This window comes from Enterococcus sp. AZ196 (assembly GCF_050498845.1).
Classification (GTDB): Bacteria; Bacillota; Bacilli; order Lactobacillales; family Enterococcaceae; genus Enterococcus_A; species Enterococcus_A murrayae.
Window position 1 is genome coordinate 1,295,074 of the sequence record NZ_JBIPAM010000001.1, and the last position, 52,427, is coordinate 1,347,500.

Genomic DNA, 52,427 nt, shown 5'->3' on the forward strand with positions numbered 1-52,427 from the left:
GAGATTGGCTAAGCCCCATTGAAGTCCTTTTTCAGTTTTCTTTAATTCTTCTTCGAGCCCCAAATACTCTTGTGCTTCAAGTAATGCATAGATACTAGAGAAATGACGGACAGAATTATACCCACTCAATTCATAGTCATACGTGGGATAATACCCATAAATAAATTGACCGTCTTTCTTCAATTGTGCATTTAGAAACTGTTCCCCATGTCGAATGCTTTGATCTACTCGATTAGGTAACGTTCGTGCATCCAGTTCGCGAAGTCCCTCTTGTTGAGGAAAAAGGGATAACTCTAACCATTGGCCTCGTTCCAAATAGAATCCTTGTGTATCGAAGACATAAAATTTCCGTTGAGAAATTTTCTTGGTTAAACTCTCGCCGTATTTTCGTACCATATAATTGGTAATGTTCTTATCATTAAAATCCAAATTGGGTGCGTTGAACCCTACTTTGTGTTCCAAGGAGGGCTTTAACAACGCACTTCCCATTAGCTCTTCCGCCAAAAAGGCATGTTTGAATTTCCGATCAAAGGCAATTCCTTGACGGAAATAATTATTTCTTGGCACAAGAGACAATCGTTTACGAATTTCTTGATACGAATATTCTTGGTCATGAGTAACTACGTCCACTCGAATAAACCAGTCTTCCACCTTTTGGCGCGTTAATTTTTCTTCTAACCAGTTTGCTGCATCCGTAAGCGTCATTGTTCGAATATTCTGAACCTTCGCTCGATCTTTTCTATTTGATATCGAAAGAAACAGATGAATAAATTCTGTCTCGATCGGCACTCTTCGAATTTTTTTTATTAACTGTTCAATGGTTCTTTTTTCCACAAATACGCTCCTCTATTGTGTAGCCCTACTGGGCTTACCACTTCCCTCTTTTTGGTCCCCAAGTATTCGCGACACGTTTGCTATCTTTTGGAATACTATTGGGGTGATCATCTGTATCCACTTCCCAAGGATAGAAGCCATTTTCATCTTTTTTGTAGGTCTGTTGAATCGCTACTTCCTCTTCTTCAGGAGTGATCCGTTTCCGGGCCCTTCTCACACGTAAGTATTGGATCGTAGAACCCAATAACACGAGTAAGATCAAATACCGTCGAATCGAACCTAATGAAGGGATCGCATCGATGATCTGGTTGATATCAAAATCCATCCTTTTCCACCTTCTCTAACGCTCTGATTTAAGATCATTTCTTTTTTGATCGACGTTCTTCTAGTTAAGAAACAACAATAAACGAGTCTAGCCGATTTTCTTGGTATGAAGTTGAATCACCGGTTGTTCATTTTTCTCTACCGAATCTTGTTCGAATCGCAGATTTTCTTCTAAGAAAGCGTCTAAGCTTTCTGCATATTTCTCCATCAATTGCTCTTTGATCGTTGAAAGTTCCTGTTTAAACACCGCAACTTCCTTCTCGGTTTGTTTCTTCCAACGCGTCAATTCATGACATTCGTAATCAAGAGTAAGCAATTCTTGTTTCTTTTGACTGAGTTCTTCAACTAACTGCGCGTGTTCTTTCTCAGTCTCACCCATAGACAGTTGTGCATCTAAAAGGGCATGCAGCCGCTGCTCTTCTGCTTTTTTTAGAATCGTTTCTTTTTCCTCTTGTGCACGTGTCATAATTTTTTGCGACTCTTGTTCTACCCGATTGGCGGCTTCTTGTGCAATCACGCGCATACGCTCGATTTCTTGCTTTTCTAATTCCAGAATCTGAAGCCGATCATTCTCTTCTTGTAAAAGATTCTTTTCTTCTTCCAAAGTCTGAATAGTCGCTTCTTTCTTCTTTAAGGCTGTTTTCTTGTTCTCAACTTGTCTCTTTAGTAAGTCAATCTCACGCTCTTTCAATTCATGAGAATCATAGTCTTCTAACGTATGCCGTAAAAAGTCTTGGACATCTGACTTACGATAACCAAAAAAGAGCGTCTTTCGAAAAGTCAGATCCTTAATTGCTTGTACACTAAAATTCATTTTCTTTCCCCTCCTTCCAACAAAGACTATTGAATAGCGTCCCCATATTCTTTGTATCGACTATTTAGCTTTTCATAGATGGTTAAAAAACCTTCAGTTGTTCGCTCTATCGAAGAGAGAATCTCTTCTTTTGATTGCGCCAACTGACGTTGGTTCTTTTCAAGATCAGAAAACAGCGCTTCTTTGAACTGACGTGCTTGGGCCACTTGACTGGCATAATAGCGATCTGCTTCTTCAATTTTTAATGATGCCTGTTCTTTCGCTTCTTTTTCCAGTGATAACGCAATGGTTTGTGCTACCAATAATTCTTGCTTATTGTTATCAGATGAAGAAGGATTCGCTGGAAGTTCTGAATGAATCAGTTCTTGTCGCAAGGCATGCAGCGCTTCTTGATGGGCCGTGTTCAACGTTCTTCTTTCTTGTTTCAATCGTTCAATACGTTCTTCCAGCTGCTCTTTTTCTTCTTCCAATTCCGAAACGTCGTTTCGCAACTCTTCCAATCGCAGTTCAAAGTCTTTATAGTCTTTGGCAACATGGACTAAGAAATCGTCCACGTCTTTTTTTCTATAGCCTCCTACAGCGCTGGTTGAAAAAGTCATATGATGCAGCTCTGTTCCTTTAAATTTCACTTTTTCACCCCTTGATTCGAATGCATCTTATTGTTTAGCCAAAGAGAAGCGTCTCCGGATTCATCAATTGATTCGCGCTCAAGCTGCCATCTTTACAAACTTCAAAATGCAAATGGCTGCCAGTACTATTTCCAGTGCTTCCTACATATCCGATGATTTGACCTTGTTCTACTTTATCTCCTGGTTGAACCACATATTGTGCTTGATGTGCATATAAGGTCATCATCCCATCGTCATGACTAATCGTGACATGGTTCCCCCAAGAATAGTGGAATTCTGCGGCAGTGACTGTTCCTGCTTTACTTGCATAAATCGGCTCTCCTTGCGCCGCCGCAAAATCTAACCCACGATGGAATTCGCCACCTCTAGGTCCGAAAGGACTAGAAATCGTATAGTTCTTCACAGGAATCACAAAACCAGTAGTGCTAACAGCGACCTCTGATGCTTCTTTGTCGTATTCGGTCAGCTCATAAGTTTCGATTAATCCATTGAGTTTTTGATTGTATTGCGTATCTGTCGCATATTTCCCAGTTAAGAACTTCGTTGCTTCTTCATAAGTCTTCGCATTTGTTTTCCAAGCACCACTATAGAAATCTTGGTTTCCTGAAACGCCCTCTTTTAGTAATTCTGCATAATCATCTAAACTTTCTTCATAGTTACTATATTTTCTAAAGCTATCTTGAATCGTTACCATCGATCCATTGCCTTGATCTTCTTGCGTATTAAATGACACGCTATTTCCTTCATGGCTTCCTTTGATCCCAAATAGATTGTAATTAGGCGCTTTCGACAATTCACTCGAACCCGAACCAGATTCTAGAATGGCTTGGGCAATCATGACAGAGGCATATAACTCATTCTCTTGTCCAATCTTTCGTGCAGGTTCACCAATTTTCCGAATGAAACTTTCGACAGATTCGTCTTTTTCAAAATGAATGGACCCATCACTTGCGACCGCAGAGGCAGGCACTTCACTATTGGTAATTGGCGAGGTGACCGTTGAGACAACTTGCACAGGTTCGACCACGGTTGGTTCCACCGGTACTTCCGGTTGCACTTCTGATGCTGTCTCTGCTTCTTCTGTTGGTTGAGCTTTCTCCGCTTCTTTATTTTCTGGTGATACAGGTTCTTTCGGCTGAGCCGGCTTCACAGGTTTTATTGGTTCCTTGGGTTTTTCAGGTGTTGTCGGCTCGATTGGTTTCGTCGGTTCGACAGGTTTTTCGGGTTCTGTCGGTTCCATCGGCTCTGTTGGTTCTTCCGGTGTTGCTGGCTTTTCAGGTGCAGGCTCCGTAGGAGTCTCTGTTACAGCGTCTCCTGTACCTTCAGTGTCCTCAGGAGTTGGTGCTGTATTGGTTGGGTCAGTTTCCGTTTCAACAGGCGCTGCCGGTGTTGATTCTGTTTCTACAGGATTAGTTGAAGTTACCTGTGATGTTTCCTGTTCCGTTGATTCTGAGGAAATTTCACTGGCTTGTACCATTAAAGGAGACTGACTAAGAAAGACTGACACCGTTCCAACGACTGTCGTCGCCCCTTTCATTCCCTTCTTAAGTAGCACACGCTGCGAATCATCTGTATTCCGATAGATCCTTTGCCCTTTTTTACGATAAAACACTTTATTCTCTTCCAATTCCTATTCACCTTTTCTATATGTATAATTTTATTGACTCTCTCGAGTGAGCTGTTCAAAATCCAACGTTACGCCTGGTTCATCCAGCGCAATTTCACTGACGTCATAAGTCAATCGTTGCAGTGTCTCAAACAGCGGAAGAATCAACTCATTGACCTCTTCCGCTGTCAGATCCTCTATATGTTCGATCGAACGGTTTAAAATGGTATTTACTTGACTGATACTTCCAGTAACCACAAATTCCTCCATCAAAAAAGTAAAATCGAGCCTTGTCCCAATCACACTGGAATCACCGTACGTTGCCGGATATTTCAATTGTAGCGGTGTCAGCCCCACATCCAACGAAGTGGTCATTTTATCCAAAACTTGTTCTGCTCGAGAAGTTGAATAATAACTAAAGGCATCAACCTTCGGTTTAAATCGATTAATTTCCATTTCACACCTCCATTTTCATCTTTTTCTTAAATATCTGACGATTATTAGACAGCCAATAGATTCTTACTTTATAATAGGGACTATTCGATCAGGCTAAATCATGGCAAAATTTTCCTAGAATGATACAATCTAGGAGATGGGGTAATTTATCTAAAGTTAACAGTGTTTTCCTCTCCTTCATGACGGCGAATTGACGGGGTAAAAAAAAGAAAGGACAAAAGTCCTTTCCGAAACACTTGTTATTAAACGAGGTACAAAAAAATACAGGTTATCGGTGTTTCAAAAAAAATAACCCGTTATTTATCTTCTCAGTTAGGTAAATCGTACGCGCTTAAATAAATTGCTCCATTTCTTTTAATGATCGATACTTTTCTTCAAAAACAGTGCCAGTATAAACGTCTAACGTCATTTGAGTTGAGCGGTGTCCCAATAATTCACTAATAGAGGCAATCGTTCCTTTAGACTCCAATAACCTTGTCGCAAAGGTATGACGCAATTGATGGAAATGAATGGTCACAAGTCGGGCTTTCTTCCGAATTTTATGAAAGTAATAGGTGAGCAGTCGAGGCTCTATGGGTTTTTGTCCCACCTGAAAAACGAACCGCTGTGATGTTTTTTCCTTCATTTCTTTTAACAATTGGAACATTTGATCTGTTAAAGGGATTGTTCGATTCGATGACTTCGTTTTTGCTGGACCTAAGGCTAATCGCGCTTGAACCGTCTCTTTGGCTGAAGAATGGTTCAAGCGTTGATACGTTTCACTGACATGAAGAAGTTTCCTCTCAAAATCGATATTTTCCCATTTTAAGGCTGAGACTTCACCAATTCTCAAACCCAGATGTAGCGCAAGTAAGATCGCTTCTCCATGCTTCTCTTTTTTTGCGACCTCTTCTAAACGTCTTTGTTCAGACAAGGAAAGCGGAGAAACCTTTTTTATTTCTTGTTTAGGCAAGTGAATATCCACACAAGGATTTCTAGGAATTCGTTCTTTTTTGAATGCTCGTAAAAACAGTCGCTGCGTTAACTGGTATAGCAAATGAATCATTCGATTCGACAAGTGCAGACGATGCCATTGTTGAACCAAACGCTTAATATGGCGGCGTTTCACTTCAGTGAGTCTTCTTGCCCCTATATATGGAAGAATGTATTTATTTAATTTATACGCATAGGTCGTATAGGTAGAAACCTTCACGGTTTCTTGCCACTTTTCTAGGCAATAATTCGTCCAGTTTTGAACTGTTCCTGGATAGTATTGACTGTCTTTCTGATTTTGTAGTGCACGAAACTCAAATTTTTTAAGTAAGAGTTTCTCTTTCGTTTCTTTATAGGAACGACCATAGACATAGCCATAGTGGATCTGTCCATTCTTTTTTCTTGATTTAATATAACGACCTTCCCATCGGCGGTCTTTTCTTTTATAAATATTTTCGCCTCGTCGACTCATAAAAAAGCTCCTAACATAAAATAAATTATTCGAAATTTGACGGCTGATCTGACGGCTAAAAAAACCACCCGTATTCAGGGGGAGAGCAAAAGTCAACATGATTATAAATGGGTTATTTTTTTACCCAAAAGGATTTTTTTGTCATTCTAGATTTTTTTTTTATTTTTTGTTGAAAAAAAGACTCTCGTAATTTATACTAAAATTATATTCAAAGAATAATTTAGTTATATTTTCCTGAATTGTATCAATCTAAGAAACGATTTCTTTTCCGTAAAGTTATATTATATGTTTTTATCCTTAATTTTTATTCAATATTTTTGTTTTGTAAAAAAAATATTGAGTAAAAATTTAACTCGTCACTATTATTAGCTTTAGTTATCCCACAAAAATAAAAAGGGCGTGCGCTTATAGAGACACAATCTCTTTATGCACACTCCCTTTTTAATAGGTTCCTTTATTCGATTTTGTTCCTCGTTCTCTTTGAGAATCGGTTTTATATAGGTTACCTACAACGCGTTTAATTATGGTATTGTTATCAACAATAAATCTCTTCCATGCCATATAGTACTTGAAAATAATAATTGAAACACAAAAAAAAGCAATTCGTTTGATAGGGAACGAATTGCTTCAGCTTTATAAAGGATTTAGACATTCTTCAAAAAACATGCATGTTACATCGGAAGATTCTGATTTCTTAAGAAATGGAAAAATGTCCTATCTCATTTTCCTACGGAGAAGGAGAGATTTGAACTCTCGCACCGTTTTACCGGCCTACACCCTTAGCAGGGGCGCCTCTTCAGCCACTTGAGTACTTCCCCAAAACGGTCCCGACGGGAATCGAACCCGCGATCTCCTGCGTGACAGGCAGGCATGTTAACCCCTACACCACGAGACCGAAAAAATGCTATAAACGGAAGTATAGAGGATTATTGTGAAATGTGCAACCTGTTAAAAATTAATAGTTAAAAATGCAGACTTAACGAAACAACACCTTGTTTTATGGATTTGTTAAGTTAGGAATAATCAACAAAAACAATACATACTAAAACGAGAGTAAACAACAAATGAGAATATACCTTTTCTCATACTATTTTTCATAGTATTATTCTATTCATTTTTTACAAAAAAAGTCTACAGAAAATTCTCTTAGTTCCTGTTGTTGTCGAAGAATCATTCTGATAGAATGATTTGGTCTAGCGGAAACTAGATAGTGTTCAATGTTTAGAGGAAGTCGTGGTCGACTTCCTCTTTTAATCTTAACTTTAAATCTGAGTAAGGTACTCAATCCTTCTCCAATCCCTATTCATTCAAATCAACTCGATAACCTTTTCCCCAAATAGACCGGATTACCTCTTCACCAAAATTAGACTCTTGAAATTTACTTTTGATATTTTTGATTAATGTAGAGAGTTGCGCCAATCGAGAACTTGAAACTTCTCCCCAAATTTTTAAGCACAGCTCGTCTCGTGAAACAACCTCACCGGATTGTTCTAATAGTATTGTCCACGCCTGCAACTCAAGCTTTGTCATATTGACTAAAGTCAAATCTGAGATTCTACTATTATCTTCTTTCAATTTAATTGGATCAGAATCGAAATCCTGATAATGCGAAGCAATCTCTGCAAACTGATCACGTATAAACTCAACATTCTTGTTACTCTCTAGGTAATAAAACGAGTTAGGCGCTTCAGAATCTATTCCTTTTTTTTCGCTGGAAGAATGTTGAACTTCTCTTACAATACTTCTTCCTTGATTTCCAATTTGTGGAAGAAGTGACTTCAACTCAAGATTGGAGATCGTCGCGTCAACAATGATAATTGGAAAGTACTCGATCAAGTTAGACACTTGCCTTTGATTCTGCAACGCCTTCAAAATGCTCGTTGAACAAAACACCTCATAGTTTGAAAATCTCAATTTCTCAGCCAGTTCTTCTGTCGCAATTATATTCTTGGTTAAGATCAATAATCGAATCATTTTTATCGCCTCATTCTCTAATTAAAAAAATAAACTGAACTTAGTGAATAGATGCCACTCTGACGATCATTCAGAGTAGTAATTCTGCTATACGGCACCCATAACTTTCCTGTATAAAACAGTTAGTTAAGGAAAGAGCCTCCTACTCCTAATGGTTTATTTTTGTTTTCGTGAAGATAAATCCAACTAAACCAAATACTATGAGTCCTACCAACATGATTCCGATAGAACCTTTTTTGTCTTCCCCTGTTCGAGGAAAGACTTTACTACTAGCTACTTGTGGTGTTTTTGGTGAAGTTGCTACCGTTGTATAGTTTTTTGCACTACTATTCGTTTGTCCATTAATAGCACCGTCACTACTTTCAGCGTTTCCATTAGCACCTCCTCTAGTATCTTTTATATATACATAAGTGATCGTTTGTTCTTCTCCCTGATATATTCCCTTCGCATTCTTTGGGACTTCCTTTACTTTCCACCCCTTAATGCTTTTTTCACTAGTTTCGTATGCTTTACCAATTTCTACATTTTTTTGCTCCGTTGGTGCTAGTTCATTTTCCAACTCATCTACATAACGAATTGTAACTGATCCTTTGTTTGTATAAACATAGGTGACAATCTGAGGTTCCATAGTGTAGTTTCCCGTTTCAGTTGGACCAGGTTTTACTAGACGGTAGTTTTCAAATTCTTTCCTCTCAGTCATGTATTTAGAACCAACCGCCCCTCTCGTCACGATTGGTTTGAATAATACCTTACCAGAGTCACTAATATAGTTAACAATCAATAATCCTTCTTGCTTCTTATATATAATCGTAATAATTTGAGCCTCTTTTGTGTATCTAGCTTCACCAGTCAATCCTTGGATCTCTTTCCATTGATAACCAGGAATCGTTTTATTCATCAATGCGATCGGTAACGGGGTTCCTATAGGTTGTTCATCAGTAAAGTCAGATTCTCCTTCTATTGCTTTCCCGGCTTCATCACGGTATCGAATGGTAACTTTTCCATTTATGATCGGTTCAGTGATCTTTTCATAAACGTAGATGACTTCAGTGATTCCCTCCACATATTGTCCTTCAGCATTTCCCTGAACTTCTTTGAGTTCAAAACCTTCAATATTTTTTTGAGTAGTAGTATAATTGCTACCAATCTCACCCATTAACAACTCGACTCCAGCTAATGGCTTTCCAGATTTATCTTGATATTGGGCAAGTACTATCCCTTTTTCAATTCCAATTCCCATTTTTGCATAGGTCAAAGTAACTTCTTGATCCTCTGCTTTGTACTTTCCACTATAATTCCCCTCGATACCTTTTAGAAAATAGCCCTCAAAATGTTTCACTTCAGCCGCATAAAAGTCATCAATATCCCCTGTCAATTCGATGTCTGAGGACAATGGATTCTGTTCTTCATCTTGATAATGAACGAGTACTTTCCCTTGCTCCGCAGGATTTTTAGTGTATACATAAATCACTTGGGTAACTCCTAACACATATTGACCAGATGGATTTCCTTGTATTTCTTTCAAGGTATAGTCTTGGATGTCCTTTTGAGTAGTGGTGTAATCACTTCCAATTTCACCCACTGACATTTCGTCACTGGCCAACGGTTTTCCAGAATCATCCTGATATTGGACGAGTAATGTTCCTTTTTCTTTAGGAAGTTTCGTATAAATCAAAGTGATTTCTTTCGCTTGATCACTAAAAGTTCCTGTGATGGAGTCGCCTTCTTTTACACCAGAGAAAGCATAATCATCAATTTGCTTAATCTGCGCATGGTAAGACTCTCCTAAAGTACCTGTTAGTGTTTCATCTGGACTGATTTGTACCAGCTGATTGTTTTCATCATACGTCATGTAATGAACAATCACTGGTTCCGATTTTTTCCAGACAGCATATAATGTCTCGTTGCCTTTTGGTATCGTAATTGTTTGACCCGCAGTAAAATTGGTATCCGGGTCTTTCGCGTCTTTGTCTTTTGACCAGCCAGCAAATTGATAGCCGTCACGCGTTGCTTTCAAATCCGTACCGGCTGGAATCGTTTGATCCAAATCTTTGTACCCGACTTGATAATACGTTTCCGGCTGCGTGCCTTCATAATAGATCGTACCTTCATATTTTTCCAGTGTTGTACCTAAATCAAAAATACCGCCGTTGCTGTCATATTTGATCCAATCAATTTCCACTGAACCAATATCCGCTTTAGTGGTTCGCGGCAAGCCTCGTTGGTCTTCGTTCACATCGCGTAAATTCTCAATTTGATCATCTGCCAATTTCTCTGGCGCGATCGGGACCGTTGGTAATATGATCGCATCACTTGACGTTCCTGCTGTGATCTTGTTGTAATTATCGACTAAACCAACAGGGGCAGTACCGAAAACATTTTCCATGGTCACAGAAGTTACTGTACCGTTATCATAGCCTAGATTGGATTCAATATTTCCGGCTCCAGTCACATTAGAATCGGCAATATTATTCTTGCTGGCAGTCCGAGCCTTGTTTCCAGCAAATAGATTATTGGCATAACGACCTGCTGAATAATTCGTAATATAGCCTGAACTACCGATTGCACCGCCATCATATGCTGCGATATTCTCAACAAAGCTGTTGTTAATATAATCAACCACCGCTCTTCTGCCCTCACTCATGCCGCCATTCGCATAAATTTGGATCGCTCCGCCATTATTTGATGAACGATCTTGCCCCAAGGCTTTATTTTGAGAAAACGTATTGTTTACAAATGTCGCCGCACTTGAATTATTATCATTCGTTTGGATCAAGATAGCTCCACCATCATCTCCAGCTACATTACCTACGAATGAATTTCCATCAAATTGAATATCTGTTCCAGTCACAGTGTTAAAGAAAGCGATTGCGCCGCCATCTGCAAGTTTTGCCTTTCCTCCACTAGAAGTGTCCTCAACAGATTTATTTCCTTCAAAATAATTGTTCTTAAACGTAAACTTTGCGGAAGCACTTGGTTGGAAGAAATAAATCGCGCCACCTTCACCACCGACATTTCCCGTACCTGCTTTAAGAGTCTCATTGGCGATAAATTTTGAATTATAAACTTTAAAACTGGCTGAATAACCTTTACTGGCAATTGCGCCACCTGAATAGCCCGATGCATCGTTTACGTTGTTAGAAAATGTACAGCTTTTTATCGTTGTATTTCCACTGGTATAAAAAGCGCTTCCATCATCGTACCCACGAAAACTATCGACGACCGTATTTTCTAAAATAAATTCTCCCTTATAGCCAGAGATCGATAATGCGCGTGTATTATTTCCTAACCCAGCAAAGTTAAAATTTTTAAGTGTCAAGCTAGAAGCTGCTGTACCTGTACCACTGCCATAAGAAAACAACTGTTTTTTTGCAGTCGACTGAAGTGTTTTACCCCCACCATTGACTTCTACTTGATAAGGCGATTCCGCTAAAGTAATTGTGGTACTAATATCTGTTGGAAAGCTATCACTTAATGTAACCCTACGATCTTCAGGTGCATTCTTCACTGCATCTTGGAGTTCAACAATCGTATCAACCGCTATCTCATCAGCAAAAGCTCTTTGTTCAGTAACGCAAAAAAAGAACACACAAAAAACTACACCATAAATAAATTTCAGTTTTTTCTTATCCATTATTTAATCCTCCCCTAATTATATTTCATCTACTACCTATACAACATCAAAAGAACACTTATCCTTACTTGGAGCTATAACCAAATCTAGTTTATAATTATTATAGTTTATAAATAATTATTATTCAATGTTTTTAAAATAAAAATAACTACAAAATAAAAACTAATCGCTATAATAACAATCATAAATGATTCTTAAAATATCAGTACTTTATTTTGGAGTCCGGAAATAACTCATAAATAATGGTTATTTCCTACTATTAATAAATAAAAAAATTGTGGATATCGTGGGGAAAATCATTAATTATCTGAATTTAGGAATTAATTATCATAATATAGAATTATTGAGAATAAACTAAAAATTTATGGAAAATTTGAAAGAAATAAGAGTAGTTAGCTCTACTGAAAAATGGTGAATTCTCGAATGCATTCTGCATACAAATGAACATTTAGATACGTGCCTGTCTCATTTTTTGCAGTTGTTCGACCTCTTTAACCATCTCACAACTGTCACATCGTATCCAACTATAAAGGAGTTGCTTTTGTTTAGAAATAATTCATTAAGAAAATTTTAGATGACGGCAAAAAGAAGCGTTAAATCAATAAATTTAACCGCTCTTCTTATCCATGGTTAAATATAACCATATAATTTTTTCTATAATTGCTGTTCGCGAAGAATCATTCGGGTAGAACTATTTGGTTTAGCGGAACTATACTGGTCAATGTTTGGAGAAAGTCGTTGGTCGACCTTCTCCTTTACCCTACTCTAAGTTTTACTAGTTGGCCTCCTCAGACTCCACTCGTATATAATCCAAAGTCATTCACTATTTACACGGCTTCGCTTAGTCTATGTCCACTCTACTATATATAATATACTCTAGTATTTTGTGAACATTATTTTTTCGGCGTTTGCTTATCTCTTTTTGATAAAATATAGCCCCGAAATTGCCACAGTAACTACAAAGCCAGATAAAATCCATTTGATGTTACTTTTATCTCCGGTATTTGGGTAACGAGACTTATTGATCGCAAATTTACTGTTTCCCGTTAAATCGCTCTTACTATAATTGTCTTCATAAGTTTTTTGAATGGAACGGTCTAAGTGAATGGCCTTTCCATCATTTTTATAAGTGTTCACTAGGTCATAACCTTTTACTTCACTGGTATAGTTCCGAACGGGAAGTTCTAAAATTGAATAGTTAATCCTTTTTCCATTTGAGAATTTAGCTAGCTTTTCGAAGCTGTAAGTCCAGCCATCTTTTTGAGTCACTTTCTTTGAAGCGATGACCTTTTTATTCCTTATAAGTTGAACCGTAATCTGTTTAGGTCGTTTGCTTAATCGGTTATTTTGATCTTTCCATGTTTTCTTTCCAACCACATCAATTAGCTCCGGTATATGTGTATTGGTAAGGACGAAATTTCCTTTGTGGGATTCAACACTCGATGCTCTGTACCCAGAAATACTCTCTCTTTCTTTTACCGTATAGAGGATTTCTTCCCCATTTTTTCTTTTTGATAGCTCGTCCCATGTTATTTTCCATTCATTTTCTGCACTCAACGATGCTTCAGAAATTTTCTGCCGATTGGCATACAGTTCTACGAAAACTTTTTTAGGTCTAATGCCATCTTGATTATTTTCATCCTCCCAGATCTTTTGGACAGATACGCTCGTTTTTTCTGGAGTATAGATGTTAATCAAGTTATTCCCTTCAGTTTTTGAAGAATAATCACGTACAGGTTTTTCTGTAATACTGTAACTAATCTCTTGCCCATTTTCTTCTTTTGGTAAACCTTTGAATTGATACCTCCAACCAGTCTCAGCGGTAACAAGGCGACTCTCTTTTAGGAGACCATTTGCTAACAGATTTACCGTGATATTGCTAGGCCGGTTCCCATCCTTATTTTCTTGGTCGTCCCAGATCTTCTGACCGGATACGCTAATGGACTCTGGCAATGTGTAATGATTAGTAATTATTGTCCCAGCTACTTCACTCATATACCCCTCGGGGACGTCAATCTCCTTGACTGTATAAGTGTAAGTCGTGCCAGACGAATCATACTTAGGAACTGAAGTAAACACATAGCCCCACTCATTACTACTATTTTCAGAAACAACTTGTTCCCGATAATTGATACCATTTCTTAACAATGAAACTGTAATTTGTTTCGGTCTTCGTTGCTCACGATTGTTCTGATCCTCCCAAATTTTTTTACCCTTGATATCAATAATCTCATCTCCCTCTCCACCTCCACCTTGACCACGATAAGTTGCCGTAGATAACGCACTATCAATACGCTCACTCCCATCAAATGAGGTAGCTGTGTTAGGATAATGATTATTGTTCGAATTGTATAAAAGCTTTGTTTGATAATGAAGAACGACGGAGGTGATAACAGAATCATTTTTTTCATCTTCACTAGTTAATTGTCCAAATGACAATGAAAAATTTTGACTACCATCATTATTCTGGCTTATGGAAGGATCCGTTTTCTCTGATTTTATTATCGCTTTTTTCCAATTTCTATAATTGATCGTCATTGATCCGGTGAGATAATCTTGATGATTTTCCATGACATCCTGGAAAACAGAATTTGTCACAGCATATCCCCCATTATTTACTGTTACAGTCCAGTTGACAATAGTTGGATCTGCATCATCATAAGTCAAACTTTTTGAGATAGCACTTGTTCCAGATCCCCCACCTGAACTACTCTTTGAAAAATTCACGTGTATGGAGTGGTTTGGGTTATTCTGAATTGGAAATATCAAATCATTTCCAGTGTCATAGTTTAATTCATCTTTATCAAAGTTCGACCAAAAATCAAAATTTATTTTCAGATTATCCAAGGAGTGCACAGATGAACTGAATTGAATAGAAATTATTCCATTTTTTATTGTAACATCACCAAGATGTATGCCTGACACTGTATTTAGACTTATTGGAATTGAGGTCTCATAGTTCAATTCCTTGGGAAGAGTCATTGTATAAGGCTGTGACGTATCTATATTACTTCCACTTCCCAGTTCCAATTCATAAATAACTTTGATTGAAGAAGAGTCACTAACCTTATTTGTACCCAATGGTCCTTCTGAATCCTCCAAAAAAACATTACTGACGAACTGTGCAGCATCAAGAGAATTTACGCCTACTTGCGCATCAATTCTCTTAGTATCTATTCCAGCAAAGAAACTACCCAGTATAATAAGAATACCGAGAAAAGCAACGATTTCTCTTTTCATTTTACACTCCTCCATCATTCATTCTGCTAATTTAATTATAGAGTTAGTGAGTCCTTATATAAAAAGATATGCTTAACTTTATTAGGTTTACTTATTGATCGAGTAAAATGAATTCATTCAAAACCATATAACTGTTTCTAAAACTCCATTTCATCCACTTACTATATATTTTGTCATTGATTAAAAGAATTTTTCTAAAAAAATTCTTGTTAGAACCTTCCGGTAGTCTCGATAATTAGTCCATTAACTTACCATTCTTTTATCCAATAATCAGTTAACAATTCTTTATTACCATACCTTTTATCTGAGATATACTAGTAATACTAGTTGACCAAATTGTTTCTTCCATCTTGACAACGAATCATTTAGTAACTTGTAAACATGTGTCATTTTTTTCAAATAAATCACCTATTCATCAAAAAATAAAATGTACCTAGTCAGTAGTATTTTTGTCAAATCGATGATAAAATAGTTTAGAAAATGAAAAGCAACAGATGGTTTTCATTAGTAGACTTCCCCAAGCTACTAACTCATCTGCTGCTTCACTCTATGAGAATATTAAGAAAAGTGAGTACATTACTGTGCTCACTTTTTAGTATACTAAACTTTTATAATCTTTTAAAATCAAATGCTTTCATTTGAAAGTTCTGCTCATTTCACACAAAAAGACTATCTGGACTCTCAAAAACCAGATAGTACAAAAAATGATAAGCTTTAGTAGTTTTTGGAGGTTCTACTAAATTATCTTTTATTATAAACGATTGTTTTCACATGTCAATATAACTAAAAAAGTTTTTTGAAACACCGGATATTTCTAATCTTAATGGGAATATAAGCGAGATATCTACTCAGACCCACTATCTCGTACTAAATAAATAGTTGATCTCTCAGTAACATTTATCCTATTTCATGGAAAAACCGTACGTAGAAGAGGCTATATATGTTTTTTTTCGTTTATTCATGTTGCGTTCTCTTTTGAATTACACCAATTAGAAAATACCTATTAATAGAACTACGAACGCAGATATCTTTTGAGAGTTACGCTTATTTTCTCCCGTTTTCGGATATGTTTTCCCAGCATATGCGAACCTAGACTCATAATTATTTTCTTATCGTTTGAATACTTCACATTAAGACAGTTGGTACTCCCATTGTTTTTTACCGTGAGGGCTGATGGATATTCGGTTTCGTAATCACCAACTCTATGTGTCACAAAGGAGGCCGTTAGAGAAATGACAAACTGTTATTGACGTGATCCTTTAAATGCGGCTAGCAAAAACGCTTTATTTAGCTAGGCTTATTTTGGTGCACCTTCTTTCTAGTCTTTGTGGTGAAATTAGGAGATTCTTTCTCTTGATTTATTACCACTAGACTTTGACCAAATCAATCATCTTCTTTGCTTTTCTCGCTCCAGCTCCAAACGTATTTTTTTCGATCGTACTCTGTTTTGAACTGTTTCCGAGTATACCCTCTGAGTAACCTATTCTATCAAATTGAATTAATTCTTCAATTGCTAGTATTATGTGTTCTTTGTTCAAAATGTTGCAATAAATTAATTAAGCCATGATAATGATTCTTTTAGAATATAACAAAACAGTTTCAGTAGTATCCTTGAATAATGTATTCTTAAAGCTAATTTCTCCTCTTTGCCATCCAAATGAAAAGAATTATTAGCGACCCTAGTATAGTTAGAACCCTAGTCTGCTGGTTGGAAGATTCTCCTGTTTGAGGATATTCTACTATTCTTGTTCTCGATAAATCGTTAGTCCGTGTAAATGCAGCAGAAGCTTCAGTTCGTGATAAGTTCTTATTTTTTTCATTAATAGGACGTTTTCTTTTTCCATCATCTGTAGTTTTACCTCTCGTATCCACTGGTTCACCAGGCATATTCGTTGCTGGATCTGCTGGCTCCTCCGGCGTATTCGTTGCTGGATCTGCTGGCTCCTCTGGCGTATTCGTTGCTGGATCTGCTGGTTCCTCCGGCATATTCGTTGCTGGATCTGCTGGCTCCTCCGGCGTATTCGTTGCTGGATCTGCTGGTTCCTCCGGCATATTCGTTGCTGGATCTGCTGGTTCCTCCGGCATATTCGTTGCTGGATCTGCTGGCTCCTCCGGCGTATTCGTTGCTGGATCTGCTGGTTCCTCCGGCATATTCGTTGCTGGATCTGCTGGCTCCTCCGGCGTATTCGTTGCTGGATCTGCTGGCTCCTCCGGCGTATTCGTTGCTGGATCTGCTGGTTCCTCCGGCATATTCGTTGCTGGGTTCACTGGTTTCTCTGGTGTTTCCAAATGTGGATTAGCTGGCTCTTCTGGTGTATTGGTTCTTGGGGGAAGATTCTCATTATCATTTTCTGGAACGTCAATTAGTCTAATGCTCTGTGAATAAGAAGATGCCCCACCTGTCACAGAAAACACAATATTCACATCTGAGAATTCGTCATTCTCTGAAATAAGAATCCTCCCAGTTGTATCCTTGTTATTCAATATCTGTATATTGACACCTCTAGCATCACTTGACTGAACGCCAAGCAAAGTGAAATCACCTTCTCCATAGTAGGAGATTTCGTAATTGAGATCTACTGTCTCACCTTTTGTCACTTCCATTACTCCAGAATTTAAGGAATCTCCTTTGAAATTTTTAATATCTAAATTCGAAGGATAAATTGAACTAGATGAAGCATTTGCTAATTCTGTATTCACCGAACCACTTGAACGTGTTGCCCCAAATGCTACATACCAATTCGATGGACTAAGGCACAGCATAATGGTAACAACTAGCTCCAGCCCTATTGAATTTACTCTATTAATTTTCTTCATAAAAAGATCCTCCTGTATAGCTTTTCTAGAAAACAATAGGCTTGACAAAAAAATTATAAAAGTCATCCGTCTATTACAATTTATATTATGACTTTTATCAAGAGAAAATAGCAATAAAGTAATTACTTTCTTAGGAGAATTAAATATATAACTGAACGCTCTTTAATATTGTAGTAGTAGACAAGGAAAAAACAAAAATCTAAATCTACTTTATAGAGAGTTTTTTGTATATCTAAGAGTAGACTTTATTCTCCAGAAGAAAAATATCAAATCATTTCAGAAGTGATGGATGGTCGTCATAGCGTGAACAGTATCACGAAGAAGCATGCCCTTTCATGGGCGACGATAAAAGATTGGATTCGCAAATCTAATGAAGGTCGTTTAGAAGGACTAAAAGAATCTACAACGTGGAATCGATATGATAGTAAGCTGGGGCAGAAAGAGGTTCCAGCCGTCATCAATGACGAGATGTCTCTCCGTCAGGAAACGACTTTTTTTCAGATCTCTGCGCATTCCGTTTTAAGAAAATGGATTTCAAGCTATACTAATGGGGAACAGCTAAAATCTACCAGTAAAGGCAGTGTACCCAAAACCATAAAAAAAGGATGTAAAACCACCTATCAAGAGCGCATCGAGATCGCTCAATATACAATCGCTAATGACTGAATTACGCACAGACGATTGAGAAATATGATATTTCATACAAACAAGTGGATTCTTAGGTAAAAAATACAAGCAACACGGAGAAGAAGCGCTTAAAGACAATCGTGGACGAAACAGATCAAGCGAATTCTTAACAGAAGTGGAACGGCTAAGACTACGAGTAAAAGAACTAGAAGCACGAAGCAGGCATTTAGAAATAGAGAATGACTCCGCAAAAAAGTTACACAGGATTCAACGGCGAAACCGACCCTCATATTAGTGAGAAACGTTGAACTCTACCAAGCGATTTCAGAATTGCATAGAGAAAAGCACTACTCAATCACGCATCTCTGTCGATTAGATGGGGTCACACGTTCCTCTTACTATAAATGGTTAAAGTGGAAACCTTCAAAAAAGGAACTTGAAAATTGAGAACTGGCGAAAGAGATCAAGAAGAAATACGATAGGCGGTGATCAAGAAAAATCGTCCAAACTATGTAAAAACAACAGAAGCACGCGTTGCAGAAAACGTATTAAACCGGAAGTTTACCGCTGAAAAGCGCAATCAAAAATGGTGCACAGACATTACTTAAACCATAATATGCTTCTGAAATTTTAATAACTCTTCCCAAGAACTTGAAGAAAATGACTCTAAGCGACCAAAGGGACATAAACTTCTTTTACTTCTTATCCTATCCTCCTAAAATGACAAATAGCAATTTCAGCAAAGAGAAAACTCCCTGTTGGAATTGCTACTGACTTTGATACTAAATCAAAAACTCAAAAATCTTTCTGATAACTATTGTTACAAAAGAATCACTCTGGTAAAATGATTTGGTCTAGCGGAAACTAGACAGGGTCAATGTTTGGAGAAAGTCGGTGGTCGGCTTTCTCCTTTATTTTACGATTTAGCTATATATAAAGCAATCATAAACCAAATGAAAAGACACTAATTTCTACATCATTTCACTGAAAATTTATCGGGATTTAATTTTTATTTTTCCGAAGAACCTCCCTTTTAAAAAAGATCCGCTATTTCGAGACATCTATCCATGTCCGACGACAATCATATCGTTTACTTCCATTTTCTGGATTTCTATTATATGTCTTTGTTTATCGCTAAATGCGACTTCATCTAACATTTCCTCATATTCTTGTGTTCCCTTCAGTTCATCCAATTCTTGAATCATTCTTGCGGTAGCTGCCGCTGTTCGTTTGAACCAGTTTTTTGATCGCTCATATAAGTGATCATCCGGTTCAATAATCAGGCGCATCTTTTCTGCATCCCCAATAAAGAATTGCCACTTTTTATTGATTTTCCAATACTTACGTGCTTTTCCTGGGTTGCTATCTGTAAACAACAAATAATCCTTCATGATTCCAAGTATGATCGCTGATATATCCTCTGTTTCCAATAGTTCATTCACAACGAGCATAGCGCGTTTATTCTTGAACCTCAATTCATACCGATTCTTGATTGGAACCTCCTCTACTGCTACGTTAATCTTAAGCGCTTGTTCGTAGTTTTTTTGGTAGAACACGATGTAAAACTCGCTTTTTTTCGATCCAAAATAGATACTCATACCTCCCGGTTGTTTCTCCGATATATTCCCTGACCCATGGTATTCAAATTTTCTAAATCGGGAGCGTAGTTCCTTTCTGAATACTTTATTCAATAAAGTGGGGATACTCAAGTATTCCTCGTAATCATTTATTGCCAAATCCAGGCGTGTCACTCTGCATTGATACTTCAAACAACTACGAAAGAAATCAAACCATGTCCGTTTCTGAGCATACAGAAACGCCTCTAATTGTCTGCATCCTTTACCAGATAGTTGGATAAGCACCCCACGTTCATCATTTCTTTTCGAATAAAGAACTTGGATATAATCCAGTTGATAGCCTCCGATATAGCCATAAAAATGAGACTCAACTTCTTCAAAATACTGGCGATCAATCTTTAACACCTCTGAAAAGATTTTATCCGTTCTATTTAGAGGAAAACTGACTCGTAGATAATCGATTACACTTTCTAATGGCTCATATTTTTCTCTGCCCGCAATAAAATCTAATAGTTTATTTAAAGTCTCTTTCGAGACTCGAACATTTCCGTTTTCTAAATCGGAGAGAACTTGATAACTGATTCCAATCTCATCTGCTAGGCTTTTCTGAGTCATTCTGAATCGCAATCGTGATGCACGTATGCTTTTTCCGAGACTCATCAATTCACTCTTTTCTATCCTTAAAGCCTCCTTAAAAACACTTTTTATAGTGATAATGATTTAGTTGTCAAAATGACGGCTTTTCATTTTGAGTATTCACCTAAGTTAATTCCTTCTATACCAAGCTTCACAGCACTTTTTTTCTTCAAATCACGTCTTCACTACCCCCCTGTTAGAATACGGGGGTTACGGCTAGTCGAGGAAACCTCGACTAGCCTATTTTTGTTGCTTGAAATTGTCCGGAAGACCGCGGACTTTCTCAAAGTTGTAAGGATCATGTTTTTGGCTCCACCGAGGAGACCTCGGTGGAGCCAATGCATTCACCGCTGGTCGCTTTAGCGCCCAGCTCTCACAAGGAAACCTTGTTCGCTCTGCACATGAACTAACAACTTTGGAAATCATTTCAACTCAGCAACTAGTATTGAAATTTTCTGTAACCCATGATCGCGTGAACCTAAAAAATGCCCAATCAGCCTACTGCTATTCCCAGCTCATAATTCCCTCAAGTGATCTATATCAAAATTCTCTGGTAGAAAAAAAAGTTAAAAAGTATTAAATAACACGAAAAAAAGAGTCCTCTGGTAGAAAATTGGACTACAAACAGTAAAAATGGAGACTTATTTCCCAATATTTTTGCTGATCTTAAGCCATTTTCACTGAGTTTTTAAGCTATTTTCTGTACATCTTAAACTCCAAGTACAGATCATTGTAAATTCCCAAATACTTCGGACCTAAATCTTTATAAACCTCCAAATGACTAATAGTCTCGTCGTCTGGATAAAATTGCTTATCTCCTGAAATATTTTTTGGCAGCATCGCCAAAGCTTTTTTATTTGGTGTGGAGTAGCCGATATATTCAGCGTTTTGTTTGGCAATTTCCGGCTTCAGCATAAAGTTGATGAAATCATAGGCTCCTTCTTGGTTTTTCGATGTTTTAGGGATCACGATATTATCAAACCATAGATTCGAGCCCTCTGGCGGGATGACATAATGAAGATGCTCGTTCTCAGACATCATATCGGCCGCCTCTCCAGAGAAAGTTACCGCAACCGCACTTTCTTCGTTGGCCATATACATTTTGATTTCATCAGCAACGATTGCTTTAACATTAGGAGTCAAGCTGCTCAATTTGTGTATAGCCTGATTCAATTGTGTCATGTCCTTGCTATTGATCGAATAGCCTAAGGTGGTTAAAGATAGCCCCATCACCTCTCGAGCACCGTCGATCAGCATGATATTATTCTTTAATTCTGGCCGCCACAGATCGTCCCAATGCTTGATTTTATCCCCTGCAACAAATTTATCGTTATAAACGATTCCCAGCGTTCCCCAAAAATAAGGGATCGAGTATTTATTGTTCTTATCAAAAGCTAAATCCAAAAAACGAGCGTCAATATTTTCTAAACCATGAATCTTTGAGTGATCCAAAGGCAACAGCAGTTTTTCCTTTTTCATTTTTTGAATCATATATTCGCTTGGGATTGCGATATCATACGCAGTTCCGCCTTGCTTGATCTTTGCTTCCATCGCCTCATTTGAATCAAACGTCTCGTAATTGACCTTATAGCCATATTCTTTTTCAAACTGTTTGATCAATTCTGGATCAATATAATCGCCCCAATTATAAATATTCAATACCTTGGAGCTGGCATTAGATGAGTGGTTCAGTCGTACGACCATAAAGGTCAATAGCAGAATGATAGCGACAACACCGACAAAAAGTGACTGTAATTTTCTCATTTCAGTACTGCCACCTCCTCAAATTCACGTTTGCGTTTTCGTGCCTTTTTCGAAGTGTCGCGGCTAATGAAATAATAGCCAACAACTAATAGTAGAGAAAATATGAAGACAAGTGTCGAAAGGGCATTGATCTCCAAGCTAATCCCCTGCCGTGCTCGCGAGTAAATTTCTACTGAGAGAGTCGTGAACCCATTGCCTGTGACAAAGAAGGTTACGGCAAAATCATCCAGTGAATAAGTGAATGCCATGAAATAACCAGCAATGACTCCTGGAGTTAAAAACGGCAAAATGATATTTGATAAAACTTGAAAGTTATTCGCACCTAAGTCACGAGCGGCATCAATCATGGAATCGTTCATTTCCTTTAATTTTGGCAGCACCATCAGAACCACAATTGGGATACTGAAGGCGATATGAGAAAGGAGCACACTGACAAACCCGAGCTGAAAGTTTTTCAAGACACCTCCGAGCATCGTAAATAAAATCAAGAAGCTGGCACCGATAATAACATCTGGTGAGACCATCAAAATATTATTCAATCCTAAAAGAACGTTGCGTGAATGACGTTTGCGCGTATAATAGATGCCCATTGCACCAAATGTTCCGATCACTGTTGCCAGCAATGCCGACAAGAAAGCCAGTACAAAAGTCTGAAGGACGATGCTGATTAAACGGCTATCGGAAAAAAGACTTTGATAATGCTCCCAAGTAAAACCAGTGAAGGTGCTCATATTCCCGCCTTGATTGAATGAATAGAAAATTAAATAAAAGATCGGGATATACAACAAAATAAATACAAAAATCAAATAAATGGTTGACCAAGAAAATTTTCTTCTTCTCACTTCACCCGACCTCCTTTACGTTTTTCGCCAGTCAGCATCATCACGATGAACATCGCAACAATCAAAATAACCCCGATTGTCGAACCCATCCCCCAGTTTTGCGTCACCAAGAAATGCTCTTCGATTGCTGTTCCTAACGTGATTACTCGATTGCCCCCAATCAGACGTGTTAGCATAAAGAGTGATAACGATGGAATGAATACGGCCTGCACACCACTTTTTACCCCGTTTAAAGAAAGCGGGAAAATCACACGCCGGAAGGTATCAAAGTTATTGGCTCCCAGATCACGACTCGCGCTGATCAAGGTTGGATTAATTTCTTCAAGCGCATTAAAAATCGGCATAATCATAAAGGGCAGTTCGATGTAGGCAGCCACAAACATGAAACTGAAATCTGTGAACAGCAGCTGCTTCTGACCAATACCAATGAAGCTCAGAAAATCATTCACCGAGCCATTTGCACTAAATATGCCAATAAATGCATAGGCCTTCAGCAGCAAATTGATCCACGTTGGTAAAACGACAAGCAGAAGCAGTAATTGACGATGCTTCAATTTTGATAAAAAGTATGCTGTTGGATAACTAATCAGCAATGTCATCAACGTGATCAAAAACGCAAACAAGACAGAGTTAACGGTCATCATTAAATAAGTCTTAGACGTTAAATACGTGTGATAATTCGTTAGAGTAAAGTTGCCGTTCATGTCAAAAAATGATTGATAGACGATCAAAATCACTGGTGCGATGACAAAAAACAACAGCCAAAAGAAATAAGGAATCGAATAGAATCGACGCATATTTTTCATTGAATGATCCCTCCTAATCCTCGTAGCTTTCTAATCGTGCTTCGAAATCTTCTTCACTTTCATTGAAGCGCATGACATGAATATCTTCTGGCTCAAAATACAATCCAACCTTGCTGCCTTTCTTGGCTTTCTTAGTCGAGTGAACCATCCATTCATTCCCGTCCGCATCAATACAATTCATTTCATAATGCACTCCGCGAAACAACTGTGTATCAACAGTCACAACTAATTTACCGTTCTCAGGAGTCGTCAGCGTTAGATCTTCTGGACGCAAAACAACTTCAACTGGTTCATTCGGACGCATTCCGCCATCGACACACTCAAACGTTTTGCCAACAAACTTCACTAGGTTATCCTCAACCATTTCACCAGCAACGATATTGCTCTCGCCGACAAAATCCGCCACAAAATGATTGATTGGCTCATCATAAATGTCGACTGGTGTGCCGCTTTGAACGATCTTCCCCTTATTCATTACAAAAATCTCATCACTCATGGCCAAGGCTTCTTCCTGATCGTGGGTCACGAAGATGAAGGTGATTCCTAATCGTTTTTGCAGAGCACGTAATTCGTACTGCATATCTGTTCGCAATTTTAAATCCAAAGCGGACAATGGCTCATCCAGCAACAAAATTTTCGGCTCATTGACAATGGCACGTGCGATCGCTACTCGCTGACGTTGACCACCAGACATCTCCGTAATTTCGCGATTCTCATACCCCGGCAACTGAACAAGCTTTAAGGCTTCCAAAACCTTTTTTTCGATTTCCTTTTTCGATAGTTTTTTAATCTTTAAACCAAACGCCACGTTGTCAAAAACATTCATATGAGGAAATAATGCGTAGTCTTGAAAAACCGTATTGACCTGACGTTTATTCGCTGGAATATCATTCATTCTTTTTCCTTCAAAAAAAATATCCCCCTCACTCACATCAGTGAAACCGGCGATAATTCTTAGGATCGTGGTTTTTCCACAGCCGGAGGGACCTAATAATGTATAAAAGCGTCCTTCTTCGATATCGAAATTTATTTCTTTCAATACGGGATCATCATCGTCGTATTGTTTAATTACATCCTTAAAGGAAATAATAGTGTTTGCCATACCTTCACGTCCTTTTTCTATAAATAAGATTCTGTAGCGATGATCAATACCTTACTGATCCCTGACGCTTGATTCTGCAGCCGATGCGGTTTGCTGGCTTCATAATAAATACTTTCACCTTTTTCTGCTTCGTATAAGGTTTCACCAAATTGCAAAGCAACCTTGCCTTCTAATACATAAATAAACGTTTCAGATAGCGAAGGCGTGAACTGTTTATACTGCCCCTGCTGATCCAGTGTCAGTAAAATCGGCTCCATTTCCTTTTCATTCGATTCAGGAATCAGCCACTTGATATGATAGCCATGCTCCTCATCACTGTAAAAAGTTGTATCCTCATCCTTATAAACAATTTTTTGATCACCGGTTTTTTGTTTAAAAAAATCAGCTGGGGTCACACCCAAAACCTCTAAAATATCAAAAAAAGTCTCCATCGAAGGAGAACTTAGGTCACGCTCTAATTGAGAGATGTACCCTTTGGATAAATCTGTTCGCTCTCCAAGTTCCTCTTGGGTCAAGTTTTTTTGAATTCGTAAATTACGCAGCTTCTCACCAATATCCATATTCTCACTCCCTATCCATAATAATGGTTGGTTCCATTTTCAATCCTTGCTTAATTATCCTTTTGTTTGCTAAAAGTAAACTTCTTGTTTAATAGCACCTTTCAAGTATACGAACTTTTTACTAAAAATCAAGCATTTATCTCCACTTTCTTAGGAGAGTTTTATGGAAATAAAAGAGAAAAGAAATTTGCTTTTTCTTTCATTTCCGCTAAGATAATAGTAACCGAATTTACCCAGTTTATCTTCATGCTTTAGCGTGCCTAGATAAATGAGATGCGTACGTTCTTCTCTGAATTTTTACATTAGAAAAATTCATTCTTTACTTGTGAGTGATTCAGCTAACCTAAAGCTGTTTAATCATTTATCTTTTATTAGTTATAGCAATTATGGGAAATACCCATCAAAACAAAGAATCAAAAAATAGGAGGATGAAACATGACTGAGTATCGCCGCTTACGTGTAATCAATGATGAAAACCTTCACACCGAGATCGAGACTTTTACCAAACCCGAGATTGAAGAAAACGAAGTCCTGATTAAAGTCAGCTATTCTGGAATCAACTATAAGGACGCCTTAGCAACAAAAGCCAATACGGGTGTATTACGTGATTACCCCATGACGCCTGGAATCGACTTGGCAGGAAAAATCATCGATACAAAGGATGATCGTTATACTATTGATGATGAAGTCTTAGTGACCGGTTATGGATTAGGCGTCAAACAAGATGGTGGTTTGAGTGATTTGCAAATCGTTCCTGCTTCGTGGGTCGTTAAACTTCCAGAAAATTTATCCGCCCAGCAAGCGATGACCTTTGGTACTGCCGGTTTCACAGCAGCACTATCAGTAGACGCTTTAGAAAAGCATGGACTTAGCAAAGAAAGTCGTGTTCTTGTTACTGGCGCAACTGGCGGTGTTAGCGGCTTTGCTTTACACTTTCTCAAGCAAATCGGCTGCAAAGAAATCACTGCATTGAGCCGTAAGACTGATCAAGAGGATTACTTGAAGGGGCTAGGTGCGACAGCTATCCTGTCTCCTGATGAATTATTCTCAGAAAAAATTCGTCCATTAAACAAACAGCTCTTTGATTTTGTCATAGATACGGTTGGCGGCGATACGCTTGCTCAAGTGATTCCTTTCGTTCATTATGGCGGCAGCTTAGCTCTTTGCGGAAATGCTGGCGGAATCAAGTTGAATACAACTGTCTTGCCTTTTATTTTACGAGGTGTTAATTTATTAGGCATCGACTCAGTGGACGCTTCGATGGAGCAGCGACAAAAGCTTTGGCATAAGATGGCCAACGAATGGGCCCTGCCAGCTAGCTTCAACGTGCAGCAAATTGAATTAGAGCAGGTACAAGAGACGGCAGATTCTTTATTAGCGGGAAAACATGTGGGGCGTACGATTGTTGCCTTAGGAGGAAAAATTTAATGAGAATCCTTATTACTTCAGGCGGAACGTCGGAAAAAATCGACGATGTTCGTGCTATCACCAATCATTCCAGCGGAAAATTAGGGAAGGCGATCGCGGAAAGCTTTGCAGCAGAGGGTGCTGAGATTGACCTAATCACGACAAGACATGCTGTAAAACCCGAAGGAAAAATGATCCATCAGCAACTCATTGAATCGACAATGGATTTAGAAAGAACGCTAACAGAGTTGATGACTGCTAATACTTATGATGCTGTGATTCACAGTATGGCGGTCAGTGACTTTACCCCAGAAAGCTCAGTTACACTCGAAGATTTGGAAGCCGCAGCAGCAACACAGCCTGCGGATCTGCCGAAAGCATTAGTCACTATTGCCAATAAACGAACGGAGAAAAAAATTTCTTCTGACACTGATCACTTAGTAGTAGTCTTGAAGAAAAACCCAAAAATTATCTCTTTAATCAAAAAATTGCAGCCTCAAACGATCTTAGTTGGCTTTAAACTATTGGTTGACGTCCCAATGATCGAGTTGCTCAATGTGGCTAAAGCAAGTCTCGAAAAGAACCATGCTGACTTTATCTTAGCCAATGATTTAGCTGAGATTCGTGGTGAAAAACACCATGGCTACCTCATCAATAAGCAGCAGAAGGTCAAAGAAGCACATACGAAGACTGAAATCGCTGAACTGATTACAAAAGAAGTTTTGAAACTGGAGGAAGCAAAATGAAAAATATCCTACTAGGAGTCAGTGGCAGTATTTCTGCCTATAAAGCGGCAGACATTACTAATCAATTAACAAAATTAGGATATAATTTAGATGTTGTAATGACTAAAAGCAGCACTGAGTTTATCACGCCGCTAACGATCCAATCATTATCCCATCGTCTCGTACATCTTGATGTGATGGAGGAACCGGATGCGGCATTGATCAATCATATCGCATTAGCAAAAGCGGCGGATCTTTTTTTAGTCGCTCCAGCCTCCGCTAACATTATCGGAAAATTGGCGAATGGTATCGCGGATGACTTGTTGTCAACCGTCGCTTTAGCATTGCTGCCAGATACACCAAAAATTATCGCACCGGCAATGAATACCTATATGTATCAAAATCCGATCGTTCAACGGAATTTAGCGACACTTAAGGAAGTTGGTTATCAAGAAATCGAACCCCGTGAAGCCCTGCTGGCCTGCGGCGATTACGGTCGTGGTGCCTTAGCAGATATTTCTGAAATCGTGCATATTGTAAATTCAACACTGAAGGAGTAACTAATGAAAGAGAAAAATGTAAGAAATTTTACGTTGACAGCGATGTTTCTAGCCATCATGATCCTCTTGGCTGTCACACCCCTTGGCTTTATCCCAATCGGTCCTATTAATGCGACGACGATGCATATTCCTGTTATTATTGCATCGATCGTCCTTGGACCTCGCATCGGTGCTGGACTAGGCGCAATTTTTGGCGTGATCAGTATCGCAAGATCAACCGTGCTTATCACTCCGATGTCGTTTGCCTTTTCACCTTTTATCGCAAACCCTTTGACGAATCAAGGTGATTGGCGTGCTTTAATCGTAGCAATTATTCCACGTATTTTAATTGGTGTCGTTCCATACTTTGTTTATAAAGGTCTTCATTACTTATTGAAGCAGAAGGCGCGGCCTGTCAGTCTGTTTATCGCAGGTTTAGCCGGTTCGATGACAAATACTATTTTAGTCATGAACTTGATCTTTTTCTTCTTTAAAGACAGCTACGCTAGTGTCTTGCAAGTCACTGCGAATACTGTTTACGGTGTCATTTTAGGAATTATTTTCGGCAGTGGATTGGTCGAAGCCATTGTTGCCGGTATTGCCACCACAGCGATCTGTGCTGTTTTATTGCGATTGATGAAGAAATAAAAAATGCTTGATAGAAACCAAATGGTTTTTATCAAGCATTTTTTATTATTTAGGTTCTTCACCAAGAATTCGAACCTCTGTTTCTAGCGTCACATCAAATTTCTCTTTGATCGTTTTTTGAATATGAGCGATCAATTCGATATAATCAGTAGCTGTCGCATTGTTAATGTTGACGATGAAACCGGCATGCTTCTCAGAAATTTGGGCTCCGCCCCAAACCAAGCCCTGCAACCCTGCATCTTGGATCAATTTTCCGGTGAAGTGTCCTACTGGACGTTTAAACACACTGCCGCATGAAGGATATTCTAACGGTTGTTTCAGTTCACGCAATTCCGTAAGCTCTATCATCCGTTTCTCAATCTGATCATGATCTCCTGCTGTCAATTTGAAGCTGGCGCTCAAAACAATCGCCGGCTGATCTTGGATCGCTGAGTGGCGGTAAGAAAAATTCATTTGATTTTTGCCCCATGTTTCAAATGTACCATCAGCTAATAAGACATCTACAGATTCAAAGACATCTTCTAATTGTCCATCATAGGCTCCAGCATTCATGAAAACTGCTCCGCCGATACTTCCAGGAATACCGCAAGCAAATTCAAAGCCAGTCAAAGAATGATCCAAGGCTACATAGGTCGTATCGATCAATTTCGCTCCTGCTTGAGCAGTGATCGTCCCTTCTTCCACACGAATCGTTGTCATGTCGGTCAGCATAATCACTACGCCGCGGATTCCGCCATCCTTGACGATCAGGTTGCTGGCATTTCCTAAAACAAGCCAAGGGATATCATTGATTCGGCAATAATCCACCAGCTCTTTCACTTCATCATTGTCTTTAGGAAAAGCTAGCGCGTCTACAGGCCCGCCAGTTTTTGTAAAAGTGTAATTCATTAATGGTTCATCCAAAAGGATTTTCAAGTTCGGTAATGCCTTCGTTAATTCTGTTGTTTTCACTTTGATAAACCTTTCTCGTTCGCTACGGGTAAATTTTTCAAACATCTTTGCTATTTTAGCATGTGAGAAAAAAACTTGCCACCCCCTTATAGCTGGTGCCGAATATGCTCGCGCAGCATTTGCTCACACAGTTCATGACTTAATAACACATTTTCTTGACGCAAATCAACCGCTTCGCCTTTCAATGCTGCTAGAAAATTCATCACTAATTGCTCAAACCCGCGTTTTTCAAGAGTCGTTGTCCAATCACCAAATCGCTGCGACTCTTCAAGCTGCCCTTTTTTAATCGTTAAATCGGTCAACTGATCCAAGACCATTGTTTGCGCTGGTGAACTAACCTGATACCTTTCCATCTTGCTTCCGCTTTTCAAATCCATTGATAGGATGCATTCTGCTGTTGCAGTTGAGAGCTGCATCTGGGCATAGATCATTTGACCATTTTCTTCACGAATCTTTGAATGAACATTCAAGATTTCATCATCCAGCAAGTAAACCCCCGTATCTACTAAATGAATGAATAAATCATAAACACCGAATTGAGTATTCATCGCATGCGCTGGTTCATTCTTCTGTAAATGAATGATATGTTTTTGCGGAAGCTGCTTCAGCTGATCAACCATTGGAGCAAAACGGCGATTAAAGCCCACCATGAATAATAACTCTTTCTGATTCGCTAATTCTCGCAGTATCTGCACCTCTTGCAGGCTTTCGCTAACAGGCTTATCTATAAATACCGCCACACCTGCTTCTAGACATTTCTCAGCAATCTCAAAATGCGCCTTTGTTGCGACATGGATAAAGCAAGCATCGATATTTTTCGCTAACAATTCCTCGATTGTCGCAACCGTATTCTCAAAATTATATTCCTCTGTGATTTTTTTCCGTACTTCTTCTGTACGAGTCGCAAAAATGAAGTCTGCGTCTTTACACATTTTTGCATATGTGGGCAAGTAAGCTTTTTGAGCAATACCGCCAATACCGATAACTCCGATTTTCATAAGTCAAACTCCTTTTTATTTAATCTATTGATTGTTTCATACCTATTCTATTTAACACTGCGAAAATTTAGACTGGCTTCTTTGCTTTCTTTTCTTTTTTCGTTACAATTGATTCATCAATGTATACTTGGAGGAATGAACTGTGAAATTAATCTCTTGGAACGTCAACGGTCTGCGCGCCGTGATGAAAAAGAATTTTATGGATGTTTTTAATGAATTAGATGCTGATTTTTTCTGTCTGCAAGAAACCAAATTGCAAAATGGTCAGATCGAAATGGACTTGCCTGGCTATTATGAATATTGGAATTATGCAGAAAAGAAAGGCTATTCTGGGACTGCGATTTTTACTAAACACGAGCCGCTGAGCGTGACATATGGTCTCGGTATGGAGGAGCATGATCAGGAAGGCCGTGTCATCACGCTTGAATATCCTGAATATTATGTCATTACCTGCTACACACCCAACTCTCAGAATGAATTGAAACGTTTAGACTACCGCATGACCTGGGAAGAAGCTTTCTTAAACTATTTAAATGGACTGAAAGAAAAGAAACCCGTCATTTTCTGTGGCGACTTAAACGTCGCTCACGAAAACATCGATTTAAAAAATTGGAAAACCAATCAAAAAAATGCTGGATTCACTCCGCAAGAACGAGAAAAATTCAGTATCTTATTAGAGAACGGCTATATCGATACCTTCCGCCATTTTTATCCAGACCAAGAAGGCATTTATTCTTGGTGGAGCTATCGTTTCAACGCACGCAAAAACAATGCTGGGTGGCGGATCGATTACTTCGTCGTTTCTGATGACTTAAAAGAAAAATTACAAGACGCCAAAATCCATACAGAGATTTTCGGCAGCGATCACTGCCCAGTAGAGCTAGATATCAACCTGTAAAGGGTGAAAGCTTTTTACTGAAGGATTTTCGCCGCTGATTAAGTAAGGCTTAGCGAATTTGAGCTCCAACGTTCGCTATACCAGACAAAAAGAAAAAAATATGGTAAAACAATGGCGAAGAGGTGAACCTGTTGAATTTTATCGCAATGGACTTTGAAACAGCTAACTATCAAGCTCATAGTGCTTGTTCGCTAGCACTCGTAATGGTAAAAAATAGCCAAATCGTCGGCGAATATTATTCGTTGATCAAGCCAGAGACCGAATTTTTCTGGAAAAATATTCAGATCCATGGGATTCATCCGGAAGATGTTGAAAACGCACCGAAGTTCCCTGACGTTTGGCAAGAAATCCAGCATTACTATCAGGAAAACCGTTTGATTGTAGCCCACAATGCCGGCTTTGATACAAAAGTTTTAGCTGGCTGTCTCGACTACTATCATTTGGCACAGCCATCCTATCTATCACTCTGTACAGTCCGAACCAGTCGGCGGCTGTTTCCAGAAATGCCGAATCATCGGCTCAACACTGTTTGTGAAGAGCTGGCGATTCCTCTAGAACACCATCACGATGCTTTAGAAGATAGTCGAGCCTGTGCCAAAATTCTGCTTTATCAAGAAGATCATTTCGGTGTTGATCCACTAAAAAAATTAGTATTGCCCATGTAAGCGAAGCGCTATGCTTCGCTTTTTTAATGAATCAGTTTACTCATCAGCAAAACATCTAAAAATTCGCCCTGAGCATCGCGCGCTCCTCGCTCCATTACTGCTTCTATGATAAATCCAAATTTTTGGTACAAATGGATCGCTCGTTGATTTCTTTTCTGAACAGTTAATTCCACTCGACGTAAAGGAGAACTATTTTCACTCCAATAGAGCACCTCATCCAACAGCGCGGTACCCAACCCAATTCCCCAAAATTCTTTTAACACACTGATACCCAGCTCTCCAATATGCGCTACAGTAAATTCCGAAGCGGACTTGACCGATGTCATACCGACAATTTCCTCATCCATAAAGGCTAATAATAAAAGATTGTTCTCACTTTCGTATAAGTCTGCCAATTGCAAACCTAACATTTCCTCATTCAATCCTAAACCAGCTTCATCCATAATCAAAAAATCAGTTTCTTCAGCTATTTTCCGACTAACCTGTAGCAGCTTTTCAGCATCCTCTGGGATTGCTTCTCGTAAAGTGATCTCAACTTCACTCATTTGCTTCCCACGCTTTCATAATCCGCGCCTTGAAGTCCTCAGCTTGTTTTCCGCTCGCAATTAATTCTACTCGCCGCAGATTTTCATCCTGATCATCTTTTGATAGAACCAGTTCTAAATAGTCTTCTGGCATAAATTCTCCCAGCTGCTGTCCCCACTCGATCACTGAGAGTCCGTCACCTTCAAAATAATCGTCCAATCCTAAATCATCTGCTCCAGATTCGATTCGGTAAACATCCATATGATAAAGCGGCAAGCGCCCTTGTTGATATTCACGAATAATCGTATAGGTGGGACTTTTGATCATTTGGTCAATCCCTAAGCCTAATGCGATTCCCTTGGTCAAAGTTGTTTTCCCTGCACCGAGATCTCCCGTCAACACCAAGTTATCACTAGGTTCCGCTGAGTTGCCAATCATTTTCCCAAGCTTTTCTGTTGCTGTTGTATCTACTAACGTTATCACGCTGCTTCCCCTCTTTTCTATACCAACATAGTATAACGATTTAAGCTCTGAGAGAAAAGAAAAAAAGTATACGATACAAAAACTAGTATCGCATACTTTCATAATCTTACTTATATTCTTAGTTCATTAATGATTGTGCTGCTGTGATGATTGACAGCTTGTAAACATCTTCTTCATTACATCCGCGTGAAAGATCAGAAACCGGCTTGTTCAGTCCTTGCAGGATTGGTCCAATTGCTTCAAATCCGCCAAAGCGTTGTGCAATCTTATAGCCGATGTTTCCTGATTGTAGTTCTGGGAAAACAAAAACCGTTGCTTGTCCTGCTACTTTTGAATCAGGCGCTTTTAATTGTGCGACACCTGGAATGTAAGCAGCATCGAATTGCAATTCACCATCGATCAAATAATCAGGTGCCAATTCTTGTGCAATCTTTGTTGCTTCGGCAACTTTCTCTACTTCAGGTGCTTTAGCAGAACCCTTAGTTGAGAAGCTCATCATTGCAACCTTTGGCTCGATATCGAATAGTTCCGCAGTTTTCGCTGATTCTACAGCAATCTCAGCTAATTCTTGTGCATTTGGATTTACATTGATTGCACAATCTGAGAACAGATATTTTTCTTGGTCGCGTCCGCGAACCATCAAGAATGCGCCGCTTGTACGGCTGACACCTGGTTTTGTTTTGATGATTTGTAAAGCAGGGCGGACGGTATCACCAGTTGAATGAATCGCTCCAGAAACCATTCCATCTGTGATCCCCATATAAGTCAACATTGTACCAAAGTAATTTTCATCTTTAAGAATTTTTTCAGCATCTTCCTTGCTGACTTTTCCTTTACGGCGTTCAACAAAAGCTTCTACCATTTCATCCCAACGATCAAAATGATCAGAATCAATAATCGTGAAGTTGCTTAAAGCGATTCCACGAGCGCTCGCAGCTTTTTCAATTTCAGCCATATTACCAATCAAGATTGGTTCAATTAACTCTTCTGCTTTTAGACGTGAAGCAGCACCTAAAATACGTGCGTCAGTTGCTTCGGGGAATGCAACCTGAATGTTGCGGCGAATAATCTTAAATTTTAAACTATCAAATAGTTCCACGATAAAACCCTCCAGATATTTATTTCTTACTTATCATACAATACTTCACATGAAAAGAAAAGGACAGAATAAACCCTCTGTACTACTAATTAAAATCTAGTAAATGTGAATTAAGAGCATTTTCACAAACTGTCTCTATAACAGAAACCGTTGTCATACTACACTGTTTCAGGAAGCTGCCAATCAATCGGTGCTTCGCCCCATTCCATCAATAACTGATTTGTTTTTGAGAACGGCTTCGATCCGAAGAACCCGCGATGAGCCGATAACGGAGATGGATGGACCGATTTTATAATGGCATGCTTATTCGTGTCGATCATCTTGATTTTCTCTTGAGCCGACTTTCCCCATAAAATGAAGACAATCGGTTTTTCCCGTTCATTCAATCGTTGAATCACCGCATCAGTCAATTGCTCCCATCCCTGTCCGCGATGTGAATAGGCTTGACCTTCTCGTACCGTTAATACCGTATTAAGTAGTAATACGCCTTGCTTTGCCCAGCTCACAAGATTCCCATGCCGAACCGGAGAAACACCTAAATCACTTTGCATCTCCTGATAGATATTGCGTAATGAAGGCGGAATTTTTACCCCCGGCTGTACAGAAAAAGAAAGCCCATGAGCCTGATTTACTCCATGATAAGGGTCTTGTCCTAAGATTACGACTTTTACCTTGTCATAAGGCGTTAATTCCAATGCTTCAAAAATATGATACATATCTGGATGAATTTTTTGTGTACGGTACTCCTGTTTCAAAAATTCTCGCAATTTCAAATAATAGGGGGCTTGAAATTGATCTGCTAAAACATTTTGCCAATCGTTATGGATGATTTCTTTCACTTACACTCACTCCTGATTTCATAATGATTTAAAATGAGAATAGATAATCCACTAGCTTCTCCGTATTCTTACCTATTCAACTAATTCTTTTTAAAGAATAATCTCGACATGGTTATCCTCTCTGGGATTATGGTACACTATCGTTGTATGATAGGAAAGCTAGGTGAATAATTTTGATAAAACTCATTGCCTCTGATATGGACGGTACACTGTTGAACGACGAAATGCAAGTCCCGACAGCAAATATCGAAGCCATTCAGAAAGCTCAAGCACAAGGAATTGAATTTATTACCGCTACTGGACGCGGAATGAGTCACGCTAAAATCTCATTAGATGAAGCGAACATTCACGTACCGATGATTTTATTAAACGGCGCTCATGTGGTAAATGCTGAGCGAGAAACTATTTTTACCATCCCCATTGGCACAGAAAAAACGTTTGAAGTCATGGATGCTCTTGAAAAGGCTGGACTTTATTATGAGATTTTTACTGCTGAGCATGTCTACTCTTCAAATCAACCAATGCGGATTGAGTTTTTCTCTGAACATCTTTTAGGTAAAGTTCCAGGTATTTCAAAAAAGATGGCGATTGCGGCTTCTTCCCGCCATCTATCGTTAACTCCCATTACTTTTGTGAAAGACATGCGTCAGACGTTGATCGATAAAAAAGAAGACGTATTAAAAATCATTGCTTTCGACAAAAATGGGCCTGAACAGCTAAAAGAAGTAACAAGCCAGCTAGAGAAAATGGGCGACCTGGCGATTGCCGCTTCAGAGTTGACCAACATTGAAATCAATCATGTCAATGCCCAAAAAGGGATCGCTTTAAAGCAATTTGCTGAAGAGCGCGGTTTTACTGCGGATCAAGTGATGGCTCTCGGCGATAACTTTAACGATGTCAGTATGTTGACTTATGCAGGTACAAGCTTTGCGATGGGCAATGCAGCACCTGCCATTAAAAAAATTGCTAATAACGTAACGGATACTAATGAAGAAAACGGAGTAGCAACAGCAATCGATCGAATCCTTTCTGAATAATAAAAAATAGAAGGTGTGAATCAACATGACCGAATTTTTTATTCAAGAAAAACAATTAAGCTCCACGACACGAACGATCGTCAAAGACAACAAAGGGATTCCTTTGTATTTAATGGTTGGACATTGGGGGCGTAAAGGAAATGTGCTGTCCCTCTATGCGATGGACGGCCAAATCGTAGCCTATATCAAACAAGCCAGCGTCATTTTTGGCCGTAAATTTGAAATTTACTGTGACCACACAAAAGTCGGTGTGCTTCACAAAATTTTTCATTGGCCGGGCGATTTTTATTATATCCAACAGCTCCATTGGGCAGTTTATGGAGATATTTATAATCACAAATACAAAATCAACCACTTCAACCAGTCGATCATGACGATGGATAAAGCCACTTTGCTTACGGGTGACTATTATGTTTTAGATGTCACAAATCCAGCGGATGCCCCGGTCTGTATCTGCGTAGCAGCGATCATGGATTATTGGCTTTATAATCGTAGTAAGCATAAAGAGTCTGAAACAGTTTTCGAAGTTATTTTTTCTCAAAATTAAGAGGCTGGGACATAAAGCCTAAGCTCAACTAAAAAACAGGGATCAAAATCGAAAAAGCGATTTTGATCCCTGTTTTTTTATGATTTGATTTCCCCGTATTGTTCTCATGTTGCCTATTAAGCATCAATTTCTTCATATTGACTGCCATTAAGGCGATCCCTACTTCATTTTTTACTTTGTCTTTTCCTCGAACGGAAAATCGCGTCCAATTCAAACAAGCCTTCAGATGACCAAAAGTTGATTCCACGTCAATCTTACGTTGGGCATAGATTGCACTGGTTTCTGGTGCTGAAAGCAAGTCTCGTTGTTGCGCTTTGAAATATTCTAATGACGGATTGACTTTGATTTTTCTTCGATAGCCGCCTGGTGTGAATGCCTCGGGTAGGTTCTTCTGATTCGCATCCTTTGTTTCGGCCACATATTCTTTGAAATCTCGTTCAAATCCGTAGTCGTCTATTTCTGTACGATAAGTGTTGAAGTTGAAGCGAACACCTTTAGGATCAATGTAGTAATCATCCGTTTCAAAATAGTCCCAGTTCATGACTTTCTTTTCGTCGGTTCGCCACTTCTTACTCTGTTCCTTGATCATTGTGCTATAAGGAATCAACGGCGTCTGTTGAGGAAGTTCATCCTCAAAGAAGCGATAATTACTTTCTGAACCATAGCCTGCATCCGCTACAATGTAAGGTGGTAAAGGCAGAAATTGCACCTGCAACGTTTCTAAAAAGGGTTGAAGGGTTCGAGTATCTGTAGGGTTCGCAAAAAGATCATACCCTAGTACATATTGATTGTTCGTAGCGATTTGAAGGTTATAGCCAGCTTTCAATTGCCCATTACGCATGTGGTCCTCTTTCATTCGCATGAATGTCGCATCTGTATCTGTCTTGGAATAGCTTTTGCGGTCACCTAAAATACGATACTGGTGCTCATATTTTTGAACACGCTCTTGATGGGAGCGGAAATGTTTGAGCTGAGCCTTTGGCAGTTTGCGTTTGGAGCGAAGCGACTTACGAACAGAACCGATAGGTTCTTGTTCAATTGCTTCGTCGTATTGCTCGACTGTTTCAGTCAAACGAGTAGCGAGCGCATGAATTTCCTCTTTTGACAATTCACCATCAGATTCCCGTTCAAGTGCTGGGATGATTTCCTGTTCGACGAGCGTTTGATAAGCTTCTAAGGATTTTTTTTCTAAATTTTTGTGGTTTTTCTCTAGGGCAGTTTTCCAAACAAAGGTGTATTTATTGGCCGCAGCTTCAATTTTTGTGCCATCAATAAAAATAGCTTCTTCGGTTATTTGATTCGTTTCTACCAAGTGCGAACGCAGTTGAACAAAACAAGTCTGAATCAGGGGCAACACTCGGGGATCGACTCTGAACCGATTGATTGTGCGATAACTAGGTTCGTGCCCTTGTGCGAGCCACATCATTCGAATACTATCTTTCATCAACTCATCAATCTTACGACCAGAGGTGACGGATTGCGTATAGGCACACAAAATTATCTTCAACATCATGCGCGGGTGAAAAGAGCTCGCCCCGCGATCGTGTTTGAAAGCCTCAAATTCTGAATCTGGGATGCTCTCAATAAAAGAATCGATGAGTCTAGCAATATCATTTTCCGGAATGACAAGTGTAAAATCTAGCGGTAAAACGACCTGATTTGTGTTATAATTTTTAAACATAAGAGAACCCTCCAGACTTTTTGTTTCGACGCTTTAAGTTTATCAGAGAGTTCTCTTTCTTTGTAGGGAAAATCAAAACCACCCGTGAAACGGGTGGTTTGCTCTTCGGCTGAAAGCCTCTATTACCGGCCTTGGCCTGAAAGGCCATCTGAAGGCTTCCTCCCGCACCACATCTACTCGCTGATTCTAAAAGAATCTCTCTTTATTTCTTCTTGTTTTTTTCTCCTGTAAATGGATCTACTTCTTCAAACAACGTTAACTGGTCCGCTACATGATCTTCTTTGAGTTGTTTACGAATGTATTCTGCTATCTGTTCCTTATTTCGACCAACCGTATCCACATAGTATCCGCGACACCAAAATTTACGATTCCCATATCGATATTTCAACTCCGCATGTCGATCGAATATCATTAAGCTGCTTTTTCCTTTTAAATATCCCATAAATTGAGCCACACTTAGCTTTGGTGGAATGCTGACAAGAAGATGAACGTGATCCTTACAAGCATTTGCTTCATGAATTTCTACCCCTTTTCTTTCGCAAAGCTTACGGATGATTGCTCCGATACTTTCTCTATATTTCCCATAAATGATTTGTCTACGATATTTTGGTGCAAATACAATATGATACTTACATCTCCATTTTGAGTGTGCTAAACTTTCTTTATCCTTCATCATAAGGATACCTCCTAAATTTGATTGTGATGCGGTCGGGAAACCATCATCAGTTTATCAATTTTGGGAGGCTTTTTTAATACCACGCTGGAAGCTCTCTGGAACCATAGGCATAGCCTATGGTTTTCAAAACATACAAATAAATAGGCATCAGAGAAAATCATCGATTTTCTCTGATGCCTATTTTTATGGAGCTGGATTTATGTCCCAGCCCCTTTTTATCAGCTCTTAAAGCAATTAGTCTAAATTCCTTCTTTATTGACTATCAGCTTCGATCAAAATCCTTCACCGCTCGCTGCATATGATCATATTGATGCCCACTGATAACTATCTCGCCGACATCTTTAAACCCATCACGCAGATACAATCGTTTCGCGTTGGGATTTGCTTTATCAACATTTAAACCGATGACTTTTTCACCTTCGTGAGTGGCTAGGCGGTCGACTGCGGTCAATAATTTTGAACCAATCCCTTTTCCTCGGAATCGTTCATCAACTGCGATTGAATCCAGATACCATTCATTGGGAAATGCCTCAGGATCAATAAACATTTGAATATTTCCTTCTATCCCTTGAGCATGCAAATATTTTTGAAGCGGTAAATCAATGATTGCTTCCTTAGCTGCAGGGTAGCCGAAAACCGCTCCAGCAATTTCTCCATCAATCTCTTCAACGAGACCACGAGCATAGCCGAATCGATACGTGGGATCTTCAAAGCAGGCAGCAATTACTTCCAATGCCTTCTCTTCCCCAAATTCCTTTAAAAAATCCAGCTCCATATCCTTTAAAATAACCAATATCAGCTTTGCCACAGCAGTTCCATCTTCTTTTTTTGCAAATCGAATCATTTTAAAACCTCTCTTTTAATAACGTTAGAAATTCCCTTTTCAGTGTAACATGAGGAAGTTTTTTTCGAAAGTGAGGATACTTTGTCTTCATTAAAAAGTTTGCTATGATAGCCTTGGATGATTATTTTCGAGCGTACCTTTAAATCTATCCAAAATTTATCGAATGAGCATTGGAATGAGAATCAAAATATCTGAGAGCACGTTTATCAGCCGATTCTTCATTACTACTTAGGAGGACTATCAATGAAAAAAGGATTAAAAATTCTATTAGGTGCTATCATAGCCATTATTGTTATCCTTGGCGGCTACTTGATTTACTTATTCGCCAGTTATGATCGGCTGCCAGACAATACAACGCTGAAGCCTGACAATCAGCATACCCAAGCACTTGAAACAAATAAGACCTATCGTGCAATGAGCCACAATGTTGGTTACGGTGCCTACCCGCCAAGCTACAGCTTTTTTATGGATGGCGGAAAGTATTCCCGAGCGTATGATAAAGAAACAGTCAAAGAAAACATGCAAGGAATTGTTCAGACTACAAAAGAGCTTGAACCTACTTTGGCTTTTTATCAAGAAGTGGATCAAGACGGCGATCGTTCACAGCATGTTGATGAAGTCGCATGGTTGAAGAAACATTTACCAGCCTATAATAGTCTCTATGGACAAAATTATGATTCTTCCTACCTGTTCTATCCTTTCACCGATCCAATCGGCCAAGCAAAATCCGGGCTTGTAACCATGAGCCAAGCAAAGATTAGCAGCAGCAAGCGCTATTCTTTACCGATTGAAACGAATTTCAATAAATTCTTTGATTTGGATCGCGCCTTTACAGTCAGCCGTATTCCCGTTAAAGGAAATCGGGAACTGATTGCGATCAATACACATCTATCAGCTTTCACCAAAGACCGCTCGATTCAAGCAGCACAGCTGAAAAAGATTTTTGATGTGATGGAAAGTGAATACAAAAGAGGGAATTATGTACTGGTCGCAGGAGATTACAATCATGATGTTCTAGGAAATAGTCCTGAAGTCTTTGACACAAGTAAGAAACGGGAAACTTGGACTCACCCGTTTCCCAAAGAGCAGCTGCCAGCTGGCTTCCAATTACCAAACGGCAAGCTTGCAGAAGAGAAAATCCCATCGGCACGCGCATTGAATGAACCCTATAAAAAGGGGCAAACGTATACGACCTTGATTGATGGATTTCTTGTTTCAGATAATATCACTGTCAAGGACATCCATGTAAAAGATATGCAGTTTAAATACTCCGATCATAATCCTGTATATTTGGATTTCACTTTGAAGAAATAATAGAAGGCAAGAGCTTTTGATTTGAAGGCTCCTGTCTTTCTTTTTGTGCTGCTAACTAATGACAAATTGCATTTCCTATGTCCTCTTGTTAAAATGAATGAACTAATTGAAAAAGGACGGTTATCAATGTGGAATTTTGTCTTCAATATACGCACGATTGCTAAACTTCAAACAAGAAAACTGCTATAGATGAAACATTGTTTGAAGTAATCATAAGAATTTGTTTCATCGCCTGGCTTTAAGAGCAAAATAGTTGGCTCTTTATTTGCTGTGGCTAAAAACATTTCTGTGTAGGATAAAATTGGAGGAAAATATTATGTTGACGATTAGGCAAATAAATCAAAAAAATAAACGTGACCTTGACGCTCTGCTGGCGATTTGGGAATCTTCAGTAGCTGCGACTCATACCTTTTTAACGACAGAAGATATTGAAGCACTAAAACCTGAAGTAAAAAAAGGGCTATTAATGATTGATCAGCTTTACGGTTATTATGAGCAGCAGCTTGTGGGCTTTATTGGCGTCAAAAATGAAAAAGTTGAGATGCTCTTTGTCGATGCCAAGAATCGAGGACAAGGGATAGGAAAAAAATTGCTTCAGTATGCAATTGATCTATTGAATATAAAATATGTAGATGTAAACGAACAAAATGAACAAGGATTCGGCTTTTATCAACACATGGGCTTCCAAGTAATGGACCGATCTGAGCTAGATGATCAAGGAAATGCTTTTCCGATTCTCCATTTAAAATTGAGGAGTCAGTCAATGCGATTTGAAGAAATCATTTCAAACAAAAAAGAATTTTTAGACCTGCTTCTCTTAGCTGATGAGCAAGAAGACATGATTAATCGTTACCTTGACAATGGACGAATGTTTGTACTATACGACGTTGACCTAAAATGTGAAGCCGTCGTGACTGAACTAAATGATACAGAATGTGAATTAAAAAATATTGCGACTATGCCAGACCAACAAGGCCAGGGCTACGGCAAGGCGCTAATCCAGTTTCTGTTCAAAGAGTTTTTAGGGCGCTATCAAACAATGTATGTGGGGACCGGTGATGTTCCCAGTATATTGAACTTCTATAAAAACTGCGGTTTTCGGGAATCTCATCGTATTAAAAACTTCTTCATCGATAATTACCATGAACCGATTATTGATCAAGGTGTTCAGCTAATAGATATGGTTTATTTACGAGCCGACACTGAAGAATAGCACAAACGCCCCTGACTTTTCAGGGGCGTTTACTGCTACATTACAGCAATTCTTGATAGCGTTGAATATACATTTTCTTCACTAACGTTACCAATAGTAGATAAGCAAAAATCGTAACAACCAGCCATAACCAATATTGATTTGGTAAAATTCCTAACCCTAAGTTTTGCCCAAATCTTGTAAATGGTAAGAGGGTTCCGATGACAATTCCTAGAGTTGTGATCACCGTCATGATGAAGGACCCTCTGCTTTGGATAAATGGAATTTGCGGTGTTCTCAATGCATGCAAAACCAGTGTTTGTGACCAAAGCGACTCAACAAACCAACCAGCGTGGAAAATAGCAATAAAGGCGGCTTGCTGTGAAGCAGATAAAGAATGATAATCTCCACCAACTACGGCTGGACAAATGATGAAGTACATCAACAGATAAGTGGTAATATCAAAAACGGAACTTGTTGGACCTAGCCAAATCATAAATTTGCCAATACTAGAGGCCGTCCATTTTTTTGGTTTTTCTAAATATTCTTTATCCATTCGATCCCACGGAATTGAAATACACGAAATATCATAAATCAGATTTAAAAACAGAATTTGCAATGGCAGCATTGGTAAAAATGGTAAGAACGAACTAGCAACTAACACTGAAAACATATTGCCAAAATTCGAACTCGCAGTTGCCTTAATGTATTTCATAATGTTGCCAAAAGTCTCTCTCCCAGAAAGAATCCCCTGCTCCAAAATCATCAGATCCTTCTCTAATAGAATCACATCCGCTGACTCTTTAGCGATATCAACTGCTGTATCGACCGATATTCCCACATCAGCAGCCTTCATCGCCGGAGCATCATTAATCCCATCTCCGAGGAAACCTACAGTGTGCCCATTTTCTCTAAGCAAGCTCGTGATTTTTTGTTTTTGCTGCGGATTCAATTTCACAAAAATATTATACTTTTCTGCGATGGTCATTAATTCTTCATCCGTTAAATGGATCAAATCTTCTCCATGAACGATTGCTTCTGCTCCCAGACCTACTTGCTTACAAACAGATTTCGTCACTAATGCATTATCACCTGTTAAGACTTTTACTCCCACACCATTCGCCTTCAACGCTTTCAACGCCTGTTTCGTTGTTTCTTTTGGCGGATCTAAAAATGCAAGATAACCAATTAACACCATTTCAGATTCGTCCGCAATTGAAAATTCACCGACCACACTTGGATTTGTTTTTTGAGCAACACCGATCACACGCAAACCATCCTCATTCAGCTCATGAACTTTTCTTAAAACCTGTTGTCTTACTTCGTTGGTTAGTTCCGTAACCTCACCTTTAAAATCAACGAAGGAGGAAATTTCAAGCATCTCTTCGATCGCACCCTTGGTAATCATTTGTGTCTTACCATAATGATCTTCGACAACAACACTCATTCTGCGACGTTGAAAGTCAAACGGAATTTCATCTACTTTTTTGTAGCGAATATTACTCGTATCTAATTCCTGTTCTGTTGATTCAATAATAGCCACATCAATAAGATTTTTCAGTCCTGTTTGATAATAACTGTTAAGGTATGCATGTTTCAGCACTCGATGGTCTTCTTCTCCCTCGCAATCCAAATGATATTCCAAAATGATCTTGTCTTGTGTTAATGTCCCTGTTTTATCGGTACATAATACGTCAATCGCCCCAAAATTTTGGATCGCATTTAGATTTTTTATAATGGTGCCATTTTTAGCCATTCCGGTAGCACCCTTGACGAGATTCGTCGTAACGATCATCGGCAGCATTTCCGGCGTTAATCCCACAGCGACAGATAAACCGAATAGGAAAGCCTCCATCCAATCTCCTTTGGTAAATCCGTTGATCACGATAACAGTCGGTGCCATCAATGCCATAAATTTGATAAATAAAAACGATGTTTTGCGAATCCCTAATTCAAAGCTTGTTTGAACCGGAGTATCAGATAAAGATTTCGCAACATCACCAAACAAGGTATTCCCCCCAACGGCAACTACGACCCCTTCAGCACTACCGCTGATTACATTGCTTCCCATAAACACTAAATTATCATAACTTGTCTCAGATTCTTTCTTTCCATTCAACTTGTCAGCACTTTTCTCAACTGGATAGCTCTCGCCTGTCAGGGCTGACTGTGAAATAAATAGATCTTTTGCAGAAATCAAACGAATATCAGCTGGAATCATATCTCCAGCAGAAAGTTTAACGACATCTCCACAAACAATTTCTTCCATAGGGATTTCCTTATACTGATTATCTCTGCGTACCGTTGCCGTTACCTTTACGAGTGATTTTAATTTTTCAGCCGCTTTGTTTGAACGTACTGACTGAACCAATGTCATTGTACCGCTGACGAATACCATGACTAATATTATCCCGCTGCCGAAGAAGTCTTTTTCCCCTGGCTCGGGCAAGATTCCTTCTGTGATAAAAGAAATGATTCCTAATCCTATTAGCACCAAAGTAAATGGTGTGATAAATGCTTTTAAAGCTTCTACAAAAAAAGGCGTGGATTTTTTGTATGGTATTTTGTTCTCTCCAAATGTTTCTTTAGCTTCTGCGACTTGCTCCGTTGTTAGTCCAAGCGCTGATGTTTTAAAGGTTTCATAAATACCGTTTGCTGTCTGTTTAGCAAATAGATTGTAATTTGTCTTTGTTACTTTCGTTTGCTTCATGTTCTTCTCCTTCTTCCCGAAAAAAATCTGCCATAATCCTATTCCAATAAATAGGTATAGAATGATATCTTTTATTGTATTCATGGCTTTCTCCCTTATTAAACGGGTTTATGAAGAAAATTGGGCGTTAAAAACAAATAGATAATAGTATCTTCTTGCTTCTTTTTTTCTGACATAAACCCGTGATTATTGAACTACTGTCATCCATTTGTTCTCATCTCCCTTTCTTTAATTTTCTCTAGTGGTGATCGGATATCTTTTTTGTAAATACGCATGATTAATTGACCTTCCTGATAGTCATCTGATATTGACCGATAGTGCAGCTTTTCATAAAATCTCCAGGCCTGCTGTCTTCCTGTAAGAAATACAAAACAAAAACCAAAATTTCTTGCGACCTGTTCTGCGTAAATAAGTAAATTCTTACCTAATCCTGCTCCTTGATAACGAGAATCTATTGCTACTTGTTTGATCTGCACACATTTTGCAGATATCGGATGCAACAATAAGGTTCCTACTACATGAGCCTCCTGCTTAATAATCAAATGAATATCCTTTCTCTCTTCTTGCGGTGCCTTCAATAAAAATGCCTTTCCAGAACTTGCCTTCAACTCCTTATTTCTTAAGGTTAACGCCTCACAATACAATGAGCTGTTCCACTTGGTTAAGGTGAACACTGTTTTACCATAATAAACTCCTCCCTTTTTTATGTTTTGAAAATAGCAATGATCGTTACGCAAAAAAAAGACTTTTCGCTCAAAAACTCAGCGAAAAGCCTTACCAAAAATTCATCCTAAAGAGACAAAGTCATATAGTCGATCTAATCGTTGAGTTTTGGCACTATACAACGTAAAGACAAACATCTTAGCTACCTTAAGAAAAGCCTTGTATTCGACAGTTCCTGTTCTACCCATTGGCGTCTCTCGACATTTTTGGGCAGTAGCCTATGTTTGTATAGGAGCCTCACCTAACAAATCATATTTTATTTTCGAACACAATATAACAAGTTATCAAGCTTCTGTCAAACAGTTTTTTTTAGTATCCTTCCCGTTTGTTTATCAATCATTAAAAACACACCTAAATAGACCTTGGTATATCAGTCTTTTTCATTATAAAAAATAATTATCGAATTTTGAAATTTTTTATTGAAATAAATAGAAAAATATACAATAACACTTCTTTTTTTATGAAGAAATAGAAAAAGTAGAGCCGCGGCGACCGCGACCCTACTTACTCGTAATTTGTCTTTTTTATTAACCAAGTCGAATCTTTTTGATGATTTCTTCGGCTGTTGCAAGGTTCATCCGTTCAGCATTTCTTAATTGTCTAGAAACCTGTGGGATTTCACTAGTGGTCGCACCTGCTGTAATTGCCAATGACCGACTTTGCATCGCCATGTGACCTTTTTGAATCCCATCTGTCACTAAAGCACGAACTGCAGCAAAATTTTGCGCTAACCCAACAGCTACGATAATTTCAGCCAATTCAGCCGCTGATGAGACCTCTAATAACTTCACGCTTAGCTGTGCCTTTGGTAAGACTTTTGTTGCGCCTCCAACAATGCCGACTTTCATTGGCAAAGTCAGCTTTCCAATGAGTTTCTCTCCTTGGATGCTCCACTGTGTCATACCTTCATACCGTCCATTTCGAGCAGCATAAGCATGACAAGCAGCTGCTACCGCACGCGTGTCATTTCCTGTCGCTAAAACAACCGCATCAATTCCATTCATAATCCCTTTATTATGAGTAGCTGCCCGATAAGGATCAATCTTACTGTAATCACTAGCCGCTACGATTTTTTCAGCCAGTTCTTGCGAGAGTTCCTCGACAGAGAGCTCACAGCTTGCCTCAACCAAAGATTGTGTCGCATAGTTACTTAAGATACTAAATAAAATATCCGCATCTGGAATTAATTCTTTTACTTCTTGTGCAACAGCTTCCAACATCGTATTCAAGATATTGGCACCCATCGCATCTTTAGTGTCTACTTCTAAATCGATAGAAAGATAGCCCTCTTCGAAAGTACGAATGTCGAGTGACTGCATTCCGCCACCCCGCTGATAGATCGAAGGATAGCTTTTCTCAGCCGCGGTAAAAAGAGCCTGCTCATGTTCAATAAGAACCTTTTTTACTACTTCAAAATCTGTGACATTTCTCAAAACGATTTGACCTATCATATTTTGATTGATCACATGTGTGTGTATTCCACCAGACTTCGCGATAATTTTTGCTGCATTACTAGCGGCGGCAATTACTGAAGGCTCTTCTGTAACCATTGGAATAGTCTTTTCTTTTCCGTTAATAATGAAATTCTGTGCCACGCCAAGAGGAATTGCACACTCACTAATTTGATTTTCAATCAAATTATCCGCAATTTTTTCCGATAATACAGTCTCGGTTTGCAATTGAGCCGCTTCTTTAGCTGACAGTTTTTTTTCTTTGACCAGCTTAGCTAGACGTTCAGCTTGGGTCATTTGATAGAACTTTTTTTTTGCGGTCTCTTGATCCTCCGCTTTCGTTATCATCAAGGCTAGTCCCAATCCGCCTCCGATACAAAGACTTGCGACTCCTCGCTGCTTATCTTCTTGGAACAGCTCCGAAATAAGCGTTGCTACTATACGAGTTCCGCTGGCGCCAATAGGGTGTCCCAATGCGATTGCACCGCCATAAGTATTGACCTTTTCATCTGGCAGCTTCAATTCCTTTTGAACAGCTACAGACGCCGCTGCAAAAGCTTCATTGATCTGAAAAACATCGACCTCATCGATTGTTCTATTTACCTTATTTAATAATTTATTAATAGCTGACACAGGAGCCATCCCCATAATACTTGGGTCAATCCCAACTTCGCTATAGCCATTAATAACAGCCAGATAGTCTAACCCATTTTCAATGGCATACGATTTCGCTGCCAAAACCACCGCCGCTGCCCCATCATTTAGCGGTGAAGCATTAGCCGCTGTTACCACACCATCTTCTTTAAAGGCTGGTTTAAGTGATCCGATTTTTTCTAGGGTTGAGTCAAAACGAATGCCTTCATCTTCCCATAAAGTACTACCATCTTTTAAAGCAACAGGTATAATCTCTGATTCAAACTTACCTTCTTTGCTAGCTTTTGCTGCTTTCATTTGTGAGTCATAGGCATATTGATCCTGCATCTCGCGAGTAATTTGATATTCTTGAGCGACTTTTTCTGCCGTCAGTCCCATATGCTTCCCGCTGAAAGCATCAGTCAAGCCATCATAAATCATACTTGATTTTGGCTCCTGCCATTCTTGTGCAGCATAGTCGAAATGAGTGACTTTTGGTGCTTGAGACATATTTTCTGTTCCACCTGCAACAACGACCTGAGCCTCACCTAATAAAATCTGCTGCATGGCAAAGATGATTGATTTCATTCCTGAACCGCAGACTTCATTGATAGTTGTTGCTGGTACATTAAAGGGAACGCCAGCTTTTACTGCTGACTGACGTGCCACATTTTGACCATTTCCTGCCTGTAAAACATTTCCCATAAATACTTGTTCAACTTGATCTGATGCAAGCTCTGCACGTTTGATCGCTTCTTTTACAGCGATAGCACCGAGCTCGACTGCTGAAACGGTTGCTAACTTGCCTTTATATCTGCCAATTGGTGTTCGTACAGCGCTTAAAATAACTACTTCTTCCAAGAGTGCACCTCCAATGCTTTCATTAAAAATCAGAGGTAAGTATAGCACAGATAGTTTTATAATTTCTTAAGATTCAAACTTAACTAATTATGACCTTTCTGTGATATATTTACCTTTGGAAGAAAAGGATGTCTGCTCTGCTTATTACTTTAGTAATTTAGTGGAAGGATATACGTGGTGAGATCTTTTCTATGAAAAGTCATTTTACCAATAAGAAATAGGAGGAGCAATATGAAGATAGGGATTGATAAAATCAGTTTCCACGTACCAAGTTATTATCTTGATATGACGGACTTAGCTAATGCACGTGAGACTGACCCCAACAAATTTCACATTGGTCTTGGACAAGATCAGATGGCAATTATTCCTGAGACACAAGACATCGTTACTTTAGGAGCAAGTGCTGCTGCAAAAATTCTTACAGATGAAGACAAAAAGGAAATTGACATGGTAATCGTCGGAACCGAGTCGAGTACCGACTTCTCAAAATCTGCCTCAGTAATTATTCATGGACTGTTAGATATTCAACCTTTTGCTCGTTCATTTGAAATAAAACATGCGTGCTACGGCGGAACAGCCGCTTTGCAACAAGCCAATGACTATGTTACGTTACATCCAGACCGCAAAGTCTTAGTAATCACGGCGGATATCGCAAAATATGGTCTGAATACTGGCGGGGAACCAACACAAGGGTGCGGCGCTGTCGCTATGCTAGTGACGAAGGACCCGCATCTATTGTCTTTTAACAACGACAGTGTTTTCTATTCAGAAGATGTTTACGATTTCTGGCGTCCCGCTGGCCATGACTACCCATTAGTCGATGGTCACATGTCGAATCAAGTCTACATTGATTCATTCACCCGTATCTGGGAACAAAATAAAAAAATTAATAAAACTGACAGTACTGATTATGCTGCTTTAACATTCCATCTGCCTTATACAAAAATGGGACGCAAGGCTTTGCGTGCAATCTTCCCAGAGATGCCAGAGACCGAACAGCAGCGTCTGGAAGCTCGTTATGATGAAGCTGTTGTTTATAGCCGACAAGTTGGCAATCTGTATACCGGTTCTTTATACCTTGGATTAATGTCCCTACTAGATAATGGTAATTTAGCTGCCGGAGATCGCATTGGCTTATTCAGCTACGGCTCCGGAGCCGTCAGTGAGTTCTTCTCTATGAGCTTAATGGAGGATTATAAAAAGTATTTGACTGTCGAAGCTGATCAGGCATTACTTGCTGGACGCAAACAATTAACAATTAAAGAATACGAAAAAGTGTTTAACACCAAACTCCCTACTGATGGAGAAACATATACTTTTTCAGACAAATCAAAGTATGCAATCAATAAAATCAGTGGTGATATCCGTTATTACAATAAATAAACATCGAAAAAGCCAGCTTAATAGCTGGCTTTTTTAGGCAAAAAAAAATAATCTAGCAGGTCTAATGGCTAAGTGTTTTTGCTTCATTCCAGATTTCTGGAATATTTACACCCTTTTCTAGGTCTTAAACGTCTTGATGATCGGATTCCGTTTAAGCCTCACCATTAAGTGGAGAAATGGTTCTACTGTCTACATTTCTCTTCCCCGCTAGATTAGAACTACTTGGTAAGGAGACTTCAAATCCCTACTTCCTTTCTGCCTTTTTGGCATTCTCTTTGAAATGAACACTACCTCCGTTCATTTCTGTTGTACGATTAAACAACTTTAGGGACCTACCCCTTACACCTATATTTATACCACATTTCAAGATTTTTTGCAACCGTTTACATTCTCTCAATCCTTCCCTTTTCGTGTTATAATTCTAAAGATAGATTGAATTGTTAAAAAACGATTATTAAACTGGGAGGACTTAAATCATGAATATTTTATATATATCAATTTCTGGAAACACGAAAGCCTTTGTCAAACGTTTAGAGGCTTATGCAGAGGAGCAGCATAGATTAAACTCAGAAAATCCTTTGATTACAGCTAAAGAAATTTCAGAAAATAGCCCTTTTAAAGTAGAAGCTGATCCTTTTTTTACCTTCGTCCCTACTTATTTAGAAGGTGGTAACGGTCTGGACAATGGTGATACAGAAATCTTGACTGAAGTCATGCGTGAGTACTTAGAATATGAGGAAAATTATAAAACGTGTTTAGGTGTTGTAGGCAGCGGTAATAAAAATTTCAACTATCAATATTGCTTAACAGCAAAACAGTATAGCGAAGCATTCGGTTTCCCTTTCTTAGCAGATTATGAGTTGAGAGGTACTGCAGCTGACTGTCAGCGCGTCTATGAAATTTTAAAAGAGAAAGCAGCAAATTAATCATTTGCTAATTATTCTATTGACTTTTTCTCATGTTAAGGGCATTCTTTTAAAATAGGAAATTTTAGAGAGAGGCGTGTTGCAGGTGAGAAAAGTAGCGATTATTGGTGTAGGCCATGTAGGAAGCACAACAGCATACACTTTAATTTCAAAGAATGTTGTGGATGAACTAGTACTTTTTGATTCAAATGAAAATATCCTAAAAGCAGAACTGAACGATCTTATGGATGGGCAAATGGAACAGAATCATCAAGTCCGCTTAATCGGAGCTGATTTAGCAGAACTAAAAGATACGGATGTGATTATTTTTTCTGCGGGTGATATTTCTATTTTTGAAGGAAATCCCGATCGTTTTGCTGAGTTAAATTTAACGAAAACGATTGTTGAAGAATGGGCCCCAAAAATCAAAGCCTCTGGTTTTGATGGCATTATTTTGAATATTACTAATCCTTGTGATGTAATTACTCAATATTTGCAAGAGTTAACTGGTATACCACGTGAACGTGTTTTTGGAACAGGAACATCGTTAGATACTGGCCGCATGAAACATGCTGTTAGCCGAAACTTAAATGTTCATCCTTCAGCTATAGATGGATATGTAATTGGTGAACACGGTGAGAGTCAATTTGTTGCATGGTCTAGCGTTCGCATAGGGGGCGTACCTATCACTGAAACTTTATCAGAAGAAAATCTTACCGCTTTAGATGCGGCTGCACGCGATGGCGGCTGGGTAACATTTAGAGGCAAGGGGTATACTTCTTACGGTATCGCCATTCAAGCTGCACGCATCGCTGAGGCCATTTTAAATAATAATCATCTTGTCGTACCTGTGAGTCATTTCCACTCTGTTGAGGGCTGCTACGCAGGTTCTCCTGCCAAAGTTTCACAGCAAGGCATTACTGGAAGATTTACACTCACGCTTTCAGATGCAGAACAGGAAAAATGGCAGCATACTATCCAAACGATACATTCGATGCATGCAACTA

43 protein-coding genes, 2 tRNA genes and 1 riboswitch (2 of these 46 only partly in view) are annotated in these 52,427 nt (G+C 39.0%); of the genes, 14 read left to right on the forward strand and 31 right to left on the reverse strand.

Going from position 1 to position 52,427, the window contains the following annotated elements; translation table 11 throughout:
* The 13 genes from IGI67_RS06345 to IGI67_RS06405 form a co-directional block, all read right to left on the reverse strand.
* On the reverse strand, nucleotides 1-834 hold the beginning of the coding sequence (locus tag IGI67_RS06345; protein WP_429957153.1) for a hypothetical protein. It extends 834 nt beyond the left edge of the window; 834 of the gene's 1,668 nt are visible here — the first part of the coding sequence; it begins with the start codon at nucleotides 832-834; its stop codon lies beyond the left edge, outside the window.
* 34 nt (nucleotides 835-868) lie between these two features.
* On the reverse strand, nucleotides 869-1,159 hold the full coding sequence (locus tag IGI67_RS06350; protein ID WP_429957154.1) for a hypothetical protein: 291 nt from the start codon (nucleotides 1,157-1,159) through the stop codon (nucleotides 869-871).
* Between the two features lie 87 nt (nucleotides 1,160-1,246).
* On the reverse strand, nucleotides 1,247-1,972 hold the full coding sequence (locus IGI67_RS06355; RefSeq protein ID WP_429957155.1) for a hypothetical protein: 726 nt from the start codon (nucleotides 1,970-1,972) through the stop codon (nucleotides 1,247-1,249).
* 26 nt (nucleotides 1,973-1,998) lie between these two features.
* Entirely contained in the window at nucleotides 1,999-2,601 is a 603-nt protein-coding gene (locus IGI67_RS06360) for a DivIVA domain-containing protein (protein ID WP_429957156.1), read from the reverse strand.
* Between the two features lie 34 nt (nucleotides 2,602-2,635).
* Entirely contained in the window at nucleotides 2,636-4,138 is a 1,503-nt protein-coding gene (locus tag IGI67_RS06365; protein WP_429958614.1) for a glucosaminidase domain-containing protein, read from the reverse strand.
* 120 nt (nucleotides 4,139-4,258) lie between these two features.
* On the reverse strand, nucleotides 4,259-4,663 hold the full coding sequence (locus IGI67_RS06370) for a DUF1149 family protein (protein ID WP_429957157.1): 405 nt from the start codon (nucleotides 4,661-4,663) through the stop codon (nucleotides 4,259-4,261).
* A 331-nt stretch (nucleotides 4,664-4,994) separates the two neighbouring features.
* The gene (locus tag IGI67_RS06375; protein ID WP_429957158.1) at nucleotides 4,995-6,107 is read right to left on the reverse strand and encodes a site-specific integrase; all 1,113 of its coding nucleotides are present in this window, start codon (nucleotides 6,105-6,107) and stop codon (nucleotides 4,995-4,997) included.
* A gap of 730 nt (nucleotides 6,108-6,837) precedes the next feature.
* Nucleotides 6,838-6,925, reverse strand: a tRNA-Ser gene (locus IGI67_RS06380).
* Nucleotides 6,926-6,929: 4 nt separating this feature from the next.
* A tRNA-Asp gene (locus IGI67_RS06385) sits at nucleotides 6,930-7,002 on the reverse strand.
* Nucleotides 7,003-7,406: 404 nt separating this feature from the next.
* On the reverse strand, nucleotides 7,407-8,081 hold the full coding sequence (locus IGI67_RS06390; protein WP_429957159.1) for a helix-turn-helix domain-containing protein: 675 nt from the start codon (nucleotides 8,079-8,081) through the stop codon (nucleotides 7,407-7,409).
* A 148-nt stretch (nucleotides 8,082-8,229) separates the two neighbouring features.
* Nucleotides 8,230-11,715: a MucBP domain-containing protein gene (locus IGI67_RS06395; RefSeq protein ID WP_429957160.1), complete on the reverse strand. Its 3,486-nt coding sequence runs from the start codon at nucleotides 11,713-11,715 to the stop codon at nucleotides 8,230-8,232.
* 912 nt (nucleotides 11,716-12,627) lie between these two features.
* Nucleotides 12,628-14,955 (reverse strand): Cna B-type domain-containing protein, encoded by a 2,328-nt coding sequence (locus tag IGI67_RS06400; protein ID WP_429957161.1) that lies wholly within the window; start codon nucleotides 14,953-14,955, stop codon nucleotides 12,628-12,630.
* Nucleotides 14,956-16,587: 1,632 nt separating this feature from the next.
* The gene (locus tag IGI67_RS06405) at nucleotides 16,588-17,772 is read right to left on the reverse strand and encodes a hypothetical protein (RefSeq protein WP_429957162.1); all 1,185 of its coding nucleotides are present in this window, start codon (nucleotides 17,770-17,772) and stop codon (nucleotides 16,588-16,590) included.
* A 270-nt stretch (nucleotides 17,773-18,042) separates the two neighbouring features.
* Here IGI67_RS06405 and IGI67_RS06410 point away from each other — a divergent pair, with 270 nt between their 5' ends.
* Nucleotides 18,043-18,438 carry a helix-turn-helix domain-containing protein gene (locus IGI67_RS06410; RefSeq protein WP_429958615.1) on the forward strand — a complete coding sequence of 132 codons (396 nt, stop codon included), beginning with the start codon at nucleotides 18,043-18,045 and terminating at the stop codon, nucleotides 18,436-18,438.
* Nucleotides 18,439-19,460: 1,022 nt separating this feature from the next.
* On the opposite strand, the gene IGI67_RS06415 is transcribed toward IGI67_RS06410, so the two are convergent.
* From IGI67_RS06415 to IGI67_RS06440, 6 genes are all read right to left on the reverse strand, one after another.
* On the reverse strand, nucleotides 19,461-20,636 hold the full coding sequence (locus IGI67_RS06415; RefSeq protein WP_429957163.1) for a replication initiation factor domain-containing protein: 1,176 nt from the start codon (nucleotides 20,634-20,636) through the stop codon (nucleotides 19,461-19,463).
* A gap of 669 nt (nucleotides 20,637-21,305) precedes the next feature.
* The gene (locus IGI67_RS06420; RefSeq protein WP_429957164.1) at nucleotides 21,306-22,376 is read right to left on the reverse strand and encodes an ABC transporter substrate-binding protein; all 1,071 of its coding nucleotides are present in this window, start codon (nucleotides 22,374-22,376) and stop codon (nucleotides 21,306-21,308) included.
* Nucleotides 22,373-23,218, reverse strand: a complete 846-nt coding sequence (locus IGI67_RS06425) for an ABC transporter permease subunit (protein WP_207107100.1) — start codon at nucleotides 23,216-23,218, stop codon at nucleotides 22,373-22,375. Before IGI67_RS06425 ends, IGI67_RS06420 begins: the two co-directional genes overlap by 4 nt.
* The gene (locus tag IGI67_RS06430; protein WP_207107101.1) at nucleotides 23,215-24,024 is read right to left on the reverse strand and encodes an ABC transporter permease; all 810 of its coding nucleotides are present in this window, start codon (nucleotides 24,022-24,024) and stop codon (nucleotides 23,215-23,217) included. The genes IGI67_RS06425 and IGI67_RS06430 overlap by 4 nt, the downstream gene beginning before the upstream one ends.
* Nucleotides 24,025-24,037: 13 nt before the next feature.
* Nucleotides 24,038-25,126: an ABC transporter ATP-binding protein gene (locus IGI67_RS06435; RefSeq protein ID WP_207107102.1), complete on the reverse strand. Its 1,089-nt coding sequence runs from the start codon at nucleotides 25,124-25,126 to the stop codon at nucleotides 24,038-24,040.
* 17 nt (nucleotides 25,127-25,143) lie between these two features.
* Nucleotides 25,144-25,686: a helix-turn-helix domain-containing protein gene (locus IGI67_RS06440; protein WP_429957165.1), complete on the reverse strand. Its 543-nt coding sequence runs from the start codon at nucleotides 25,684-25,686 to the stop codon at nucleotides 25,144-25,146.
* A 435-nt stretch (nucleotides 25,687-26,121) separates the two neighbouring features.
* On the opposite strand from IGI67_RS06440, the gene IGI67_RS06445 reads away from it, so the two are divergent.
* The 4 genes from IGI67_RS06445 to IGI67_RS06460 are packed head-to-tail and all read left to right on the forward strand — an operon-like array spanning nucleotide 26,122 to nucleotide 29,005.
* Nucleotides 26,122-27,114: a YhdH/YhfP family quinone oxidoreductase gene (locus tag IGI67_RS06445; RefSeq protein ID WP_429957166.1), complete on the forward strand. Its 993-nt coding sequence runs from the start codon at nucleotides 26,122-26,124 to the stop codon at nucleotides 27,112-27,114.
* The gene (locus tag IGI67_RS06450) at nucleotides 27,114-27,839 is read left to right on the forward strand and encodes a phosphopantothenate--cysteine ligase (RefSeq protein ID WP_207107105.1); all 726 of its coding nucleotides are present in this window, start codon (nucleotides 27,114-27,116) and stop codon (nucleotides 27,837-27,839) included. Before IGI67_RS06445 ends, IGI67_RS06450 begins: the two co-directional genes overlap by 1 nt.
* Nucleotides 27,836-28,378: a phosphopantothenoylcysteine decarboxylase gene (gene coaC / locus IGI67_RS06455; RefSeq protein WP_088932118.1), complete on the forward strand. Its 543-nt coding sequence runs from the start codon at nucleotides 27,836-27,838 to the stop codon at nucleotides 28,376-28,378. Before IGI67_RS06450 ends, coaC begins: the two co-directional genes overlap by 4 nt.
* 3 nt (nucleotides 28,379-28,381) lie before the next feature.
* A complete protein-coding gene (locus IGI67_RS06460) occupies nucleotides 28,382-29,005 on the forward strand; it encodes an ECF transporter S component (RefSeq protein WP_429957167.1) in 624 nt (207 codons plus the stop codon).
* 45 nt (nucleotides 29,006-29,050) lie between these two features.
* On the opposite strand, the gene murB is transcribed toward IGI67_RS06460, so the two are convergent.
* Together murB and IGI67_RS06470 are read right to left on the reverse strand one after the other, a co-directional pair.
* A complete protein-coding gene (gene murB, locus IGI67_RS06465; protein ID WP_429957168.1) occupies nucleotides 29,051-29,956 on the reverse strand; it encodes a UDP-N-acetylmuramate dehydrogenase in 906 nt (301 codons plus the stop codon).
* An 86-nt stretch (nucleotides 29,957-30,042) separates the two neighbouring features.
* Nucleotides 30,043-30,954 (reverse strand): Gfo/Idh/MocA family protein, encoded by a 912-nt coding sequence (locus IGI67_RS06470; RefSeq protein ID WP_429957169.1) that lies wholly within the window; start codon nucleotides 30,952-30,954, stop codon nucleotides 30,043-30,045.
* Nucleotides 30,955-31,096: 142 nt separating this feature from the next.
* On the opposite strand from IGI67_RS06470, the gene IGI67_RS06475 reads away from it, so the two are divergent.
* Both IGI67_RS06475 and IGI67_RS06480 read left to right on the forward strand, forming a co-directional pair.
* The gene (locus IGI67_RS06475; protein WP_207107109.1) at nucleotides 31,097-31,852 is read left to right on the forward strand and encodes an exodeoxyribonuclease III; all 756 of its coding nucleotides are present in this window, start codon (nucleotides 31,097-31,099) and stop codon (nucleotides 31,850-31,852) included.
* A gap of 131 nt (nucleotides 31,853-31,983) precedes the next feature.
* Entirely contained in the window at nucleotides 31,984-32,517 is a 534-nt protein-coding gene (locus IGI67_RS06480; protein WP_429957170.1) for a 3'-5' exonuclease, read from the forward strand.
* 23 nt (nucleotides 32,518-32,540) lie between these two features.
* Here IGI67_RS06480 and IGI67_RS06485 read toward each other — a convergent pair whose 3' ends face one another.
* From IGI67_RS06485 to IGI67_RS06500, 4 genes are all read right to left on the reverse strand, one after another.
* On the reverse strand, nucleotides 32,541-33,062 hold the full coding sequence (locus IGI67_RS06485; protein WP_429957171.1) for a GNAT family N-acetyltransferase: 522 nt from the start codon (nucleotides 33,060-33,062) through the stop codon (nucleotides 32,541-32,543).
* The gene (gene tsaE / locus IGI67_RS06490) at nucleotides 33,055-33,525 is read right to left on the reverse strand and encodes a tRNA (adenosine(37)-N6)-threonylcarbamoyltransferase complex ATPase subunit type 1 TsaE (RefSeq protein WP_207107112.1); all 471 of its coding nucleotides are present in this window, start codon (nucleotides 33,523-33,525) and stop codon (nucleotides 33,055-33,057) included. Before tsaE ends, IGI67_RS06485 begins: the two co-directional genes overlap by 8 nt.
* Before the next feature lie 118 nt (nucleotides 33,526-33,643).
* The gene (pta, locus tag IGI67_RS06495) at nucleotides 33,644-34,624 is read right to left on the reverse strand and encodes a phosphate acetyltransferase (protein WP_429957172.1); all 981 of its coding nucleotides are present in this window, start codon (nucleotides 34,622-34,624) and stop codon (nucleotides 33,644-33,646) included.
* A 158-nt stretch (nucleotides 34,625-34,782) separates the two neighbouring features.
* Nucleotides 34,783-35,463 (reverse strand): uracil-DNA glycosylase, encoded by a 681-nt coding sequence (locus IGI67_RS06500; RefSeq protein WP_429957173.1) that lies wholly within the window; start codon nucleotides 35,461-35,463, stop codon nucleotides 34,783-34,785.
* 173 nt (nucleotides 35,464-35,636) lie between these two features.
* Here IGI67_RS06500 and IGI67_RS06505 point away from each other — a divergent pair, with 173 nt between their 5' ends.
* Nucleotides 35,637-36,500 (forward strand): Cof-type HAD-IIB family hydrolase, encoded by an 864-nt coding sequence (locus IGI67_RS06505; protein ID WP_207107115.1) that lies wholly within the window; start codon nucleotides 35,637-35,639, stop codon nucleotides 36,498-36,500.
* Nucleotides 36,501-36,525: 25 nt separating this feature from the next.
* Nucleotides 36,526-37,047, forward strand: a complete 522-nt coding sequence (locus IGI67_RS06510) for an LURP-one-related/scramblase family protein (RefSeq protein WP_207107116.1) — start codon at nucleotides 36,526-36,528, stop codon at nucleotides 37,045-37,047.
* Between the two features lie 28 nt (nucleotides 37,048-37,075).
* On the opposite strand, the gene IGI67_RS06515 is transcribed toward IGI67_RS06510, so the two are convergent.
* The 3 genes from IGI67_RS06515 to IGI67_RS06525 all read right to left on the reverse strand — a co-directional run bounded on the left by IGI67_RS06515 (nucleotide 37,076) and on the right by IGI67_RS06525 (nucleotide 40,248).
* Nucleotides 37,076-38,728, reverse strand: coding sequence for an IS1182 family transposase (locus tag IGI67_RS06515; protein ID WP_429956783.1), 1,653 nt, complete (start codon nucleotides 38,726-38,728; stop codon nucleotides 37,076-37,078).
* 202 nt (nucleotides 38,729-38,930) lie between these two features.
* Complete coding sequence (gene tnpA / locus IGI67_RS06520; protein ID WP_429956784.1) at nucleotides 38,931-39,404, reverse strand: IS200/IS605 family transposase; 474 nt, start codon at nucleotides 39,402-39,404, stop codon at nucleotides 38,931-38,933.
* Nucleotides 39,405-39,666: 262 nt separating this feature from the next.
* Nucleotides 39,667-40,248, reverse strand: coding sequence for a GNAT family N-acetyltransferase (locus IGI67_RS06525; RefSeq protein ID WP_207107117.1), 582 nt, complete (start codon nucleotides 40,246-40,248; stop codon nucleotides 39,667-39,669).
* A gap of 243 nt (nucleotides 40,249-40,491) precedes the next feature.
* Between IGI67_RS06525 and IGI67_RS06530 the strand changes: the two genes are divergently transcribed.
* Both IGI67_RS06530 and IGI67_RS06535 read left to right on the forward strand, forming a co-directional pair.
* Entirely contained in the window at nucleotides 40,492-41,562 is a 1,071-nt protein-coding gene (locus IGI67_RS06530; protein ID WP_429957174.1) for an endonuclease/exonuclease/phosphatase family protein, read from the forward strand.
* A gap of 316 nt (nucleotides 41,563-41,878) precedes the next feature.
* Nucleotides 41,879-42,775 carry a GNAT family N-acetyltransferase gene (locus tag IGI67_RS06535; protein WP_429957175.1) on the forward strand — a complete coding sequence of 299 codons (897 nt, stop codon included), beginning with the start codon at nucleotides 41,879-41,881 and terminating at the stop codon, nucleotides 42,773-42,775.
* Between the two features lie 40 nt (nucleotides 42,776-42,815).
* Here the strand turns inward: IGI67_RS06535 and mgtA are convergent, their stop codons facing one another.
* The 3 genes from mgtA to IGI67_RS06550 form a co-directional block, all read right to left on the reverse strand.
* On the reverse strand, nucleotides 42,816-45,464 hold the full coding sequence (gene mgtA, locus IGI67_RS06540; protein ID WP_429958616.1) for a magnesium-translocating P-type ATPase: 2,649 nt from the start codon (nucleotides 45,462-45,464) through the stop codon (nucleotides 42,816-42,818).
* A 200-nt stretch (nucleotides 45,465-45,664) separates the two neighbouring features.
* Complete coding sequence (locus IGI67_RS06545; protein ID WP_207107120.1) at nucleotides 45,665-46,108, reverse strand: GNAT family N-acetyltransferase; 444 nt, start codon at nucleotides 46,106-46,108, stop codon at nucleotides 45,665-45,667.
* Nucleotides 46,109-46,273: 165 nt separating this feature from the next.
* Nucleotides 46,274-46,443: riboswitch (M-box (ykoK) riboswitch) on the reverse strand.
* Between the two features lie 271 nt (nucleotides 46,444-46,714).
* A complete protein-coding gene (locus IGI67_RS06550; protein ID WP_429957176.1) occupies nucleotides 46,715-49,132 on the reverse strand; it encodes a hydroxymethylglutaryl-CoA reductase, degradative in 2,418 nt (805 codons plus the stop codon).
* Nucleotides 49,133-49,363: 231 nt separating this feature from the next.
* Here IGI67_RS06550 and IGI67_RS06555 point away from each other — a divergent pair, with 231 nt between their 5' ends.
* The 3 genes from IGI67_RS06555 to IGI67_RS06565 all read left to right on the forward strand — a co-directional run.
* Nucleotides 49,364-50,515 carry a hydroxymethylglutaryl-CoA synthase gene (locus IGI67_RS06555; protein ID WP_429957177.1) on the forward strand — a complete coding sequence of 384 codons (1,152 nt, stop codon included), beginning with the start codon at nucleotides 49,364-49,366 and terminating at the stop codon, nucleotides 50,513-50,515.
* A gap of 476 nt (nucleotides 50,516-50,991) precedes the next feature.
* Entirely contained in the window at nucleotides 50,992-51,441 is a 450-nt protein-coding gene (nrdI, locus tag IGI67_RS06560) for a class Ib ribonucleoside-diphosphate reductase assembly flavoprotein NrdI (RefSeq protein ID WP_429957178.1), read from the forward strand.
* 85 nt (nucleotides 51,442-51,526) lie between these two features.
* Nucleotides 51,527-52,427: the 5' portion of a lactate/malate family dehydrogenase gene (locus tag IGI67_RS06565; protein ID WP_429958617.1), read on the forward strand. It continues 5 nt past the right edge of the window; the window shows 901 of its 906 coding nt (coding positions 1-901); its start codon is at nucleotides 51,527-51,529; its stop codon lies off the right edge, out of view.

What these genes read in the sequence shown, in the direction of transcription:
- tnpA (WP_429956784.1), bottom strand. Translation starts at nt 39,404, where the DNA reads ATGATGAAGGATAAAGAAAGTTTAGCACACTCAAAATGGAGATGTAAG.
- IGI67_RS06405 (WP_429957162.1), bottom strand. Translation starts at nt 17,772, where the DNA reads ATGAAGAAAATTAATAGAGTAAATTCAATAGGGCTGGAGCTAGTTGTT.
- IGI67_RS06370 (WP_429957157.1), bottom strand. Translation starts at nt 4,663, where the DNA reads ATGGAAATTAATCGATTTAAACCGAAGGTTGATGCCTTTAGTTATTAT.
- IGI67_RS06485 (WP_429957171.1), bottom strand. Translation starts at nt 33,062, where the DNA reads ATGAGTGAAGTTGAGATCACTTTACGAGAAGCAATCCCAGAGGATGCT.
- IGI67_RS06525 (WP_207107117.1), bottom strand. Translation starts at nt 40,248, where the DNA reads ATGATTCGATTTGCAAAAAAAGAAGATGGAACTGCTGTGGCAAAGCTG.
- IGI67_RS06450 (WP_207107105.1), top strand. Translation starts at nt 27,114, where the DNA reads ATGAGAATCCTTATTACTTCAGGCGGAACGTCGGAAAAAATCGACGAT.
- IGI67_RS06510 (WP_207107116.1), top strand. Translation starts at nt 36,526, where the DNA reads ATGACCGAATTTTTTATTCAAGAAAAACAATTAAGCTCCACGACACGA.
- IGI67_RS06400 (WP_429957161.1), bottom strand. Translation starts at nt 14,955, where the DNA reads ATGAAAAGAGAAATCGTTGCTTTTCTCGGTATTCTTATTATACTGGGT.
- IGI67_RS06420 (WP_429957164.1), bottom strand. Translation starts at nt 22,376, where the DNA reads ATGAGAAAATTACAGTCACTTTTTGTCGGTGTTGTCGCTATCATTCTG.
- IGI67_RS06440 (WP_429957165.1), bottom strand. Translation starts at nt 25,686, where the DNA reads ATGGATATTGGTGAGAAGCTGCGTAATTTACGAATTCAAAAAAACTTG.
- IGI67_RS06515 (WP_429956783.1), bottom strand. Translation starts at nt 38,728, where the DNA reads ATGTTTAAAAATTATAACACAAATCAGGTCGTTTTACCGCTAGATTTT.
- IGI67_RS06555 (WP_429957177.1), top strand. Translation starts at nt 49,364, where the DNA reads ATGAAGATAGGGATTGATAAAATCAGTTTCCACGTACCAAGTTATTAT.
- IGI67_RS06435 (WP_207107102.1), bottom strand. Translation starts at nt 25,126, where the DNA reads ATGGCAAACACTATTATTTCCTTTAAGGATGTAATTAAACAATACGAC.
- IGI67_RS06395 (WP_429957160.1), bottom strand. Translation starts at nt 11,715, where the DNA reads ATGGATAAGAAAAAACTGAAATTTATTTATGGTGTAGTTTTTTGTGTG.
- IGI67_RS06415 (WP_429957163.1), bottom strand. Translation starts at nt 20,636, where the DNA reads ATGAGTCTCGGAAAAAGCATACGTGCATCACGATTGCGATTCAGAATG.
- coaC (WP_088932118.1), top strand. Translation starts at nt 27,836, where the DNA reads ATGAAAAATATCCTACTAGGAGTCAGTGGCAGTATTTCTGCCTATAAA.
- IGI67_RS06375 (WP_429957158.1), bottom strand. Translation starts at nt 6,107, where the DNA reads ATGAGTCGACGAGGCGAAAATATTTATAAAAGAAAAGACCGCCGATGG.
- mgtA (WP_429958616.1), bottom strand. Translation starts at nt 45,464, where the DNA reads ATGAAGCAAACGAAAGTAACAAAGACAAATTACAATCTATTTGCTAAA.
- IGI67_RS06445 (WP_429957166.1), top strand. Translation starts at nt 26,122, where the DNA reads ATGACTGAGTATCGCCGCTTACGTGTAATCAATGATGAAAACCTTCAC.
- IGI67_RS06390 (WP_429957159.1), bottom strand. Translation starts at nt 8,081, where the DNA reads ATGATTCGATTATTGATCTTAACCAAGAATATAATTGCGACAGAAGAA.
- IGI67_RS06355 (WP_429957155.1), bottom strand. Translation starts at nt 1,972, where the DNA reads ATGAATTTTAGTGTACAAGCAATTAAGGATCTGACTTTTCGAAAGACG.
- IGI67_RS06535 (WP_429957175.1), top strand. Translation starts at nt 41,879, where the DNA reads ATGTTGACGATTAGGCAAATAAATCAAAAAAATAAACGTGACCTTGAC.
- nrdI (WP_429957178.1), top strand. Translation starts at nt 50,992, where the DNA reads ATGAATATTTTATATATATCAATTTCTGGAAACACGAAAGCCTTTGTC.
- IGI67_RS06350 (WP_429957154.1), bottom strand. Translation starts at nt 1,159, where the DNA reads ATGGATTTTGATATCAACCAGATCATCGATGCGATCCCTTCATTAGGT.
- IGI67_RS06470 (WP_429957169.1), bottom strand. Translation starts at nt 30,954, where the DNA reads ATGAAAATCGGAGTTATCGGTATTGGCGGTATTGCTCAAAAAGCTTAC.
- IGI67_RS06530 (WP_429957174.1), top strand. Translation starts at nt 40,492, where the DNA reads ATGAAAAAAGGATTAAAAATTCTATTAGGTGCTATCATAGCCATTATT.
- IGI67_RS06365 (WP_429958614.1), bottom strand. Translation starts at nt 4,138, where the DNA reads ATGAAAGGGGCGACGACAGTCGTTGGAACGGTGTCAGTCTTTCTTAGT.
- IGI67_RS06430 (WP_207107101.1), bottom strand. Translation starts at nt 24,024, where the DNA reads ATGAAAAATATGCGTCGATTCTATTCGATTCCTTATTTCTTTTGGCTG.
- IGI67_RS06460 (WP_429957167.1), top strand. Translation starts at nt 28,382, where the DNA reads ATGAAAGAGAAAAATGTAAGAAATTTTACGTTGACAGCGATGTTTCTA.